Origin of the sequence: Moraxella nasovis (genome assembly GCF_022701215.1) — a bacterium.
GTDB lineage: Bacteria > Pseudomonadota > Gammaproteobacteria > Pseudomonadales > Moraxellaceae > Moraxella > Moraxella nasovis.
The window spans coordinates 56666-114336 of record NZ_CP089976.1 but is presented as its reverse complement, the minus strand read 5'-3'; the positions used below and the strand labels follow the sequence as shown (position 1 = coordinate 114336).

Sequence of the window (57671 nt, the reverse complement as noted above, 5' to 3'; positions counted from 1 at the left end):
AGTTCACGACCATGTAGATAAAAATCACTCTCATTATTATTGGTAAATTGACCATGAATGCCGGTACGTTTGTCGCCATTATGTAGCGTACCTGATAGCTCACCTGTCAGGTTTAGGTGCGGGCTGACTGCTTGATTAAAGCGAAAGCCAAGCGTTGAACTAAGTTCGCTATAATCTTGCTCTTTGACGGTCAGATTATAAGCACCTGCCCCAGTTTCGGTGTAGCCATCTGCTAAGATGTGGTCATATCTTAATCCTGTAAATGGCGTGATGTTACGCTCATCGGTGCCGATTTGATGACGAATCTCAAAACTTGCCTGCGTGCTATCTGCCTTATAATCTGATTTTGCTTGGGCTTGGTTACCTGCGGTTAATGTGTTGATGTGGCGTGTGCCTTTGATGTCTGATCGACCTACACCAAGCGTACCGTGAATAGATGTTTTGTCATTCACGTCATAATCGCCATAAATCAAGACTTGGCTAGATTTGGCAAAGACTTCATGGCGGGCATCGCCACGGCTGTCCACATCGCTGTCAATGTAGGATAGGGCGATACCAATATTGCCTTGACCGATGGCGGTATCTGCCCCGACAATCGCTCCGACATCACGTCCGTCATAGCCCATTAGACCATTATCCAAGGCTTTTAAGGTGCTGTCTGTGCCGATGGCTTTTGCCCAGACTGAGCGAGAGCGGTCAATGCTTCTAGTGTCTATCGCTGATTTGGCGTAGCTTTGGGCATTGGCAAGCACACGATTGACCGAGCCGTGTAGTAGCGGAGCAACTTCTGATACACCTTGGGTAAGTTCGCTGTTATCTAATCCGCTTGCACCTAACGTTAATGCCAAGCCCAGTGGGTCGGTTTGTGTATTTTTGTTCTTATCTAGCACTTGTGCTAAATTCACCAAATTATTTTTATTTTCGCTCTTGACAGCCGTTTCAAAATCGCTAGACTGCGTTGGCGTTGGCGTTGGCGTTGGCGTTGGCGTTGGCGTTGGCGTTGGCGTTGGCGTTGGCGTTGGCGTTGGCGTTGGCGTTGGCGTTGGCGTTGGCGTTGGCGTTGGCGTTGGCGTTGGCGTTGGCGTTGGCGTTGGCGTTGGCGTTGGCGTTGGCGTTGGCGTTGGCGTTGGCGTTGGCGTTGGCGTTGGCGTTGGCGTTGGCGTTGGCGTTGGCGTTGGCGTTGGCGTTGGCGTTGGCGTTGGCGTTGGCGTTGGCGTTGGCGTTGGCGTTGGCGTTGGCGTTGGCGTTGGCGTTGGCGTTGGCGTTGGCGTTGGCGTTGGCGTTGGCGTTGGCGTTGGCGTTGGCGTTACAGGTTTTTTCGCGTGTAGATGAACCGCTGTGTTGTCATCATAGTTGGCTTCAATACCGACATTGGCGATATTTATACCCCTTTGGTCAATAAACTGCACCTCTTTGAATTTGCCTGTACGAGTTTTTGCTTTGACAATATTTTTCCATTCGCTGGTTGGTGTATCGCTTGTCACCAATATTTTGACAATGTCGGAGGCTTTTACTTTAAGCACCCCATTGTCAATTACCGCTTGACCTGTAACGGCTAATTGACCATAGTCGGTCTGATTATTCAGACCGATTGCCAAAACTTCCCCGTCTTTCATGGTGTAGTCGCCATTGATTTTTAACACACCTTCATTGATATGCGTCTCGCCACGCCATGCTTTACTATCGCTATTTAAAGTTAATGTGCCAGTACCTAGCTTGTTGAAATTACCTGCACCTGTGATTTTTGCGGTATCTGCAATACCAACTTGATATTTTTGCGTATCAAAATTTGCTCCGCCATTTTTTATCTCAATAGTGTCTGTCTTTTGAAAACCGCTAAACAGCTTATTTTGATTTTGGTTGAGTTTAACTGTTGCATTATCAAGTGTGATTTTGGTAGTTGGTTGTACGCCAAATGATAAGATGTCAACAATCTTGCCATTTTGATCTTCACCTGTAATTTTTCTAGCAATTTGATTGGTGTTGACAGTTGCATTAGTTACGTTTAAATTGCTTTCTTTGCCAAACATCTCAATGAAATTGCTTTGTAAATTGGCATTATTCGTCAAATTAACTGTACCAATTGAACCTGATAAATTGTTATTACGCCAATTTAAGATACTAGAGATGGTTAAGGTGTCAGCATTTTTTACTGTTGCATTATTGCTAACATTAAGTGTGCCTAAATGCCTCAATCCTGACGCTACACTCATATCGCCTTTATTGTTTAATACCGTGCCTGCACCATCAACCGTTAAAGTCGATGAATTGCCAGTTTGACTGACACCACTACCTGCAATGATAATCAAGTTATTATTGGTCAATTGACTGCCAGAATCAATGGTTAAGTTAGCAGTTCCGTCTCTGCCAACACTTAGATTTTTGGTATTTACAATACTCTTATCGCTAATCTTGGCGATTGCTTGACCTGTTTTTTCATAGCCAAGTAATAACTGATTGGCATTGATAGTTGCACCTAAGGCAATCAATTCGCCCCGACCTTCAATGCCAACATTGATATCATCAATAACAGTCAATTTGCCAAGAATCTCAGCTTTACCATAAATTGTATTAGGATTGGCTAAGGGAATTTGTCTATTTGCTACACCACCAACATACAAAAAATCGCTCTTAGTGTCGGTATTTTTTGCCAAATTTAATGAACCTTGTCCTTCATTGGCAACCGTGATTGTGCCTGCTTTAATTGTGCTTTGGTTACCAACGATCAGCTTGCCTTCACCTGTGGATTTGCCACCAATCTCAATGACCGATTGACCTTCTGTTAAATTTGTGTTGTTAAGAGTTAATGAGCCTTTGCCTGCCGTACCAACATTTAGTGATTTTACATTAAGTTCTGAATTGTTGATGCTAGCAGTGCCAACACCGCCTTTGCTTTGTCCGATAGTTAATTGGCGTACAACAGTTGGGGTATTATCAAATGTCAATGAACCTGTGCCAACATCGCCAACGATGATACTGTCTTGCACATCAAGTGTTGAATTTGTTGCAGTAAATGTGCCATCACCGATTGACTGTTCTTTATGACTACCAAGATAAATATTGTTAAATTTACCTTTGGATTGATTATTAAGATGTAATGCACCTTTGCCTGTACTGCCGATTGAAACTTCATTACCAACGTCAATTGTAGAATTGTCCAAATTGACTACACCTGTTGCATTTTCTTCCAAGCCAATCACTATAGAGTCTTTGGCTAGAATGCTTGAATGATTTTTGGCATCAATGCTAGAATTTCCCTTGGTAAGACCTGCGGCGATGAAGCGATAATTTTTACCATCAAAAGGTTCGGTTTGTTCAAGTGTGCCATTGTCTAGGGTAATTTTTGCATTGGTGGATGTATTAAACGCACCCAAAATGATATTTTGACTGCTCGTTAGTTTGGCACCATCTTTAATCGTCAAATTTGCATCGCCATCATGACTGACGAATGTGCTGTTTGTTGACACAATGGTATTTGCACCGCTAATTGTATCATTTGCCCCTACAACATAATCTTCTAGATTGACGGAACTATTAAAATTATCTGCATGAGCGGCACTTGCTAAAATACCACAAGTAGCAACCGCTAATTTGATACTTTTAGTTTTACCATTACTTTTAGCGATTTCTGATACCGACTGCCATACACCAGTCGCATGATTGAAAATAACACGATATACTTGATTCATACAACAACCCTTAATAAAATCTATGAAAAATGATGGATTTGGCAATATTTGTGTAAAATTATTGCAAATGTAATTTATTTTAGCATAAGTTTTACCCCCCCCCAAGATATTTTTTTTAGGTGTTAATAAAAACAAATGGGTGACATGGTCTTATAAATGCTTTTATGGATGATTTTATTTTGCTATCTAAATTTTAAGGGTGAAGACTTATTTAAAGGTATAAATTTATAAGTACAGAGTAAAGCTGTAAGTGTCAAGATGTTAGGTTGATGAAATAAGGTGAATGGAATAAATGGTCATTGGGTGGGCTTTTGCCAAGCGATTTACTGGTCAAAGTTGGCTGATTTTTGATATGGTACATGGCTAAGGGGTGTTTATAAACCCCCCAATCTTTGTAATTTAAGTTAAGCTTTGTGGAGTGATAAATAGCAAAATAAACAGCTCGCCAAAAAAAAGCTACTATCCGTACACCAAACCACACGATTGCACGCTAAGTGATGCAGGTTATATAAACCCGCTTATAACCAGCCTGCTTTTCTGAATTTATAATGCAGATAAAAGCACACAATCAGTACAAACCCCACCACCATAAAATACCCATATTGCCAATGCAGCTCTGGCATCACATCAAAGTTCATGCCATAAATGCCTGCCACCGCAGTCGGCACAGCAGCGATACCTGCCCATGCAGCCAGCTTTCGAACCACGTCGTTTTGTCCCATGGTTACCATTGCCATATAAGTATCCATCGCCAGTGATAGCATCTCATTTAGACCATTTAGAGCATCGATTGAGCGGAGCAAATGGTCGTTTACGTCACGAAAATAAGGCTTAGCGGTAGCAGGAAAGCCAAGCGTAAGCTCGTTTTTGTTGTTATGATTGATAAAAAAATTACACACATCTTGGACGGGTAAAATCACAGCACGCATATGAACCAATTGCGATTTTAACTCATAAAGACTTTTTAGGGTGGATTTACTAAATTCATACGAGAAGATGTTACGTTCTTGTTCACGCAAGTAGTTGCCAAGTCGGTCTGTAATCGGCAAGTAATTATCCACAATAAAGTCTAATAGGGCGTGCAATACGAACACTGGGCCCAGTCGTAAGCGTTCTGGTCGGCGATGGTAGTGTTCACGCACAGGCGTATAGGAGTTGGATGCACCACGTCGCACGGTGATGATGAAGTTTTTACCCATGAAAATAGCTGTCGTGCCATAGCGGATCTGATTGTCTTCAAGCTTAGCGGTACGTACGACGACAAAAATGGTATCGTTGCCGTAGTTTTCAACCTTTGGACGCTGATGGTCGGCAAACGCATCTTCTAAAGCAAGCTCATGCAGGTCAAATGCGTCTTGAACTTCTTGAACGGTCTCAAAACTTGGATCATATAACCCAAGCCAAATAAATTGGTTGTTATTAGTTAAAGCACGGCTCACTTCATCAATAGCCAACTGCTCTAATGGTTCGCCTGTCTTACGAGAGTAGGCGTAGCAGACGACTGTTTCGTTATCACCAGAATTTTCTTCAAAGTCTTCAAAACGATCGGCATCAGGGTCGTAAACCGTCATCGTCTCAATGGTGTCTTCATCGGTGGCGTCAGCGTCGCCGTAGATGTAGCTGTCTTGGTTGTCTGGTAGGCTAAGCTCTTCTTCACGCTCGTCGTGATCGCCATCTTCGTGTTCGTCGTTGTCTACACGCAAGTTTTGTTCTTCGTCAAGTTCTGCCAGATGGGATTTTGGTGGTGTGTCATGTAGGTCGATATCTGACGTAAGATGGCGGTAAGTGTCTGGGTCTTGCTGTGTTTTCATACCATCTCCACGCTAAGGGTTAAAATTGGGTATTATAACAATGTTTCATGCTTTTTTCACGCCCAATTGCATTAAAACATTATTTAGTACTGCTAAATGGCTATAAATTTTAAAATTTTTTATAATTGAGCCTAGTCTGATGATGGAATTAATGATACACTACACCCGAAAAAACAACGCGAATTTACTTTTTCTGTTTTTTCATGAATAGATTGATTTTAAACCGTGATTAACAGAGGTTCGTTTTGTCTAGCACATTAGATTCTAGCACGGCACGCAATTGGCTTTTGCCTGATGGCGTAGCTGACATCCTTTTTAAAGACGCCCAAAAACAAGAAAGTTTGCGAGACGCACTGTTATTTGTGCTGACAGCTCACGGCTATCGTTTGGTATCACCCCCATTAATTGAGTATACAGAGACCTTACTTGGTGCTGCTGATGAAGAATTAAAACGCCAAACCTTCAAAATCATCGATCAGATGACAGGACGCTTGATGGGCGTGCGTGCCGATATTACCCCACAAATTACCCGTATTGATGCTCAGCATGGCGTTGGTATTAGTCGCTACTGCTATGTGGGGCAGGTGGTAAAAACTTTACCAACTGGACTATTTGGGCTAAGAACACCACTTCAGCTTGGGGCGGAGATTTTTGGTGTCAAAGACATTGCTGCTGAAAAATCATTGATTGATCTGCTTGGCACGCTAATGGATCATATCGGTATGGCAAGAAGTGATTTGCATGTGGATATCGGGCATGTCGCTATTTTCCAAAGATTATGTCAGCTACATAAACTTAGTGAGAAATCAATTTCACAGCTGATGGCATGCTACACCAAAAAAGACTTACCACAGCTTCAAGTGTTATGTAGCGATTTGACTGGTGGCAATGATTTTATCGTCTTAGCAAAGCATACATTATCAATGGACGACACGCCAAATGCACAAAACCTACTACAAAAACTATCACCTGTGGCAGCCGCAGATATAGATATCGTCAAGGCAGCAGGCGAGGTGGCAAATCTTGTCGCTCATATTGATCAAGCGGGCATGAGTGTTAGCGTGGACTGCACAGAGTTGTCAGGCTATCACTATCACACAGGCATTGTCTTTAATGCCTATTTAACTTGCTCGGATGCCACTCAGACCCAAGCCTTGGTGCGTGGCGGTCGCTTTTGTGCGAATGCACATCGCCAAGCGACAGGCTTTAGTATGGATATTAACCGTCTGCTTGAGTTTATCGAGCTTCAAGAAGATACCGTAATTTGGGTAGATTATGATGAGCTTATAGCAGCAGATGAGTTAAGACAAATAGACTTAGAGGTGCAAATTAAAACCCTGCAAGACGAAGGTTGTATCGTCATTAAGCCACTGTCTGCTGATGATAAGCCAGAGCACATTGATGGTGTATTGCACTTTGATGAGTCGCTTGGTGAGTGGGCAGTCCGCTTATCGGGCGATGATTAACTTTATAGATGTGATTATTTAACCCTTTTATTTCAAACGAGGAAATTGATATGGGCAAGAATGTTGTCGTACTTGGCAGCCAATGGGGTGATGAAGGAAAAGGCAAAATCGTTGATTTGCTAACTGAGAAGGCAGCAGCGGTAGCACGCTTCCAAGGCGGTCATAACGCAGGTCATACACTTGTGGTTAATGGCAAAAAAACAGTGTTGCACTTAATACCATCAGGTATCTTGCGTGAGGGCGTTACTTGCTTTATTGGTAATGGCGTGGTGCTTGCACCTGACGCATTACTAAAAGAAATGAAAGGCTTGATGGATAGTGGTGTGCCTGTGCGTGAACGTCTGCGTATCTCGCCTGCTTGTCCGCTTATTATGCCTTACCACACCGCCTTAGACCAAGCCCGTGAGATTAAGCGTGGTAATGATAAAATCGGCACAACAGGACGTGGTATCGGCCCTGCTTATGAAGATAAAGTAGCACGCCGTGCCTTAAAAGTCGCTGATCTATTTCGTAACGATTTATCAGAAAAGTTAGCAAGCCTGCTTGAGTATCATAACTTTGCATTAACGCAGTATTATAAAGTAGATGCTGTGGATTTTGATGAGACATTGGCATTATGTCAAGCGTGGGCAGCTGAACTAAAAGATTTGGTTGTGGATGTGACAAATGAGCTAGAAAGCCGTCGTCAAGCGGGTGAGAACCTAATGTTTGAAGGGGCTCAAGGCACATTACTAGATATCGATCATGGTACATATCCATTTGTCACCAGTTCAAATACCACTGCAGGTGGTGTGGCGACAGGTACAGGCTTAGGACCGTTATATTTTGACTATGTGTTAGGCATCACAAAGGCGTACACCACCCGTGTGGGTAGCGGACCATTCCCTACCGAATTATTTGATGATGTGGGTGCTCATTTAGCGAAAGTTGGGCATGAGTTTGGAGCAACCACAGGACGTGCTAGACGTTGTGGCTGGTTTGATGCAGTGGCGTTACGTCGTGCTGTTGTGCTAAACTCTATGAGTGGCATTTGCCTAACCAAACTTGATGTTCTTGACGGTCTTGATGAAATTAAGATCTGCACCAACTATCAGACGCCAGCGGGTGAGTGTGCAGGAGCATACGATGCTGAATACTATGAAAAAGTAACGCCTGTGTTTGAAACCATGGCAGGGTGGAGTGAATCTACCGTTGGTATTACTCGATTTGACGACTTGCCAGAAGCTGCTAAAGCGTACATTAAACGCATTGAAGAACTTACTGGTTGCCCTGTGGATATCATCTCAACAGGTCCTGATCGTGATGAGACAATCGTTTTGCGTGATCCATACAAGGCTTAAATTAAGCTAATAATAAAAAGCACCGTTATTTTTCGGTGCTTTTTATTTGGTGGTTAAGGGCGTTTTTTAATGTAATAATTCATAGCAATAATCACTATGATGTACAAAGCTTGAGCGATAATACCCTGAATACTTGGATAAAAACCAATAGCAGAGATAGCGGGTAGTCTTAGTATGGTTTGAGTGATGTGATTGGTCAGCTGTAATGCTAAGATGCTTACGCCAAGCATTTTAAAGCCAAGGGCGTAAATGACCCATGTTAAGATTCTAAAGAGCGTGGGAATAGGCAATCGGATAGATGTTTTTAGCATAATGATGCCAGCGACTACCAGCAGTAATACCGCCAAACCAATGCCTGTAAGGAAGTTGGCTGTGCTAATGTTTGGCAATATGCCTGCATAAAATAAAATCGTCTCTGCACCTTCACGAAATACCGACAAAAACGCCAATCCAAACAAGGATAAAAGACCGCCTGTGCTTAAGGCTTTTTTGGTGTGTTTGGTGATAAAAGCATTCCAAGATTGTACACTCGATTTACTATGTAGCCAAGCACCGATACCAATCATAAAGACCACAGCAATGATTCCAATGACACCTTCCATGGCTTCGCGACTAGCACCACTACCCACACTCGGTAGATAGGCAGTTAATAGATATGCCCCAAGCACGCTTGATGACATCCCTAAAATAACACCCAAAAAGACAGCGATTTTACCTTTGGTGATATTTTGGCGATTGGTATGGGTAGCACTTGCCGTTAACGCTAAAATCAGTGCCATAATAATAAGTAGGGCTTCTAATCCTTCTCTAAGTAAGACAAGCATAGCATCAACCCAAGAGTAGGCTTGAGTGGAATCGATGGTTTTTAGCTGGCTAATAAGGGATGCTAACTTGTTTTGGTTTATGGTGGTATCGCCATGTGCGGTAATGATGGGAATTTGGCTTTCAATGTCGTTATACAGCTTGGGGTTTCTTGTGCTGACATCGCCTTCTATGCTCGGCCATATTGTCAAAAATTCGTTCAGTTTGGCTTGAGCTGTTTTAATGTCATTAGATTCAAAGGCGGTTAAGCCATCTTGTAGTAGAGCAATTCCTTCGTCTAAAGTCGCTGTGCTTAATTGAGCTTTTTTACTTTCGCCTGCATTAAACCCATCTAAGTTTTGTTTTAAGATGGCAAGCTGATCGATGATTTGTTGATGGTTGGGCGGCGTACTTTCGATCGACACTCGTATGAGTGACATCGCAGTCTCAATCTTACCATAATGCCCTTGACTTGTGTTTCGCACCACACGTTCATTGGCTGCCCATGTGCGATTAAAGTTATCATAACTTTGACGCAGATTAGTGGTATCTGTACCATTAAATTGAGTTGACGCCTGCCAAAGCTGCTCAAAAGCAGGCATAACTTTGCGCTTAAAAGTAGTACGCTCTGCTGTATAATCCACAGGGTTGGTTTGTTTTTCTAATGCGTAAAGGGCGACAGATAGTTGGTTTAAGGTGTCGGTATTTGGATTGATTTTTGCCTTAGTGATGGCATCTAAAACAAAGATTAAATCAGTACTTGGCAGATGTTTGGTGAGCTGATGAAAGGATGTCTCAAGCTTGGATAATTGAGCTAAGGCAGTTTTTGTATCATTATTTTGGGTAGCGGTCATTGCATCAGAGAGTAAGACAAAGACAGGGCTAAAATTTATTTTTGTCTTGGTGGCTGTATCCGCTGTTATGCTTGACGGCTCGGTATAAGTAATCTTAGCGGGTGTGGCAATTGCTATATTTGATGCACTAAGGCTTAATACTAATGGTAGAATAAAACGACGCAACATAATTTTTCTCTTATAATAGGGTGTTTTTGATTTTAATAAAAGCTTAGTTTTCAAATAGTGCTTGCCCTAGATATTCGCCTTTTTTAATGCCGCCAAAACAGGCAAAAAGACCACTCCCAATGTGTGTGATGTACTCATTCATTTTATCCACTCGGCCTAAAGCAGTCTGAATGCCGACAAATTGCATGGGAGTTTTTTGAAAAGAGATGAATAATAAGCCTGCATCAAATTGCCCTGTATTGGGTACGATTCCTGAGCTGTACGAATATGAACGGCGTAAAATCTGCAAGCCACTCCTATTGGCAAGTGCTGTATGCGAGATGGCAGGCATGACAACATTGCCATTTTCATCCTTTTTGGTAACATCAACAGGATCAAACTCATGCAACTGACCCATCGCTGCACCGCTGTTACGAATCCGCCCAAAGGTTTCATTTTGTCCGTTTAAGCTGGTTCTATCCCATGTTTCTAGATGCATTTGTATGACTCTAGCGACCAGATAAGTGCCGTTTTTAAGCCAGCCGCTATCTACCCATAGGTGCTTATTAGGCTCTTTTAATGTTGCAGTGTTCGCTGTGCCGTCTTTAAAACCAAATAAATTGCGTGGTGTTTCATCTGCTGTATCATAGCTGGTAAAGCCTGACTGAGACCATTTCATAGTGATGGCATTTCGTGCTTGACGCACCAACTGACGCACCGCATGAAACGCCACTTGTGCATCATCGCTACATGCCTGTATGCAGATATCACCACCTGATAAATTTGGCTTAATTTGATCTCTTGGAAAACTTGGCAGCTCAGAAAAATCGGCAGGGATTTTATTGTGTAACCCCAATTTTTCCAAAAATGAGCGAGACACACCAAAGGTAAGCGTCAAGCCATAGGCTGATAGACTGTCTGCTTCACCTGTATCTATGGGTGGTACATGAGCATTATCGCCGTATGCTTGAATGTTTTGCCCTTGGGTAAGTTTTTCACTGTATGCTGTCCAATTTTTAAAGACCGTTTTTATCGTCTCTAGGTCAGTGGTGTGCAAATCAGCCACCAAAAAATAAATATGACGTTGGCTTGGGGTAGTGATGCCTGCTTGGTGCTCACCATAAAATTCAAAAGTATGATCTGCTAGGCAGTTTTTGGTGGATTTGCTTGAATTGTCGGTGTTATTTTGACTTGATTGGCTTTGGTGGCACGCTCCCAAAAATGGAGCGGTTAATGAGACGGCACCCATTTTACCTAAAAATGCACGGCGAGAGTGAATGGTCATAACACATCCTTAAATAAAAAACACCGCTGACCAAAAAAGCCATACGGTGCTAATCTAAAATATCACATATTATTGGAGTACGATGCCCATTTGAGCAAGGGGTTCACCAAGCTTATTAACGGCTTCAGCAAGCTCTTTGGTGTCTTCGGCTGTTAATTGGGTATAGGGCTTATAATCTTCTGTGCCAACTTTGTGCTTATCAAGCAGGGCATTCACATTGGCAAATTGTTCTTTCAGCGTCTGAACCAAGGCAGGGTCTTTGGCGTTAAGTTTTGGAGTTAGAATTTCAAAAATCTTATAAGCTCCGTCAATGTTTGCCTGAAAGTCATATAAATCAGTTTTTGAGAAAATTTCTTCTTCACCAGTGATTTTACTGGTTGAAACTTCATTTAATAAATCAACTGCACCTTGAACCATCATCTCGCCTGTTACTTCAGCAGTTGGGATTTTTGCTTTTAACTCTTTTGCATCAAAGATAAGCTGCTTGCCAAGCTCTTTAGTACCGTCCGTTGTATTTTGCACCCATAGAATCTTTTCGATGGCATGATAACCTGTCCAGTTCTCGCCTGCTTGTAAGTCGGCTTCACGATTGTCAATGCGTGGATCAAGGTCACCAAAGCTTTCAGCAATGGGTTCACTACGTTCAAAATGCAGGCGTGCCTTAGGATATAAAGCCTTAGCTTCTTCGAGCTTTCCTTCATTCAGCAGGGCGACGAATGCTTCTGTTTGTGCCACAAAGTCGTCAATTTCAGATTGCACCCAAGCCTTGTATTCTGCAGTTTCAGCAGATAAGTCTGTAGTGGTTGCAGCAATTGGGGTTTCTTGGGCTTGAGTGGTTGTATCAGTTGCATCAGTGGCTTGTTCGGCAGGCTTTTGGCAGGCAGTTAAGGCAAGTGTTGTGGCAAATAACGCACTAAATGTAAAAGCACTCTTCATAAAGATCCTTGTTTAATCGGTAAATTCTGAAATAAAAATCGTTCTTATTGTAAACCCAGTAAATCTGCCTTGTCAATGCCAGTTTATGACTCTTGGATAATTAGCTATGCTACTTTACCGATGAGTCATGCCTAATTGGTATAAAAATTATCCCGTAGCTGTGATTTGGTTAAGTAAGATAGCCGCTGCGTTAAGTTAGTTGTAAATTAAAAAATAAGATAGTCTTTGGGCTAGGCATCCAAAGCCCTGTGCAAAATGCGGTGATGTTTGTAAGTTTAGTGTGTCTAGTGTCTTAGTGCTTGGCATGGCATAGGTGCTTTTTTAAGAACTCAGTGCTTGCATAGTTAGATGATCTAAAGCACTTAGTGTATCATCAGGCTAAACCATTAGTGTTATTGGTTTAGCTTATGCTATCATTTAGCAGCTTTTGACCGATGTAATGCCGTGCAAACTGCTCTGCGACTCGCCCAGATCTGCCGCCACGCTCACTTGCCCATCTTAAGGCGCTGGCTTTTGCTTCATCTGTCAGTATAATATGGTGTTTATTCAAATTATTTTTAACGATATCTAGGTAGGTTTGTTGATCTATTGAGTAAAATGATAACCATAAGCCAAAGCGATCCGAGAGTGATACGGTCTCATCAATTTGCTCAAACGGATTAATCTCATCAGTTTGACCATTATAAATATTTTGGTTATCTTTCATAAGCTGTGGCAAAAGATGACGACGATTGCTTGTTGCATAGATAAGCAGACGGTCTTGATCACTACCAAGCGAGCCATCTAGCACGCTTTTTAGGCTGCGGTAACTTTCATCTTGGCTGCTAAACGCTAAATCATCACAGTAGATGATGTAGCGATGATAAGGGTTGTGCTGCAAAATAGTGTGGCGTATCTTTTCTAGGTGAAGTAGATCTTCTCTTGCCACTTCAATAATTCTTAAGCCTTGTTTGTGGTATCGGTGTAATAAAGCACGCACAATAGAAGATTTTCCAGTGCCACGAGCCCCTGTCATGAGTACATGATTGGCAGGAAATCCTGCCAAAAACTGTTCAGTATTGGCGATAATTTTATGTTTTTGGGTATCAATGCCGAGCAGATCATCTAATGAATGAGTAAAGTGCACTTCCATAGCCTGAAGATGGCCAAGTTTGCCACCAACCCAGCGATAGGCAAGCACATCAGGGTCAATTGTGCTTGGTTTTGTGGTGCGGTTTTGTAAAAACTCTATGAGTAGGCGTTTTAGCTTCTCATCAAAAAAGTCAGTATTCATGTCAGTATCTTTAATCGTGTTGAAATATGCAAGGTTTAGATAAATTCGATGACTTGATCGGCATCTAATCGTGCTTTTGGTAGATGCTGATTTGGCTCATCTTTACTAGGATAGCCCAAGGCAACGATAACTGAACTTGTCAAATGGCGATCTGCCAAGTGTAAGATGTCATTTAAAATCTGGACATTAAATCCACCAATTGGCGTGGCTGCTACGCCTGCTATTTGGGCAGCAAATAAAAAATGACCTAAAGCGATAAAGGTTTGTTGCTCGCTCCATATAAAAAGCTTTTTTGGGTCTTGCTGTAGGGGTTGTAAGTACGTCATACAATGCTGTTTACGAGCTGTCATCGCTTCATTTGAGCTAAAACGTCCTGCTTTATGTTCAGCATGTAATACATTATCAAGATGCCTTGTGTCTAAAGATGTCTTGGTGCACAGCACCAAAACGTGAGAAGCATTCATAACTTTAGCGACATTATGCTCACCATTGCCTATCATGCTTTGGCAGATTTTGACTTTAGCAGTAGCGTTATCTGCTACTAAAAAACGCCACGGCTGAATGTTAATTGATGATGGTGAGAGTCTTAAAGTCTCAAGTAGTTGCTTGATTGTATCATCATTAAGCGGTTTATTAGGGTCGTATGCCTTGCAAGTATAGCGACTGCTGGCAATGTCTTTGGCGTTTTGAGCAGAAAAAACAGTCATGATTATCCTTAAGTGACTTTATCAATGGGTTTAGCACAAATTTTACCATCTGCAAATTCAATAGTAAGACGGTCGCTTTGTAAAGATGTATTTACATTATCTATAATTAATCCTTGCTTGGTACGTACTATCGCATAGCCTTTTTCTAGAGTGCGTCTAGGATGCTGAATGAGAATTAGGCTTTGTAAATGGCGACATTCTTGGGCGATTGCAAAAAGTTTAGATTGAAGCTTTTGATGAGTTTGGCGATAATGATGAATGTGCTTTTTGGCGGTCTCAAGCTGAGTAAAAGCCCCTAAACGACAAGTTTGGTATTTGGTGTGAATATCATCAAAGCTTGTTTTTAGGGCGTGACGAGAGAGTAGTTCGGTATGTTTAATGGCGTACTCACTGTCTTTTTTGGCAAGATTTAGCGATTTATTGGCGGCAAATTGCACACGTTTTAGATTTGCTTGATTGGTCTGGCTGGCGTGATTTAGCTGCTTTTGGGTAATTTGCTGCGTCTTATTCATAAAGGATTTGGCAGCTGTCATGACGGCGACAAGGTGATTTTGAATACCAAAAATCACCTTAGATGGTGTATCAAAGCGAGTATGTGCCACTTCATCTAAAATTACCGTGTCACGCTCATGCCCTATGCCAACCCATACAGGAACAGGCTGTTCAGCAAGTAGGGCGGCAAGCTCATAATCGTTGAGATAAGCCAAATCGCCAACTGCACCACCACCACGAATAATAACGATTAAGTCTGGCTTATGCCCATGAATGTTAATGAAGTTACGCACAGCACCGCTAAGAGCAAGGCGGATTTCTTGGGGTGCGTGATTTCCTTGAAAAGTGGCATGATGATAATAAAACTGACAGGCATTAGCCGCCTGAAGTCGGTCAGCTTCAGCACGAAAATCCCCCAATCCTGCGGCATTTTCTGGAGCGACCACGATGACATTTTTGATGTCAAGCGGCATAGGCAGGCTTTTATTAAGCGTGGTTAATCCTTCTTCTGTCAGGCGTTTAAGCATGGCGTTATAAGCGATGGCAAGCTCCCCTAGTGTATAAGTGGGGTCGATGTCGCTGATACTTATGCTAAAGCCGTATTGAGTATGAAACTTAGCGGACGCTTTTATTAAGATGCTTGCACCTGCTTCTAGCTCTCTACCTGTTTGATTGATAAATTTATGAATAACAAGGCTTGCACGATTTTTCCATAAAGTCGCCTTGGTGCTAGCGATGATTTTACCTGAATCGTCTTTTTGGGCTAATTCAAAATAGTAATGCCCACCTTTACTGTTGATTGATCGGACTTCAGCTTGCACCCAAACGTCGTGATTAAACATATCATCAATCACCATTTTAACCGATTCTAAATAATCGCTTAAAGACAGCTGTACATCAGCTAAGTTTGATGCTGTATGACTGTCATCTGCCAGCTCTTTAGCGATTTTGGCGTGCAAGGCGTCAATCTCATCTTGTGCAGCGTCTTTAAAGGCAGTGTTTTGATCAAGTTTGGCTGCCATATCGGCAAGCAAAGTAGCGGTATGTTTCATGGAGATAGGGCGTAAAAATTGCTAATATAACACATAGGGCCATGCCATCTCAATAATAATCCCATGCTTTCCTGATTTTACTTAACTTATCGTCCCACACTCAAAACCTGAGATGATTTGAGCCTTATGCTCTTGTAAGAGTGGGATTACCACATCAACCACCCAAGCATGGCGATAGCCTTGTAAGCCCTTGGATAGCTGTTCTTTTGGCAGGTCAAAAGCGACTAAGTTTAATAGCTCGTTAATCCAGCGTCCTTTAAGTATCAGATTAGGCGGTACATTGATGGCTTGGCTGTATGCTTCAATGGCTTGGTCTAACGGTTTTTTGAAGGTTTTTTCTTTACTGCGGTAAGTTGGCGGTGGCATGATGGGTAGGCTATCAACAGGCAAGGTGCTTGCTGTCTTAATGATGCGAATGATTTCGTCGCCATATTTACGCAAGGATGCTCGATTAATGGTGGTGCGTGCCAGTGCCTTGATGGTTTTTGGCATGGTGTCAATAATCTCACGCAAAGGCTGTCTGCCAATGATAAAGGTTCTTGGCTCATTGATTGAACGTGCTAACGACTCTCGCCAAGCCACAAGTAGCTGTAAAGCTCCAATCTGGTGCGGCGTGTATGTCGGCACGCTAAATTCTAGGTATAAATCGCTATCTTTTATGTTAGCAGTTTGATGTAACTCATGGGCGTATAGATTGCTATCTTCTATGACATAATCTAGCACTTGGGTTAGTTTTAGGTGTTTTTTTACTTCACCATACAGTGCTAATAAATAACGTACATCGTTGGCAGCATATTGCTCTTGCTCTTTAGTAAGCGGACGCACGAGCCAATCAGACTGGCTTTGTGCCTTATCCAAATCGATACCCAGCACTTCATTAATCGCTTGAGCATAGCCAACTTGCAGTTTACCTGTCAGATAAGAGATGCCAATTTGTACATCAAAGACATTCGTTAGTGGCGGGCAGTCTGCTAATAGATAAAAGATGCCTAAATCTTCCCCACAGGCATACCATACCATGGTCGGCACTTCTATTAAAGCTTCCCAAAACTCACGCAAATCAAGCTTGGGTGCGTCAATAAGATAAATGGCACTACCTGTATTAACTTGGATTAGGGCTAAAATGGGATAATAAGTAGTGCGTTTGATAAATTCAGTATCTAAGGCGATAACATCAACACCATCGATTTCATCGATCAGTTGGTATAGCTCATCGGCAGTTTTAACCCATTTTACAGGCAACTCTTTTAAGGCGTGATGATCAGCTAAGGTTGCCTTTGGGAAATCAAAGCGACTTTGTTGGGGGGTTGCAAAATTTTGGTGGTGCATGGCTAGTGTCTTAGATATTAGATGAAGGCACGGTTTTGTAGGGCTTGGTGTAGCGTTAGACTATCCACATACTCAAGCTCACCCCCCATAGGTATGCCTTGGGCTAAGCGAGTGATTTTTTGGACGTGAGTGCGTGCAATATCGCTGATAAAAAAGGCAGTTGTTTGACCTTCAACAGTTGCCCCTGTCGCTAAAATTAACTCACTGATGGCAGTATTTTTTAGCCGAGTTATCAGCTCATCAATGTGCAAATCTTCTGCATTAATACCATCTAAAGGCGATAGATGACCGCCCAAGACAAAATAACGACCACGATAAGCACCACTTTGTTCGATTGCCATGACGTCAGCGGCACTTTCTACAACACAAAGCTGCTCATCATTACGCCGAGTATCACTGCAAATTGGGCAGATATCATCATCACTAAACGAATGGCAAGTTTGACATTCTTTGATTTCGCTCATAGCAACTTGTAAGGCATGGGCGAGTATTACACCTTGCTCACGTTTTTTGGTGAGTAAAGATAGTGCCATGCGTTGGGCTGATTTTTGCCCAACGCTTGGTAGGATTTGCAGCTGTTTAACCAGCTGATCAAATTTTGGGGTTAGCATGAATGATTAGCCAAATAAGCCTTGCATACCCTTTGGCAAACCCATGCTGCCTGTGGCATTTGCCATAACAGATTCATAAAGCTCATCAGCTTGGCGAACAGCGTCATTGATGGCAGCTGCAACCAAATCTTCAATCATATCAGGCTCATCTTCCATAAGGCTTGGGTCAATGCTGATTCTTTTAACCACATGGCGACCTGTCATGGTAACCTTGACAAGCCCATTACCTGATTCGCTGTGAACTTCTTTGGTGGCTAAGCTTGCTTTGGCAGATTCGACGTTTTTTTCAACTTGTTTTTGCATAGCTTGGGCTTGTTGCATCAGTGCTTGAATGTTCATGTTGTTTTCCTAATATGAAATAAAAAAGTTATTATAACAATAAATGTTTTACTCAACAATGCTAAATGCTTACAACTTGCAAGCACCACCTGCACAACCATCATCTAAATCTTCATGAGAATCGTCTGCTCCATCACGAGTGTTATGGTAGTATAGGGTTTTTATACCCAATTTATAAGCGGTGAGTAAGTCGCTTATCATTACTTTCATTGGCACTCGACCGCCTTCAAACTTAGATGGGTCATAGTTTGTATTAGCAGAGATGCTTTGATCAATGAATTTTTGCATAATACCAACTAATCTAAGATAACCGCTGTTGTCAGGCATTTGCCAAAGTAACTCATAAGAGCTTGCCAGTTTTTCAATATCAGGAACAACTTGCTTTAAAATGCCATCTTTAGATTGCTTAACAGACACTAGGCCCCGCGGCGGTTCAATACCATTGGTTGCATTGGCAATCTGACTTGATGTCTCAGACGGCATTAATGCAGATAGTGTTGAGTTGCGCAGTCCATGCGTGATAATCTCAGAACGCAAATGCTCCCAATCAAGATGTAAAGGCTCATGGCAGATGGTATCTAAGTCAGATTTATAGGTATCAATAGGCAAGATACCTTGACTGTATGTGGTCTCATGAAACAGTGGGCATTTGCCACGTTCTTTGGCAAGCTTTACAGATGCACAAAGTAGGTGGTACTGTAAAGCCTCAAAAGTGCGATGCGTTAAACCTAAGGCGGCAGTATCTGAATAACGCGTGCCATTTTTGGCAAGATAATAGGCAAAATTAATCACACCCACGCCAAGTGTACGGCGGTTAAGACTACTGTTTTTGGCGGCAAGTACAGGGTAGTCTTGATAATCAAGCAGGGCATCTAAGGCACGCACAATCAGCTCTGCTGGCTCTTTTATATCATCTAGACTTTGAATCTTGCCTAAGTTTATCGCAGACAACGTGCATAGGGCGATTTCACCATTTACATCATTGATATTGTCAAGCGGCTTAGTTGGTAGGGCAATTTCCATACATAAGTTTGACTGACGAACAGGGGCGACACTTGGGTCAAATGGGCTGTGTGTATTGCAGTGATCCACGTTCTGAATATAGATACGCCCTGTGCTGGCACGCTCTTGTAGCATTGAGCTAAACAGCTCTCTGGCATTTACTTGACGCTTACGGACGTTTTTGTCATTTTCATAAAGCGTGTACAAGCGTTCAAATTCATCTTGGTTGGCAAAAAACGCATCATATAAGCCTGGCACGTCCGATGGCGAAAATAGGGTGATATTTTCGTTTTTAATTAAGCGTTGGTACATGGTCTTATTAATCTGTACGCCATAATCCATATGACGAACACGGTTATCTTCCACACCACGGTTATTTTTAAGCACGAGTAGGTTTTCAACTTCTAAATGCCACATTGGATAAAATAAGGTTGCAGCACCGCCACGCACACCGCCTTGCGAGCAGGATTTGACGGCAGCTTGAAACATCTTAAAAAACGGAATGCAGCCTGTGTGCTGTGCTTCGCCGCCACGAATAGGGCTGCCTAATGCACGGATTGCACCAGCATTGACCCCAATACCTGCTCTTTGAGACACATAACGCACGATGGCGGAGGTGGTCGCATTAATGCTATCTAGGCTATCTCCACACTCAATCAGCACGCATGAGCTAAACTGACGAGTCGGAGTGCGTACGCCTGACATGATGGGAGTGGGTAATGAGATGTAAAAGTTAGATGTCGCATCATAAAAACGCTTTACATAATCTAAGCGAGTGTTTTTATCATAGTTTGCAAATAAGCACATGCCAACAAGCATGTATAAAAACTGTGGGCTTTCAAAGACAGTTTTGGTAACACGGTCTTGGACGAGATATTTCCCCATCATTTGCTCAACAGCTGCATAAGCAAGATTTAAATCACGGCTGTGGTCAATGTATGCACCAAGCTCATCAAACTCATCTTGGGTGTAATCAGTAAGAATATGCTCATCGTACTTGCCCGCCTTTGTCAGCTTTTTGACATGGTCTAGTAGGTGGGGCGGCTCGTACTGACCATAAGCAATCTTACGCAAATGAAAAATAGCTAGACGTGCAGCTAAATACTGATAATCAGGCGTGTCTACTGAAATTAGATCAGCTGCCGCTTTAATGATGGTTTCATGAATATCTTTGGTTGCGATACCTTCATAAAACTGAATGTGCGATCTAAGCTCAACTTGAGATACAGATACATTATCCAGACCTTGGGCAGCCCATGTGATCACCTTATGGATTTTATCAAGGTTAATCTCTTCTGCTCTACCATCACGCTTGGTTACTTTAATTTTATCTGTATTGGTCATCACATTCACCCATCAGTTCTCAGCCAAATCTTAAATCGCACCAAAACTTATTACATTTCAAGCAGTTACCATCATAGGCTAAACTGTATTATCATCACAAGATATAGTGCTTTTGCTAAATTTTGGCACAATATAGCCTAAAATTTCTACAAAATCTACTTGTATTTTTAATGGGGGTGTGATTCATTTTTTAAGAAAATTCCCTAGGCTAGATATGATAAGGCTTGACGCAAGTTCCACCTTTTAAAACTTTTTTGTAACATGATTTTGGGGGTATTTGGGTACAGAATTTGGTGATTTTGTCAAGTAAAAAAAGCAGAGAAATTATTTAAGCGTCAAAAAAAAATCCGCCCCAAGCATAAAAGCAACGATGATACAAGCAAGAATTACCATATCGGTAATTTGACCGTAAAACAGCGTAAAGATAAAGATAATGAATTTGAAGTCATTGACGAACAACAGCGACTGACGACATTGTTTTTGCTATTATCGGTGTTAAAGCATGAATTTAACCTAAAACTTGAATTTGAGCATCGAGCGGATTTAAGCCATGAATTACAGCAGATTTTTGGCGGTCAAGATGTGAATGGTGATAGCCAAATTGCACAGGTTTATCGTTATCTAAAAAGTTATAAATTTGATAAAGGTTTTGCCAAAAAGCTGTTAGAGCGTGTGCAGGGCGTTTAAGACTTCTTTTGGTAAAAAATGCTCGCCATATAACGCAAGCATCTGCTCGACTTTGACCACTGAGCCTTTGGGCTTGCCCAATTCTGCGATTAAATAATTGGCTTGTTCTTGTAATAAAGAGTGTTTTTGGATTTGTCGCGCTTCTTTGGATAAAAATAGACTAGACACGCCACTTTTTGCCCAATTTTTACCGATGTTTAGGGAAGTTTTGGCGATGGATAATTGTCTTTGTAGTGGCGTGGTTTTAGGTTGGTTAGGCTTTTGCTTATAATCATTTGGCTGTTTTTTTGGCTGGGGCGTGTTGAACTTTTATATTTGCAATGAAAAATAGGGCAAATCGTATGTTTTTCAAGGAAAAAGTGAAATTTGATAATCATTCTATCAAACGAGCTTTTGACGCAAAAAACCCACTTTATTGCTTAAACATTTCTAATTTGTAAAAATTGTTATCAGGTTTTGTACCCCCCCCATTATAGCAAAATTTGGGGTGGATTTAAAATATTAAAAAGGCTTGGGTAAGTTGTATTTTGGGTTTGTTGAACCGTTTTTTTTTGATATAATCACGATGACGTGGGCTTTGGTCTTTTTGTGTGAGAATTGATTAGGAGAAAAATTATGCACGAAAATTTAAATCTAGGTAATAGCCTTTTTAAAGGTTTAAATGACAAACACGGACTTGTAATTTGTGGTTATGAATATGGCGAGTCGAAAGCGGATGCAAAGTACGAACAGCAGGCAGCTACAGACGAAGTACAAGCCAATCCAAAAGATTTGCAATTTACTTTTGCCAATAAAACACCATTTTTGGGCGAGAAAGCTCTAAAAGTCCCTTATGACAATCGTATTATCAAATGGTTTGAGCTTTGGGGTCATCGCATGGACCGAGATGGTTTGGGTGATGATTTTACAAAAAGCATTATGCAAACCAATCTTTCAAACACCCAAGCCAATCGAGTGGAAGATTATGAAGAAATTGCGGCGGGTATCGATGGATTTGTGGAATTTTTACAGGCGTTAGAGCCAAGCGTGATATTGTTTATGGGCAGTAAAAATTCCGATTTTATCAATCGTGCGGAAAATTTGCCAAAAATTGAAGCGGTGCTGGGTAAACAGCTTGGCGAGCGAGTGGTGGAAACCGCTGAAACTTCTGGTGCGAAATTTCGAGTGATTTTCCAAGATTTTGAACATTGTAGAACGGTAACACTACCACATCCGAGCGGTTCAGTGGGATTGTCCGATGAATATATTGCTAAATTTGCCCCTAGAATTGGTGAGATTTTGCGTGAATATAAAACCAAACGTGGATTTTAAATTAAAGCGATAAATCAATAGAGTATGATCATTTGCCCATCAAAAATTGTTCGTTTTTGATGGGTTGTTATTTGGAGTAACGATGAGTTACCAAATTCAAGGCTTTACTTGGCGTGGTGGCAGGGCGTATCAACAAGATGCTTTGTTGATTTATCCCAAAGTGTATCAACATCAAGGCGTAATCAGTCGCCAAATCATCACGAGCCAATGCTGTGTGGCGATAGCGGACGGCGTATCCACAAGTCCGCATTCGGCACGCACCGCTCGCACTTTACTTACTTTGCTTAAAACTGCCTATAAGGCACACGGTATGGTAGATTTTGCCAAGTTGCAAAATGAATTAAATGACAAGCTGGCGGGCGTATGCGATGACGGTGGTAGCACATTGGTATGTGCTTATGGCGATGGCGATGGTTTGACCATCAAGCATCTGGGTGATAGTCGAGCTTATCATTATGATGGGCAGGCGTGGCGATGTCTCACCAAAGACCATACCGTTTTTAATGAACTTGCCAAAACATATGCTGTTGATTCTAATCAAGAATATGCCAGTTTTTATGGTGGATTAATGGGATATTTTTGTGTGGATAATTTGACAGGTGATGATGAGACACATTTGGCAAGCTCAATGTCATTAAAATTAAAAGAGAATGAAGTATTACTATTGTGTAGTGATGGTCTTTGTGGTGAGTTTGATGATTTTCCGCCATTACCAACCAATATGTCATTAAAAGATTGGCTAATTCAGATTTTTACCGCATTAAAAAAGCGGACTATTGCCGAGCTAGATAATGTGAGTGTGGCTGTGGTGAGATGTATACATTTGACTTAGGAGATAAGTGATGTTCAATGAGATTATGGCGATTGTCTTTATTGTACAATAAAACGCTCTTATCAAAAAAAGGTTATAAATCCATCATGACCACCCAAACAAAAAACACCCAAAATTTGGGTGTTTGTTATCATTTTTAATCATATTTTTTTAATCATACTTTGGTAAAACGTGCGTTTTTAAAATTAGACGTGCGTTTTTGTCCCATACGGTTTTTGAGTTTTTCTTCACGTTCGTGCCGTTCGTGTTTTTGACGGCGAACTTCACGGGATTTGAGCGGTTTTTTGTGGATACGAGCTTGTTTTTCTTTGGTGGTGGTGTTAAGTCCTGTACCTTGACGTGGCCTTAGTCCGACTGTCTCAATGAGTTTGCCAATCTCTTTGGCATCAAGTTCAAGAAAGCGTCCTGTGCGTAGCTCTTTTGGCAGAATGACTGTGCCGTAGCGAGTACGAATTAGGCGTGAGACTTTGAGTTCTTGGGATTCAAACATACGGCGAACTTCACGCTTGCGACCTTCTTTAATGCTAACGTGATACCATTTGTTCACGCCTGTGCCACCGCCTTCTTTGATGTCGTCAAATTTTGCCATGCCATCTTCAAGCTCTACGCCTTGGGTGAGATTTTTGGCGATTTGGGGGCTAACTTCACCAAGCACACGCACGGCATATTCACGAGTAATCTCGCTAGATGGGTGCATAAGACGATGAGCAAGCTCGCCATCGTTGGTAAACAACAGCAGTCCTGATGAGTTGATGTCAAGGCGACCAACCATCACCCATCTGTCGCCTGTGAGCTTGGGCAGGCGGTCAAAGACGGTTGGGCGACCTTCTGGGTCGGACGCTGATGAGATTTCGCCTTCTGGCTTATAGTAGGCGATGACACGGCGGCGTTTCTCACGCTCCGCTTTTAGGCGAACCAATCGCCCATCCACACGCACTTCATCTTGGGGAGTGGCACGATCACCAAGGCTAGCAATGGTACCATTAATAGAAATGCGTCCTGCTTTGATGATTTCTTCAAGCTGACGGCGAGAGCCTAAACCCGCTTGGGCGAGTAGTTTTTGGAGTTTATCACCAATAGGGCGACTGTTGATCTCTTCTGTTAGAGTATCGTTAATAGGGGTGTTATTCATAAGATATCCTGTATGATGGAAAATAACATTTCACAATGTGGTGAGAATAGTTAATTGCTATTATTAATATAGCATATTTTGGTGTGTTAGGCTACTTGTTTAGCCATCTACTTTAAGACTTGCCAAGTCAGGTAGTTTGGGTAACTCTTCAAGACTTGCCAAGCCAAACGCATCTAAAAAAGCAGCGGTCGTATGTAAAAGAGCAGGGCGGCCAATGGTGTCTTTATGCCCTTTTTCTATAATCCACCCTTTATCAAACAGCTGTCTTAAGATGTTACTAGATACGCTCACGCCACGCACTTGCTCAATATCTGCCCGTGTAACAGGCTGCTTATAGGCGATGACGCTTAGGGTTTCTAGTAGGGCTTGGCTAAGATTGTCTAAGCGTTCTGGGAAAATTTGTTGAATAAGTCGTGAGTAGCTGTCTTTGATTTGTAGGCGGTAACCGCTTGCTGTCTTACTAAGTGCCAGCACGCTATTTGCCATACGCTCTTCTAAGATGATGAGTGCCATTTGCAGTTCATCATGACTCATAGACAGATGTTTTTTTAGGTCTGTGTCGGTGAGCGGTGTTTCGCTTGCGTGCAGTAGCACCTCGATGTAGCGACTCAGTGCCTCGCAGGTAGCATGGGAGTTGAGTAGCTCTTGACGGTCTGTTTCGCTAACAGGGGTGTTTTTGGTAGGGATGAAAGTTTGCATAGTTATTTAAGTCTAATGTAACCAATAAAGTGTCTGTTTAGTTAGCTCTTTACCTATATTATGAGTAGTTGACAATGAGTTCTTATGGGGTTTATTTTCTATAACTTGTAAGGCATACTCATCTGCACTTTCATCATCAAAGCTATCGGTGAGCGTCTCATCAAAGCCGATAAGCCCACGCTTAATCAGTTCTAATACAGCAACAAAGCTCACCACAACGCCAATCTTGCCTTGGTTTTTATCTAATAACTCATCAAATGTCGCAAAGCCTTTTTCGCTTAATATTCGGCTAATCTTAGCAATGCGTTCTGGCAGTGGAACTTGATCGATTTGTACGACGTGTGTTTGACTGATAGGCTTGATTTGCATGGTTACAAGGCTATCTACGAGAATTTCTGGCGAGTAATTTGGCAATTGAGCTTGCATAGCCTCAGTGCTTGGCAGACTTGTAAATGCTAAAAAGACATCACGCTCAAGGCGAATAAGCTTATCTAAGCGATGTGCTGCTTCTTTAATTTGGGCATAATCTTCAAGCCGTCTTATTAGTCTTGCTTTTGGGTTTAACTCATCATCGGTGATGTGAGCAGATGGTAAAAGTAGCTCACTTTTAATGGCGATTAAAGTACTTGCCATGAGTAGATAATCGCCTGCAAGCTCAAAATAAGCCTCATCTAAGTCGCTAATGTAGCTTAGATACTGCTCTGTGATAGGTAAGATAGCTGTTTCGGTTAAGTCAAAATTGTTCTTTTTGACAAGGTATAACAAAAAATCCAGCGGACCTGCAAACTGCTCAAGCCAAATTGCAAAAGCTTGTGGCGGTATGTAGAGATCTTCTGGCAGATTTTCTACGGAAGTATCGTACAGACGAACGGTTAAATTTGACAAAATAAGGCAAAACCCATATTAACTGGTATTAATGCGTGCACCCAAGCAATCTATCATTAGGCAGACAATGCCCAAAGTGGACGGTTAGGTTGCGGCTTTATGATTATTTTAATTTTGCCAAAGGCTTAATACCGATGGCTTTTCTTACTTTTTCTAGGCGTTTACTGCTTTCTCGGCGTGCTTTTTGTGCACCCATTTGAAGAATTTCTTCAAGCTCTTTTGGGTTTGTCATCAAGTGATTATAACGCTCTCTAAATGGTGCGATTTCGCCATCAATTTTATTAAATAAAATCTCTTTAGCTTCACCCCAGCCAATGCCTTGGCGGTATCTGTCTGCCAATGCTGCAATTTCATCTTTGGTAGCAAAAGCTCGATAAATCTCAAAAATTGTGCAACTGTCGGGGTCTTTTGGCTCGTCGGGTGCTTGGCTATTAGTAACAATTTGCATGACGGCCTTACGAAGAGCTTTTTTGGGGTCAATTTGTGGATTGCCATCGCCAAATAGTGGAATGGTATTGCCATAGCTTTTGCTCATTTTGCGACCATCAAGCCCTGTCAAAAGCGGTGTATCTTCATCAACGACAGCACAAGGCTCGGTAAAAATTGGCTTGTATTTAAAGTTAAATGTCCCTGCGATGTCTCGTGCCATCTCAATGTGTTGAATTTGGTCTTTGCCAACAGGGACATGTGTGGCATTAAACATTAAAATATCGGCAGCCATCAGTACAGGGTAGCTAAATAAACCCATGCTAATACCAAAATCAGGGTCGGTGTCTGGTTTGGTTGTGTTCATATCAACCGCCGACTTGTAGGCGTGGGCACGGTTCATCAAACCCTTGGCACATGAACAATTTAAAATCCAAGCCAGCTCTGGGATTTCTGGTATGTCTGATTGGCGATAAAACGTAACTGCTTGTGGGTCAAGACCACAAGCTAGCCAAGTGGCAGCGATTGCTCGAGTGGAGCGATGAATTTCGTCAGGGTCAAAGCATTTGATTAGAGCATGAAAATCCGCCAAGAAAAAAAACGCATCGCCATCACCACGAGCGATTGCTTCGTTCGCGGCTTTAATGGCAGGGCGAATTGAGCCGACATAGTTGCCTAGGTGGGGAATGCCTGTCGTGGTAATGCCTGTTAAAATGCGTTTTTTATTGGCGGTGTCTGGTGTGCTCATGATGTTCTCAAGTTGTTCAAAATTGGGTGATTATAGCAGATTTTAGGTGAAATAACGAATTTGCAAGACAGCAATTAGTCTATTTTAGCAAATCTAAGTCTTCTTGGCACAGCGACTTAAAGTCACCTTTAATAAACTTAGGATCAAGACGACAAAGCACTGCTTGTAGCTCATCAATGCGTTTATCTTGGGCTTGGATGTGAGCTAAAAGTGTGGCGACTGTCGTGGCAACAGGATCTTTACTATCTGGGCTTACACCATAAGCATTAAAACTTTCGTCATTTGGCGATTCTAGGCGGATGGTAGAGTCTGGTTTGCTTAAGCTTATCTTTTCGCTGGTTTCTGTGTTTTTGGCATTTTTATCAATCATGCGAGCAGCACTACCGACCATTGTGGCATGGTTTGGCACAGGCTTGACCACCACAGCATTAGAGCCAATTTTGGCATAATCACCTACCGTAAAGCCACCTAAGACCTTCGCTCCTGCACCAATCACCACGTGATTGCCGATGGTAGGGTGGCGTTTTGCACCCCTTTCCCAAGAAACGCCACCGAGTGTAACACCGTGATATAAGGTAACATCATCACCAATTTCTGCGGTTTCACCGATGACAACGCCCATGCCATGATCAATAAATAGGCGTTTGCCGATTTTGGCGGCAGGGTGAATTTCTATACCCGTCGCCATACGAGTGGCGTGCGATAGTGTGCGCGCTAGGAACTTATGGTCAGATTGCCACAGAGCATGACTGGCACGGTGTAAAATGCGAGCATGTACCCCTGCGTATGCAGTAACCACTTCTATCTTGGTGCGAGCAGCAGGATCTCGATCCAACACGGCATTAACATCATCATTAATATCAGAAAGTAGAGTTTTTAGTTTGGTAAATACAGACATGGCTAAAAAGATTGATGAAAATTTAAACCATTGTACCACTAAAATGGTCTTTGGGGGTATGGGCTTGTTATTTTTTATAAAAGTGGTGCTAAATGCTACTGACAGCAGAAATCTTTAATCGTCTGTACTAAATAAGGCTGGTAATAAGCTGGTAGATCATGCCCCATACCATCAATGGTGATAAACCGACTGTGCTTGATATTTTTGGCTAAATTTTTGCCGTGGCTTGGGTGTAACAGTCTGTCTTTTGTGCCGTGCATGATGAGTGTGGGAGTTGTGATTTGTTTGGTGAAAGAGACGATGGAGCCTGTCGTTAAAATTGCATTCATTTGATTGGCAACACCGTGCGGATAATAACAGCGGCGGTAACGACGCTCAGCGATGGCTCGAGTGCCTTTAATGTCTAAGTGTCCTGGCGTACCGACGGTCGTCATAAACCATACTGCATGACGCACTAAGTCTTTTTCTTCTGCACCTTTTGGCTTAACAAAGAATGTTGAAAACTGTTTGGGATTGGGCGGTCTTAAAAAGACTCGATTACTGCTGCTAAATAGCAAGATGAGTCTACTTAGTAAGTTGCCATGTTTTGCAGCGACCAGCTGTGCTATCATACCGCCCATGCTAGCACCCACTAAGTTTACCTGATGAATGCCAAAAGTACGTTGTAAAGCATGGATAAGCCCAACGACATCATCTGCCATATCGTGCAAGGTATAAGCGACCTGCTCTGATTTGTTGGATAATCCAAGCACTGTTTTAGCAATCATCTTAGGGACGTTGGTGCGTGGGAGTGCGGCAACTGGAATTTTGCTAGATAGCCCTGTATCTCGATTATCAAAACGAATAACAAAAAAGCCAGCATCCACAAATTGTTTTAAAAACGTATCCGACCAAAACATCATCTGCGACCCAAACCCTGTAATGAACAGCAGTGGCGGGTGAGTAGGGTCGCCTGCAATCTCAACACACAGATGAATGCCATGACCGACATCAACTATGCTTTGGCGAAAATAGGGAGATAAATCCGATGGCTGCCAATGAATGTCTTGAATGCTTTGGTCTTGTGGGTGCATGGCTGACATGCTTAGATTTCTACCATCTCAAAATCAAGCTTGCCTACACCGCACTCAGGGCATGTCCAGTCTTCAGGAATGTCTTCCCAGCGAGTACCAGCTGGCAAGCCTTCTTCAGGGCAGCCTACGGCTTCATCATAAATCCAACCACAAACGATACATTGATATTTTTTCATAATTAAAGTGCCTTTTTGCCTTTGTTTATATATATGGGTAATCAAAACCCATTTAGTTTACATATGTATTTATTTTTTGCAAGTAAAATTTAAAAATTTTTTAAACTTTTACTTTTATTTAGTGGCTTTTACCCCATATTACAATAAATTCTTTGCCAGTCATTCATAATCATGCAACTTCCAAAAACCACGCGCACTGAACGCCAATTAAACCAACTTGCTAAACAAATCCAAGATGAAGCCGAACTTACAGGCGTGAATGCATCAGGCACACAAATCTCATCAAAAGCCTTTGATATGGTGAGCGACTTTGAGCCTGCAGGCGATCAACCAAAGGCGATTGCAACGCTTGTAGATGGTATTAACAAAGGCATGAAAGATCAGTTATTGCTGGGGGTTACAGGCTCAGGTAAGACTTATACGATGGCAAAGGTGATTGCTAAATGCGGTCGCCCAACCATTATTATGGCACATAATAAGACACTTGCTGCCCAATTATATGGCGAGTTTAAGGCGTTTTTTCCAAATAATGCCGTGGAGTATTTTGTCAGTTATTATGACTACTATCAGCCAGAAGCTTATGTGCCAGCAAGCGATACGTTTATTGAAAAAGACAGTGCGATTAACGATCACATTGACCAAATGCGATTATCTGCCACTCGTGCCTTGCTAGAACGGCGTGACGCAATAATCATTGCATCAGTGTCAGCCATTTATGGTCTTGGCGATCCTGAAAGCTATCTAAAAATGCTCTTGCATATCGTGGTTGGCGATAAATTTGACCGAACTGCTTTAATTAAAAAACTCGTAGAGATGCAATATGAACGAAACGAGATGGATTTTGGGCGTGGCACATACCGACTGCGTGGAGAGACTTTAGACATTTATCCTGCTGAGAGTGAATCTTTGGCGGTGCGTATTGCTTTATTTGATGATGAGATTGAGAAAATTACTTGGTTTGACCCTTTGACAGGTAAAACGGTCAAATCTGTACCACGTATTACCATTTACCCAAAATCGCACTACGTTACCCCACGAGAAAAATTAGAAAAAGCAAGCGAGGGTATCAAACAAGAGCTTGAAGAACGCTTAGCGTATTTTCGTGATAATGACAAACTTATCGAAGCGCAGCGTATCAAAGAGCGAACCCAATACGACCTTGAGATGATTCAGCAGCTTGGTTATTGTAATGGCATTGAGAACTACTCACGTCATTTATCAGGGCGACCCAGTGGTGAAGCACCGCCGACATTATTTGACTACATTCCGCCTGATGCTTTGTTTTTTATTGATGAAAGTCATGTAACCGTGCCACAGATTGGGGCGATGTATAAGGGCGATAGAAGCCGTAAAGAAACGCTTGTGGGTTATGGTTTTCGCTTGCCGTCTGCACTGGATAACCGCCCTATGAAGTTTGAAGAGTGGGAGAGAATTCGCCCAAGCACCATTTATGTATCTGCCACACCTGCCGCTTATGAGCTTGAGCATAGTGAGCAGATTGCAGAGCAGGTAGTGCGTCCGACTGGGCTTATTGACCCTGTACTTGAGATTCGTCCTGTACTTACGCAAGTAGACGATGTGCTTGGTGAGATTAACCTTAGACGTGCAATAGATGAGCGTGTGTTGATTACCACTTTGACCAAACGCATGGCAGAGGATTTGACAAGCTATCTTAAAGAGTATGGCATTAACGTCGCTTATCTGCACAGCGACATTGACACAGTTGAACGCATGAAAATCATTCATGAACTAAGAACAGGCGTGCATGATGTGCTTGTGGGTATTAACCTGCTTCGTGAAGGGCTTGATATGCCTGAAGTGTCGCTTGTGGCGATTTTTGATGCAGATAAAGAAGGGTTTTTACGCTCGGAGCGTTCGCTGATACAGACGATTGGGCGTGCGGCACGCCACGTCAATGGCAAGGCAATTTTATATGCCGATAGCATCACACCAAGTATGCAAAAAGCAATCGATGAGACCGAGCGTCGCCGTGCCAAGCAGATTGCTTTTAATGAAGAGCATGGTATTACACCAAAATCAGCAAAACGGGCAATTACCGATAAAATCGATGTGGGCGAGGATAATGTAACAACTGAGGTGATTTGTGTGCCAAACGCAATCGATGGCGTAGATGAAGAGATTTTACGTCGTCCAGATCTTTTGGTTAAGGAGATTAACCGTTTGGAAAAACAAATGAAACTGCTGTCTAAAGAACTTAAATTTGAAGAAGCAATGAAAGTAAGAGATACAATGCTGACCCTTAAAGACAGGCTTATCTAGTGCCTTTTGGTATTGATGACTGGTTGTGCAATCATAAGCTAAGCCCAACTTAAAAAGGGGTTTGGTGTTTTTGGTAAAACGCATTTATCAAGTGAGTATTGTTGTTTTGGTGACCGATTATGATGGTTTGATGGGCGGCTTACCGACCATGTCAATAATCCAAACTTCAGCTTGAGAGCCTAAGCGAAATGGCACACCCCAAAAGCCGAAACCAGAAGAGACGACAACGTGAGTGCCGTTTATTTTTTCGTAACCATAGCCTAATCGATTTAGGGCATTGACGATGAAGTTGGCGGGGAAAACTTGTCCTTTGTGAGTATGACCAGAAACCTGAAGATCGATAGGAAGCTGAGTATTTTGTTCAATCTGACTGGGTCTATGATCAAGCAAAATAGTTGGTAAGTGCGTATCTATATCAGCAATAAGTTTTGCAGTTGGTTGACGTGTGTGATAATGATCATCAAGTCTGCCAACGATGTTTAACTTGGTGGTTTTACCATTTTTACTAATCAAAAGCGTTCGATGTTCGTCGTTGAGCAGTATAGCACCACTACTTAAGATGGCGTGAGTGATTGCACGGTAAGCATCTTGTTGGTACAGATCGTGATTACCAAGACTAACTACTGTGCCAAAACGTGGCGTATGAACGACTTTGGTTAAGCTGCCTGCCATGCCTTGGCTATCAAAATACATCGTATCATCATCCATGATATCGCCCGGCATAAGCAGTAAATCGACTTGATTATCTGATAAAATTTTGGTTAGTTTATCAAGTTGATTTTTACCAACTAACACACCCAAATGTATGTCGCTTACCAACGCAAGGCGGACAGGTGTGGACATGGACTTATCCAGCGTTACGGTGATATGTCGTATGACAGGCGTATAGGCGTTATAAATAGATAAAGATATAACCCCAACAAGGCTTAAGATAGCAAATAGGCGATAAAAAATTGTCCCATGAAAGCCAAACTTGTCACCAAGCATAACCACTACTGTGATGATTAACATAGAGATAATGCTAAGCCATAGTACTGCCAAATAACCAATCGTTAGGCGAAATGCACCAAAATAAAGCCCTGCCAAAAAAGCATTGCTAATCACAAGCATGATTATTGCCATCACCCAAAACCGCACCGAGATAAAAGGGTGAAAAAACCAGACAAGGCTACGTGCCAAAATAAGGCTTAGTAGCTGCATTATGATAAAAAATAAAGGCAATAGTAGGCTACGCATGGTGTACCTGAAAGATAAATCGCTTTATTATACTTAAAATTTTCTTTAGAAAAATTTGTTTTTTGTTGGAATTTGTTGCTATAAATCTCTTTACTGCACGCCTTTTTATTGGTTTTTTGAGAATCGCATAGTTTTTCATCGTAATGGGTGACATAGATGGTATAAAAGGGTGATGTGCTTTTAATAGATATGATATTTATCTAAAGTGCCATTAATAAAAAACCGCCCCAAGCGAGCGGTTTATTGTTGCATTTTTACTGTGGATCATCATGATATGTGTAGTATCCTTCATCCATCTCATACATGGCTATCCGCTGATTTTCTTCTTTTTTATTTTGTTCTAAGATGTCAGGAAACTTCTTGCCAATCTCATTATTATATGCCACAAGGCTTTCATAGTCTGCTTGAAAAGTGTCTGCATTTGCCATAATCCACATTCGGTTATAGATGTCCGCACGAGCAGTAGCGTTTAACAACGCCCCTTCAAAAGTGAAGTAATAATATTGAGACAGTAGTTTAATGCGACCATCATCTATACGACGAGCGATATGATAAGGCTTAAGATCGTTCGGGTGTGCTACGCCAACTGCCCCTAGAATGCCTGAGAGAGCCTTAAGTGTGTTTTTGTGGAAGTTATACACACGTTCAGCCTTGTCTGGAACATGTAAAGCTTTTTGACGATAGGGATCTTGAGTTGCCACGCCTGTTGGGCATTTGTTGGTGTGGCAGCTTCTTGACTGAATGCAGCCGACAGCGAACATAAAACCACGTGCCGAGTTACAAAAGTCTGCACCAACCGCCAGCATTTTTGCGATGTCAAAAGCAGTGATAAGCTTACCACTGACACCGACTTTGATTTTATCACGAATGTTTGCACCTACAAGCGTATTATGCACAAGCAAAAAACCATCTAAAAGTGGCATTCCCACATTATCCATAAACTCCACAGGAGCTGCACCTGTGCCGCCTTCAGCACCATCAACGACGATAAAGTCTGGATAGTCGTCTTCATCAATCATCGCTTTAACGATTCCCATAAACTGCCAAGGCTGACCGATGCATAGCTTAAAGCCGACAGGCTTACCGCCAGATAATTCTCGTAATTGTTGCCAAAATTTCACCAATTCTCGTGGCGTGCTAAAGGCAGAATGCGAAGCAGGCGAGATACAGTCGATATCCATAGGAATATCACGAGTTTCGGCGATTTCTGGTGTGATTTTTTCTTTAGGAAGTACGCCGCCCTTACCAGGTTTTGCTCCTTGAGATAGTTTAATCTCGATCATTTTCACTTGGGGGTTCTTTGAGCGTTCGGCAAACTTTTGGGCATTAAACGTCCCATCGTGATTGCGACAGCCAAAATAACCTGTGCCAAGCTCCCAAATCAGATCGCCACCGTGTTTTTTATGGTAAGGGCTGATTGCACCTTCGCCTGTATCGTGGGCAAAACCACCAAGTTTTGCCCCTTTGTTTAGTGCTTCGATGGCTGCTGCTGATAGACTGCCAAAACTCATGGCAGAGATGTTAAATACTGATAAATCATAAGGCTGTTTGCACTTATCATTACCAACTTGAATTTTAAAGTTAGTCTGCTTAAGTGGGTAGCTTGAGGCTGATTGCAAGAACCATTCTTTGCCGTTTTGGTATAGATCTTCAAGCGTACCAAAGGCGCTGGTATCACTGACATTTTTGGCACGCTGATAAACAAGAGCACGCTTTTGGCGTGAAAAAGGTACAGCAATTTGGTCATCTTCTAAGAAGTATTGGCGAATCTCAGGACGAAAATTTTCTAGGATATAGCGTGCGTGTCCTGAGATTGGATAGTTTTTCAGCACAGCATGGCGGTCTTGGGTGATGTCATATATGCCTAAGGCAGTGCCAAATGCACCAAGCAATATCAGCCACCAAATCATCAGATATAGCCCAGCTAGAAACGCTAAGATAGCAATACCAAATACGCTATAACGAAGTAAAATGCCAGTAAAATAAGAATCTTTGCTTGTGTGTTCAAGGTTTTTGGTCAACTTAGCACTCATAAATTAGTACTCTAATGCAGTTGTGGTGAAAAAAATTGGCATATTTTATCATATTTTATGATAAATATAACTAGTAAAACAGGTATTTTTTAATAAATTAAGCCAGCCCATACTGTGTAAGGCGATATCAAGTTATGATGACATGGCTAGCGGTGTTGTTATGTTTTGAAAAATGGCGGTAAAATTGCTATAATACGCTAACCTTTTAGTTAGACTCTTGCTATGAAATTAACTACCAAATATGGTACTATTGGGCTGATTTGTCTTGGGCTGTTAGCTTGTAATGATAATCCTAAGCCTGACACGCCAAAAATATCTAGCCAAAGCACCACTTCTGACTTTGTTGGCTGTTATACGATCAGCCATGATGAGCCTGCCGTCATTAAGATTAGTCAAGATGAGCATGGTTTTAGTATGCAAATGAAAGAGCCTGCTAATAAGGCAGATGTCTGGGATCGATCAGAAAAATTACAATTACTAAGCATTGATGAGGGTTGGCATTACTTTGAGGTCAATGCTTTAGGGCTTCAAAAATCAGATGTTGACCAGATAATAGCACGTCCTGACGGTATGTTCGTTTTAGCTCAAGTAAAAGATACCGCCAAGCAGCTAAATGCGTCATTAGACAGTAATTATGTCTCCTATGTATTTAAAGGGTCAAATACCATCTATCATGTAGCTTGCGACGATAAGCCTGTGGATATTTTACACGCTGACAGTTCAGATAGTACTAAATAAGGGCGTGTTATGGGATTTTTAGGTTATTTATTAATGGGCGGTATAGTCTATACAGTTGGATTTATGATCAACCTAAAGCGACTAATACCTAAGCGTCAAGCGGGCGTGGCATATTCACTAACACACCCAACGATTATAAAGTACGTCTTGGCGTGTTTTATGATTATGTTGGCAGTCAGTGCTGTGCTTGGACGATTTATTCTAGGACATGAAAACTTTGACTGGGCGTTTATCTTTATGAATAGCTTAGTTGCGACATTTGTGTTTTATTTTGGATTAAATCCTGATACGTCTAAGATGAATTTACCTAATTAATAGGCTTAAGTTAATAAACTTAAGACGGTGCTTGATTGATGTTTACAATATTCATAATTTAGCGTATCATTTACCAAAATAGCTAAGCTTTAGCTTTGCTTTTCTTATACGATTAGGAGTGTGCTGTGTCAAATAAACTTTTAGATTTAATCGAATCAACAGGTGCCAAATGGGTGGATTTTCGCTTTACTGATACCAAGGGTAAAGAGCTGCATTTGACTTTCCCTGCATCTAGCATTGATGAAGAAACTTTTGAAGATGGCAAAATGTTTGACGGGTCATCTGTAGATGGCTGGAAAGGCATCGAAGCATCAGATATGATTATGCTACCAGATCCTGATAGTGCTTATCTTGATCCATTTGCTGAAGCACCGATGATCGTGGTTACTTGTGATATCATCGAGCCTGCAACACTCCAAGGCTACGAAAAAGACCCACGTTCAATCGCTCGCCGTGCCGAAACCTACCTAAAGTCAACAGGGATTGGTGATACGGCATTTTTTGGCCCTGAACCTGAATTTTTCGTGTTTGATGAAGTAAAATGGGACATCGACCAATCAGGTGCTCGTAACACCATTATCGCTGAAGCTGCTGCATGGTCAACCAATAAGGACTATCCTTGGGGTAATAACGGACAGCGTCCAAACGTGAAAGGGGCATACGCTGCCGTCGCACCGATTGATCACCATCATGATATGCGTGCGATTATGTGCGACCACATTGATAGCATTATGGGTGAAGGGCGTGTAGAGGTACACCACCATGAGGTAGCGTCAGGTCAGCTTGAGATTGGCGTATCTTTTAACACATTAGTTAAGAAAGCTGATGAAGTACAGCAATTTAAATACGTCGTGCAGCAAGTGGCAAACCAATTTGGCAAGACTGCTACCTTTATGCCAAAACCTATCGTAGGCGATAATGGCTCTGGTATGCATGTGCACATCTCAATCAGTAAAGACGGTGAAAATACGTTCAGTGGAGATGAATATGCAGGATTGTCTAAGACGGCATTGTATTTTATTGGTGGTATCATTAAGCACGCTCGTGCCTTAAACGCCATCACAAACCCAACGGTAAATAGCTATAAGCGTCTTGTGCCACACTTTGAAGCACCCATCAAGCTTGCTTATTCAGCGTCAAACCGTTCTGCATCAATTCGTATTCCGCATGTATCTAGCCCTAAAGCTCGCCGCATTGAGGCACGTTTCCCTGATCCTGCAGCCAACCCCTATCTATGCTTTGCCGCTCTTTTAATGGCAGGACTTGATGGCATTGAAAATAAGATTGAAGCAGGTGAAGCGGCTGATAAGAATTTATACGATCTACCGCCAGAAGAAGAAGCGATGATCCCAACGGTAGCAGAGAATTTAGAAGTTGCCCTAAAAGCTCTAAAAGAAGATCATGAATTTTTGCTAAAAGGCGGTGTATTCTCAAAAGAGATGATCGATGCTTATATCGAACTAAAAATGCAAGAAGTGCAACGATTAAATGAAGCGGTACACCCGCTAGAGTTTGATTTATATTACCGCTGCTAAACAGCCACATAAAAATAACGCAAGTTGTTAGCTTGCGTTATTTTTTATTTAAAGGTATCAAATTAGCCTAGACTACTAAAAAACACCATTAAGATGGGCGAGATGATATTTATTAAAAAACCATAACTTACCACAAGCGGCACGATACGAGTACCGCCAGATTGGCTAAGAATGGGCAATGTAAAATCCAAACTGGTTACACCGCCAAGTCCAATCGCAGCCGATGAAGAATATCGCATGACCCAAGGAATAAAAATCAGTGCTGCAATTTCTCTACCTAAGTCATTTAAAAGAGCGACAGAACCCCACATCGCTCCATAAGCTTCGGTCATTAAAGGAGCTGATAGAGAGTACCAACCACTTCCTGCGGCTAATGCCAAACCCTGAAACAGCGATACATCATCAAAAATCAGCGAAAAGACCGCACCTGCTAATAAAATACTGGCGGTAAAAATCACACAAATATAAAGCCCTCGCTGGTTTAGCATAGCAGCACGAAGCCCAATACCTACACCTTTAAGCCCAATACCTACAAATAATAATAACAGCATGAGTAGAGCTGTTGTCGTACCACGAGGCGGTAACACTGTGCTTGGTAGCACTAATGCCAAAATAAAGCCGACTAATAAACAAAAAAGCTGTAATAAACTACCGTGTATGTTAATTTTGGTACTGCCTTTAGCGTGGCTTGTTTGGTATTGGCAAGGTGAAATACGATCAAACAATGCTAAGCCAACCAAGCCAAATCCAATGGTTAGGGAAAAAAGTGTTATTAAATAAGTTGCAATATCGTAAACTTTAGAGACGATGTCTTTTTCTAGCCCAATCTCAATACCAATGACAATGAGTAATAAGAATACTAAATAGTTAATTATTTTTTCTGCATAAATGGCGTGCTTATCCGCAACAGGTAGTGCAAAGCCGATAAACATGGGTGTGATGATTAAAATAAGGGTAAAAATACCATTCATGGATATGCGTATCCCAAGTTATAAGGAGTGACAAAATAAACCCTAGATTATAGCATAATTATCCCCATGCATTGTGCTGTTGGCAAAAGAATTGTCATTTAAACTGTATTTTTTTGCCCCTTTATTTGTTAAAATATTAAGCTGATACGTTTATCCTGTGATCGACATGACGACTGACGATTTTATACGCTTTTTCCAGAGCATTGTCCGTGATTTACACCAAAGCTTTTATGTGCTTTTGGGTGGTTCATTGGATGATCAAACGCTCAACTGGGCAGATCGTGGCGTAGCATTTATGACGATGGTGTTAAAAATCATCATCTTGTTGTCTGTCATCGGCATCGTGTACTGGATTTTGGTGTATGTGGTAAAGCATACTCGTACCTTTTTGCATTTATCTGAGCGTTATGTTCGCATTGTCCGAGCGACCTTACGTTATGTGTGGTTTGTGGCAAGCTTGCTTGCACTCATGACGCAGATTGGCATTAAGACAGACACCATTACAGCAACTGCAAAAGCTTTAGCTTGGGCTGGTTTTTATTATGTGATGTGGTCGATGTCAGGCCAGATGATTAGCCGTGTGCTAAGGCATTACGACCTAAATGCTTCCATCGAGCAGCTGCTAAAAAATCTCATCTTGGTTGTGATACTCGTTTTGGCATTGGCGAGTATTTTGGCACAATTTGGCTTTGATATTATATCTTTGGTAGCAGGTCTGGGTATTGTGGGCTTGGCGGTGGGCTTTGCTGCCCAAAGTACGCTTGCTAATTTTATTGCAGGGATTACCATCTTAATCGAGCAGTCATTTCAAGTTGGCGACTGGATTCGCTTGGGTGAAAAAGAAGGCAGAGTGGTGAAGATTTCTTTACGAGCCACGCAGATTTTAGACCGTGATAACATCATTATCATCATCCCAAACTCCACCGTATCTTCATCACAAGTAACCAATCTTACTTCCAAGAAGATGATTCGTTTTGATGTAACTGCTCGTATCGCACTAGATGCAGATATTGAGCTGGCACGAAGCGTTATTCTTAAGACGCTGTCAAAAGATGAAGTCATCTTAAAGCACCCAGCCCCTATGGCAACGGTGGATCATATCGGCGAGTATGGCGTGCATTTTATTGTGCGGTTTTGGGTTGTGCCATTGTCAGTTGCTCGCATTCCTGTTATTAAAGAGCAGATTAATGAGAAGATTAAGCAAGCGTTTGACGAAGTGGGTATCGCTGTGCCTTATCCGCATTTAAGGCTACTGACATCTGATGGGCATGAGATTTTAGCATCACAATTAGAACAGCGTTCTTGTCAAGACACCAATACAACAAACGGTGTGACCAAAGAAACACCAGAACAAGCAGAGCGTAAAAACTAGGGCGATGTTTGGTTTTATGTTATAATAGGCGTTTGTATGAACGTCTATTTTATACGCCAATTATTTTTGAGAAAATCATGACCATAACACTTAACAAGCCTTTTGCCAATTTCAATCCCCAAGATTTTAGTATCATCATCACCTGTGCTGATGGTCTTGAGAATGCCTTGTTAATTGAGCTAGACAGCTTTGGTGTTATGGGCGAGCTGATACGAGTAGGGCGAATTGCAGCGAAAGTGGACTTGGCAAGATTTTATCATATCTGCCTATATAGCCGAGTGGCGAGCCGAGTGTTATTGCCGATTGGTGAATACCATTTTAAACAAAAACATGAAACGGTGAACCAAATTAGCACCGATCGTCAAGGTAGAAAAATAACACGCACTGTCGAGAATATCACGCTTGATGAAGACATAACCGAAGCTTTATATCATTTCACCAGTCGTTATGATTGGTCTGATATTTTTAACGTTGATCAGACTTTCGTCATTCGCTTATCCACTGATAAAAAACTCACCATTAACCAGCAGTTCGCCACTTTGCGTATCAAAGATGCGATTGCTGATAGCTTTAATAAAAAACTTGGACGTCGCCCTGATGTGGATTCTAAAGCTGCCCAAGTTCAGATTTTCGCTACCGCCAACAGTAAATTTGCCGAGTTATTCATTGATTTATCAGGCACAAGCTTACATCGCCGTGGTTATCGAGTGGCAAATACAGCAGCACCGCTAAAAGAAAACTTAGCTGCAGCATTATTATACGAAAGTGGCTGGCATACAGGCAAACATAACGCCATCATAGATCCGATGTGCGGCTCTGGCACATTCATTACAGAAAGCCTACTCATGCGAGCTGATTATCCCACAGGACTTGATAAAGCGACCGATAAATTTGGCTTTTATCACTGGGAACACCACGACCAAGCGTTGTGGGAAGAGATGGTTCATGCAGCAACGGTTAGATTTCATGACAATCTAGACAAGATGAGACAAGGTCTGTTATGCGTTATCGCCCTAGACGCAGACGCAGGGGCGATTCATGCTTGCCATCAAAACTTACAAGCGTCTGGATTATCGTCATTACTTCCTGGCATTACCTTACAACAAAGACCACTGACCCAGCTAAAAGACGTCCTAAAGACTGTACCTGCCGCAGCTTATCCTTTAATCATTACTAATCCGCCTTATGGTGAGCGATTAGGTGAAAGCGATTTTATTAAGCCCTTATATCACGGCTTAGGACGGCTAACAGTAGATGGGCTAAAAATGGCAGGCGTTACTCAAGCAGATATGTCGGTATTGGCAAGCCATGTGGAGCAAGCTGATACTTTACCAATCAATGACCCAAAAACGTTACGCTGTCATAACGGTGCATTGACTGTGTACTTACGACATGGCAAACTAAACTTAGCTAAAAATACTGTATTAATTGAGCAGTTTGAGAAAAAGCCGATTCACTTAGAAGATGCCCAAGAATTCATCAATCGGCTACAAAAAAACCTAGCTCATCTTAAAAAACAAGCCAAGCTACATGGTGTAAGCAATTTGCGGATTTATGATGCAGACTTGCCAAATTATAACGTCGCCATCGATCTATATGGCGATAAAGTACACGTCCAAGAGTACGCACCACCTAAGCAAATCCCCCCTGAAGTCGCTAAATCTCGCTTTAACTTAGTCTTAGCATGCGTTCGAGAAGTGTTAGGCGTGAGCAAAGAAGACGTTTTTATTAAGACTCGTGCCAGACAGTCAGGTAATGACCAATACACCAAAAATCCCAACAGTAGGGATAATAAACGCCGCAAAATGTGGGTTGTTGAAGAAAGTGGAGTTTATTTTTATGTGAACTTCACCGACTACTTAGATACAGGCTTATTTATTGATCATCGTAACATGCGTCAGCTGGTAGCTAAAGCCAGTCGTGGCAAGCACGTTTTAAATTTATTTGCCTACACTTGTACGGCAAGTACGCACGCAGCCGTCCATGGGGCAAAATCAGTAACCAGTGTGGATTTATCGGCGAATTACTTAGACTGGGGTAAGCAAAATTTCGCCCTAAATGGCATACCACTAGAAGTTACAGATGCGTATGGCGAGCCTAAATATCAATTTATCGCTTCTGATGTTTTTGACTGGATTAAAGACAATACCGAGCAGTATGACGTGATTTTTATTGATCCGCCAACCTTCTCAAACTCTAAGAAATTTCAAGGCACTTTTGATGTGCAGCGAGATCATGTCGCTTTGATTAACCGTGCAATGAACCGTCTGAGTACAACAGGCGTACTGTATTTTAGTAATAACTTTACACGTTTTGAGCTAGATGATAGTATTTTAGAGCGTTATGATGTGGTTCATATTACCGATCAGACGATTGGCTTTGATTTTAATCCCAAAAAACCAATCCACCAAAGCTTTAAGATTTGCCATAAGCATTCGGTAAAATCAGCCCCATCAGATGATGTACAGATACCACTTGCTAAAAAGTCGCCAAAATACGACAAAGAATCTGCTTTACGCTTTGAAACTAAACGCCCTACAAAAGTAAGAGTACCCCAAGATAAATCAAAAGATAAGCCAAAATTTAACAAAAAGGCGACATTTGATAAGTTTGATAGACATACCAATCAAAAGCCAATTGATGTGGCAAGTGAGCCAAAACGAGCGGTTAAGTACAAATATGAAAAAATTGACGGTAAACTTGTTAAAACTGCCGTCTTAAATGAAGAAAGTAGTATCAATACGCCTAAAAAATACCAAATCCGTCAAAGGCTGGATAAATCAGCTTTAACCTTACCAAATTCGCCAAAACTAAAAAAAAGTAAGTGAGTAAATGATGACCCAAGCAGATGCTGATATGACAAATAATCAAGATATTATTAATGCTTTTTTGCATAACTTTAATGAATACGACGCCGATGACGCAAATGATATGCAAAGCGAAGAATATGACTTTGATGATGGCATAAAGTCCACTCGCTTTAAGAAATTACAAAAAAAGCTGCGTAAAGAAGTATCATGGGCGATTCGTGATTTTAACATGATTGAAGATGGCGATATCGTTATGGTGTGTATCTCAGGCGGTAAAGACAGCTTTACTTTGCTGGATATTTTACTGTTTTTAAAACGCATCGCTCCGATTCATTTTGATGTGGTGGCGGTCAATCTTGATCAAAAACAGCCGGGATTTCCTGAAGATGTTTTACCAAAATACTTGACACAGCAGGGTATCGCCCATTATATCTTAGAAAAAGACACTTATAGCATTGTCAAATCGGTCGTCCCTGAAGGTAAGACTTACTGTTCTGCCTGCTCACGTCTTCGCCGTGGCTCACTCTATGGCTTTGCCAAGCAAATCGGAGCGACCAAAATCGCCTTAGGTCATCACCGTGATGATATGCTTGCCACATTCTTTTTAAACTTATTTCATGGCGGTTCACTCAAATCCATGCCGCCAAAACTGCTGTCTGATGATAAGCAAAACGTACTGATTCGTCCGCTTGCCTATGTCGCTGAAAAAGACATTATTAAATACGCCAATTATAAGAAATTCCCCATTATCCCTTGTAATTTATGTGGCTCTCAAGAAAATTTACAACGAGCGATGATTAATGATATGCTAAGGGAGTGGGATAACGCCCACCCAAAACGTCTAGCCAGTATGTTTAAGGCATTACAAAATGTCGCCCCTAGTCAGCTTGCCGATCGCACGTTGTTTGATTTTGAGAATCTAAAGACTGAGCGAGACGATAATGAAAGATTATTTGAAGGCGATAATATCCAAGTGGGTCAAACAGATCTGCTAGATGAGATGGGCTTACCCACCGCCCCAAAGGTGCAAACTTTCAACCCAAAATTTAACAAAATTCCTGTCATTAACCCTGTGCTAGACTAGGCAAAACAACCAAAAAAAGGGCGTTATCATACGCCCTTGATGAAACCTAAGTTAGGCTAGTGCCGTACACGTTTTTTAAAAACCACGACAACGCCATATCGTAGCCGATGTCACCCAATCCACAAATCACGCCAACAGCCTTATCCGACAGATAAGAATGTGTGCGAAACGGCTCACGAGCATGGACATTTGATAAATGCACTTCAATAAATGGCTTGCCACTTGCTGTTAGAGCATCACGAATGGCGACAGAAGTATGTGTAAATGCTGCAGGATTAATGATAATACCATCAAATCCACCGTCACTTGCCAATAAGCCATGCCTGCCAATAAAATCAACAATATCGCCTTCGTGGTTTGACTGAAAGCAAGTAAGCTCAATACCGTTTTGTCGGGCTTTTGTCATTAGGCGATTTTCTATATCCTTTAGTGTGGTGTAGCCATAGATTTTAGGCTCACGCTTGCCAAGTAGATTTAGGTTTGGACCATTTAGCAGGCAGAGTTTTTTTGTGTATGTTTGCATAAGTCACCAAGTCGGTATGTGTATCACAGGAAAGTATTTTGCAATATTTTTGTTAAAATTACAACAAATTACAACAAACTTCATACAAAACACTTGTAATCTAATTTTAGCATGGTATGATGAATTACAGGGTCTGACAAAAGATTGTCAGGCGTGGTTACAACATTATCCGTCAGTTACGGATTTTAGATCGGAGTATTAGTATTTATGTCAGCTCGTGAACAAGGTGTGGTTAAATGGTTTAATGATGCCAAGGGATTTGGCTTTATTCAACGCAGCACAGGCGAAGATGTTTTTGTGCATTTTCGTGCGATTCAAGGCGATGGCTATCGTTCGTTAAAAGAAGGTCAGTCTGTTGAATTTATCGTAACCGAAGGCGATAAAGGATTGCAAGCTGAAGAAGTCGTTCAGTTGTAAATTTTAAGACCATAATACATAGGACAAACCCACTTCGGTGGGTCTGTTCTTGCAAAAATATAACATAAATGATAAAGCTTAAAATGATAAAGATTGGTTTTTTGGGCTTAAGCCTAAACTTAGAGCCATCACTATACAAATTAAACGATTGTCATTTAGTCAAGGAACGCATGTGATTTTTAAAAATGCAGTATCAGCCCTATCAAAGGCAAGCTTACGCTTGGCGTTAGCATCTTTAGTAGCTATGTTAGCCACTACAACAAATGCAAAGGATGCCTTGCCAAGCCCAAAACAATCGCAGCCAGACCAAAAAGCTATGGAGCAGATTACCCATTTTTGTACAGTGTATGCTACTGGAGCTGCTGGAATCGGAGCACATAAGTTAAATGGTGTAAGCCAATCAGACATGTTAGCAGAAATTGATAAAAGCATTGCAACGCTTAAACAAGACCAGGGCGATCAGCCAGCTGCAACGCTACTACAAGACGCTTGGCATCAGATTGTACCCCTAATTTATGACGTGCCAGCGATTGATACACCAAAAGAACAAAGCGAATTTATTCAAGAAGTGGGCGATTTTGCCATGGCGACTTGCGTGCAGGGTTTGGTGGAAGACTTGCGTCGTAAGTGAGAAGATTGGCAGCCTTAAACTTTATATCGTGTATCGTTCTTATGTTAAGTTTATGTTAAGATACGCCCGTTAATTTTATCACGCATTGAGCCTTATGACAGATTCCAATTTTACCAAGTTCACCGACTTACCTTTATCTGATGCAACCTTAAAGGCTATCAAGTCTTTAAAATTTGATCGCCTAACACCGATTCAATCTCAGATATTACCGCATACACTCGCCCACCAAGATGCCATCGGACAGGCTCAGACAGGCACAGGTAAGACAGCGGCTTTTTTAATCACAGTGATTGAGTCTTTATTAAAAAGACCATTTACCCAAGATGAGCAGCAGTTTTTGGGTGAGCCACGAGCGTTAATTTTAGCTCCGACCAGAGAGTTAGCTCAGCAGATTTTCGCTGACTGTCGTGAATTGACTCGTTTTGCTAATCTGTATAGCCTATGTATCACAGGTGGAGCAGACTTTGATAAGCAGTCTAAGCAGTTTGAACGTCGTCCGCTCGATATCTTAATCGGCACGCCAGGGCGAATTATTGACTGGGTGAATAAGGGCGTGTTGTTTCTTGATAGGGTTGAAGTGTTTGTGCTTGATGAAGCAGATCGTATGCTGGATATGGGCTTTATCCCCGACATTAAACGCATTGTAAATAAAATGCCTAGCAACACACATCGCCAAAGCCTGCTATTTTCAGCAACCTTTAACACCGATGTGATGAATTTGGCATACCGATGGCTACATCAGCCAACTTTTGTGGAAATTACTCCAGAGAGTAAGACCAATAAAGATATTACGCAGCTGTTTTATCTTTTAACCGAAAAAGAAAAAATGACAGCACTGCGTCAGATTTTAAGTGATAATGCGGTCAAAAAATGCATTATTTTTGCCAATCGTAAAGACCAAGTAAAGCGTCTGTACGATAACCTTCGTCGCCATCACGAGGTAACCATGCTCTCAGGCGATGTCGCCCAACAAAAGCGAGAGCGTTATTTGCAGCGTTTTAAAGATGGTGAAGTGAGCATTCTAGTAGCGACAGATGTCGCAGGTCGTGGTATTCATGTAGATGATGTGACGCATGTGATTAACTTTACCTTGCCTGATATGCCTGATGATTATGTACACCGCATTGGCAGAACAGGGCGAGCAGGTCAGACAGGCATTTCTATTAGCTTTGTTAGTGAGAATGACGCCTTTAATGTGCCAGCACTTGAGCGTCATCTTGAGCTAAAATTCAAGCTTGAGCCTTTTGAATTCATGCAAGAGTAAACAAGTAGCACCGTTCCACTTCTATTTAGCCGTTTACCCAGCGTTTAGGTGGGCGGCGTGTTTGTGATATTTATCTTATATGCTTGATTCTGCTGTCATTCCGCTTGCTTTATACATTCACATTCCGTGGTGCGTAAAAAAGTGCCCTTATTGCGATTTTAATTCGCACGCTTTAACAGATCGCACGCCTTTTAGTGAGTATGTTGATGCGTTATTACTGGATGCTCGTTCGCAGATTCATCTTGCCCAAGACCGTCCTATCAGTAGTGTGTTCATTGGCGGGGGGACGCCATCACTACTACCGATACACGAATTTATGCGGCTGTTTCATGGCTTGCGTGAGATGTTTAGCTTTCAGGCAGATTGTGAGATTACTTTAGAGGCTAATCCTGCAACGCTAGAGCACGCCCCTTTTGCCGATTACCTAGAAGTTGGGATTAATCGCCTATCTATCGGTGTACAAAGCTTTAATGATAAGGCTTTGAACGCACTTGGACGTATTCATAATTCACATGATGCGATAAACGCCATTAAAAGTGCTAGGGCTGCTGGATTTATTCGTGTCAATGCCGACTTAATGCACGGCTTGCCACATCAGACGCCTAAGCTTGCATATCGTGATTTATCGCTTGCCATAGACAGTGGGGCGACCCATATCTCATGGTATCAGCTGACGATAGAGCCAAATACCGCTTTTTTTCGCTCGCCACCTGATCTGCCTGATGAAGATACGCTTGAGGCGATTGAGATGACAGGTAAAAAGCTGCTGCTTGATCATGGTTTTTATAATTATGAAGTATCAGCTTGGGGTGGTAAAGATGGTATGTGTCGGCATAATATCAATTACTGGCAGTTTGGTGATTATTTGGCGATTGGAGCAGGGGCTCACGGAAAGGTAACTTTATCCGATGATGGCATTTATCGCTTTTATAAATCTCGCTTACCTAAGGATTATCTGTCGTTTGACACACACCCAAAGATGGTGAAATTTACCCAAATCCTTGATGATGAGCTGATAGGAGAATTTATGATGAATGCCCTAAGATTGCGTCAAGGTGTGAGTATTGATACATTTAGACAGCGGACAGGGCTTGGTCTTGATTGTGTGGCAACAACCATCGCAAGCCTGCAAAATCAAGGACTGCTTATAAACAGTCCCGACATCATCGCTCCCACTGAACTAGGATTTCGCTATGTGAATCATCTGGTGGGTGAGTTTTTCAATTAAACTTATCTGATACAACAATCATAAAAAGAAGTACCAAAAGACGGTGTTTTTAGCCATATGATAACTTATAGTTTTTTTTAATTTTTGTAGTAGTTGTTCATACAGCATTACCCAAAAATGCGACCAATCACCTTAATGGTGAACTAAGCAAGAATCGTGCAGGCATTGTACCGAGGAGAATCAGGTGTTGCTTTAGGATTTTCTAGCATCTGTGATAATGGTAAGTGGATATTTAAAGGCATTGCTAACGCTGATTCTCGTAGCGACTTTAGTGTCGGTACTGGCTTAGGTTTTATCTTTGAATAATTAGTTCATTAAGACTAATTTTAAAACTAATTTTTTATTAAAACATCGTCTAAGCTAGGCGGTGTTTTTATTTGGGTGTATAAATAGTAAAAGTTTGCTAAAATAGAGGGTTTAATCATAGAGTTCATCAAGGGTGCTTATGCCTGACATTCATATCGTACTTGTATCGCCAAAAATCCCTAACAATACTGGCAATGTGATTCGTCTGTGTGCCAATACAGGGGCAAAGCTACATTTAGTGCAGCCACTTGCTTTTGAGCTTGATGATACTAAGCTTAAGCGAGCAGGGCTTGATTATCATGAATACGCTAATCTGCAAGTGCATAAAGACTGGAGAGCGTGCCGAGCATTTTTGCATGATAACAATGTCGGTCAAATCGTGGCATTGACGACTAAGTTTAGTAAGCCATTTTATGAAAGGCAGTTTAACCACTCGCGCCAAGATGGTGAGCATATCGCTCTAATTTTTGGGTCAGAAACAGATGGCCTGCCTGTGGAGGTGCGTGATGACATCGGATCGGATAATTGGTTACGTTTACCTATGCTACCTGAATCTCGCAGCCTAAATCTTGCTAATACTGTATCGATATGCTTATATGAAGTGTGGCGACAGTTTGGCTTTGGTGGTGATGTCGGCGAAAGTGTCGGTTATCACAGACTATCTAGTCGCCCTGATTAATGCTATGTCAGAGGTATTCGTTATAAGCAATTAGGCGGCTTAGGTAAGCCTGCCAAGCGATTGACATGGCGAGCCACAAGTCCTGTATTAAACAGTTGTTGTAACTTAGCGTTATTAATCTCATCGTCAGGCAAGACTTTTGAGAGATATTTAATCAGTGGACGAGTGCTGGGACTGTGGTGGTATGTATCAAAAAACGTCCGCACCGCTAATAAGATACGAAAATGCACATCTGTTAGTTGTACATCTAAGGTATCAGCAAGCGTCTGAGCGATGTCTTTTGTCCATAAGTTATGGTCGGTGAGATGACCGTCTTGGTCAAGCTGAGAAGAAAGTGTCATTAAAATTCCAATACGCTGTCAAATTCGTCAAGTTTATCGCTAATTTTACCATCAAAGTATCGGATATTATCCAAAATCTTATCATCAAAAGCCACAGTCATTTCCCTAAAACCTGCCCAAGCATAAGGCAAGTCATATAACTCTAGCGACTGGATCATGCCATAAGCACGGGTTGTGCTGTCGGCTAAAATATAAAAGCTGTCACCATAAAAATATAACTGCACAACATGGTCGAAAGTTGCAAGCGTAAAGGCTAATGCAATCGCTTCATAACTGATAAGCTCGCTATCGGTGCTGATTTTAATTAAAATATTCATTGTCTCAAAACTGTAATAATTCGGTGTCATCATCAAGGCTTAATGCAAGCTCTGATAAGCCCACCAGAGTAAATGCAGGGTGCAGGTTATCGCCTGTTAAATGATGGCGTTTGGCGTTATCACTGTCGCATACGCCACGAGCAAGAGCGGTGCTTACACAAACAGATAATTTTAGATTAGCTTGGCTGGCTAAGCTTGCCCATTCAGTAGTGATATTAATAACATCGCTACTTTGCCACGCCAAACGGTTTGCAACCATTGCACCATCACCATAAAAAAATATGCTGACGGCTTGGTTGTCTTGTAAGGCGGATTTAGCGAAGCTTAAACCGTCTTTATGCGTGCGTGCATAAGGGGCAGAAGTGATAAGGAGTAATTTTTTCATGGTAGATTTGATGTTAAATTTGCTTATTATAACCTAAAAATTGGTGTAAAATTAGGGCATGCTTTATATTCACGATATATTTTATGGATAAACCAAAAAAAGCTGTCGTGGTGATTTTATATGATAAACATCACGCTTAGCTTAAATAACTTAAATAACAGATACAAGGATACACCCTAATGTATCATCATGAACTTTTCTAGGAAAGACCTATGTTCACTCCAGCTGCACACAAATTAGATAAGCTTGCTGTCGCCAGTCCTTTTGCACTGTCTATTTTTAATAAAAAACGCACCCAAGCCCAAGCATTTTTGGCAAAAAATCCTTTTAATAAGCCCATAACAGATGATGAATTTGACATCATGGTACGTGAGTTTGTGGGTGTGTCTGCCGATGATAATCTGATAAATATTGATGAAAGCCAAGTCATGCAAGGCTTGCGAAACTTGCGAAACTTACTTATGCTAAAGTGGATATGGCAAGATGCCTTACAAGCGATCGCACTTGAGCAGCTGACCTATGAGTTATCCGCCTTTGCCAATGCGTGCATTAATTTTACCAAAGCGTATGCTTATGCCAATCTTGTCAATCGCTTTGGTGTGCCGATGACCAAGGTAGATGGTAAAAAACGCCAAGATGAATTTGCCATTATTGCGATGGGTAAGCTTGGAGCGATGGAGCTAAATCTATCAAGCGATATTGATCTGGTTTTTGTGCATTTAGGCGATGGTGAAACAGACATCAGTCAAAGTGGCAAAAAAGTCATTGAAAATCATAAATTTATGCTGCACTTAGGTCGTGCTGTGATTAGGTTACTTGATGAAATCACTGCCGATGGTTTTGTGTTCCGAGTAGATATGCGACTGCGTCCATGGGGCGATGGCTCACCCTTAGTGATGAATTTAGGAGGCTTGCGTAATTATTTTAACCAACATGGGCGAACGTGGGAGAGATTCGCTTGGCTAAAGGGTAGAACAGTAAACGCCATATCTGATGAGTTTAACGAGCGATTAATGACCATCGCCAAAAACTTCGTTTATCGCTACTATATTGATTATACAGCATTTTCTGCTTTGCGTGAGATGAAGACGATGATAGTAAGTCAGCAAATGCAGCGTCAAGATTTAGATAATATCAAGCTTGGTAGTGGCGGTATTCGTGACATTGAGTTTATCGTGCAGGCGTTTTGCTTGATTTATGGTGGTCATCATGTGCAGTTAAGCGGTAACTTAACATGTTTGACTGCCATCGAGCGACTGACCGAGCTAGGCTACTTAACCGCCAAAGATGGCGAGAATCTAAGCGGTGCGTATCGATTCTTACGCAGGCTTGAGCACGCCATTCAAGCACGCCACGATAAGCAAACACAGCGATTACCAAGCGATGAGACCGAGCTTGTTGCCATCGCTAAGACTTTAGACTTTAATGATGTAGCGTCATTTTATGATACGCTAAATATGCACCGTGCGACAGTGATTGAGCCATTTAGTCGCATGGTAACTGATCGCCAAAGCCCAAAACAAGAACTTGCTCAAGCACACGACATTAAGCAGCAGCTCGATACTTATCTCACCGATGAGAGTAAACGCAGCTTAGATGAGTTTTGGCAATCTAAACTTGTGACAAGCTTAGATCACGAACCAAAATCTAGACTTGAAACTGCCTATCCTGTGCTACTGTATGCTTTACTGCTGCACGCAAAGAATGATGGGGTAGATCGTGCCAATCTATCTGTACCGCGTTTGATTGCTATCTTAGAGGCGATCTGTCGGCGTTCTATTTATCTTGTGATGATTGCTGAAAATCCAAATGCTACCATCAGCTTAATCCCAATGCTATCAGCAAGCCCTTGGGTTGCTAAAGAGTTGGCACTACACCCTGTTTTATTAGATAACTTTTTACAAAAACGCTATTTACACTTGCCAAATAAAGCAGAACTAACCGATATTTTGCGACAGCATTTACTTAGGGTTGAACCTTTTGATGATGAGAACTATCTAAACGCCATCCGTACCTTTAAAAAAACGCAAGTTTTAGCAGTTGCAACGGCGGATATTTTAGGGCTTCGGCATATTATGAAAGTGTCAGACAGCTTAACTTTTATCGCTGAGGTAGTGCTTGAGTCTGCGTTGTACCGTGCTTTTGATGAACTGGTTAGTAAGCATGGCTCTCCAAGACTGACCGATGGCACGCTTGCGACAGCTGAATCTTGTGGCTTTGCGATTATCGGCTATGGCAAGCTTGGAGGGCTTGAGATGAGCTATGCGTCCGATTTGGATGTGGTGTTTTTGCATGCCATTGATGAGCGAGCTGATACAGATGGTGCTAGGGTAATTAGCGGCATGAAGTTTGCTTCTAGACTTGTTCAAAAAGTTATTACCTATCTGACCACTCAGACGCTTGATGGAAGAGCTTACGAGCTTGATATGCGACTTCGGCCATCGGGCAATGCAGGGGTGATGATCGTATCCACGCATGCTTTTGATATTTACCAAAACGAAAAAGCATGGGCGTGGGAGCATCAGGCATTGGTGCGGGCAAGGGGGATTTGTGGTGATAAAGCGGTGTTGGCTCAGTTTGATAGCAGTCGCATTAGGGTGCTGACTACCAAGCGAGATATCGCCCAAGTTAAGCAAGATGTCAATGACATGCGTCAAAAAATGCAGTCGCATTTAGGAAGTCAAAAATCTCATGAATTTCATCTAAAACAAGACTTTGGCGGACTTGTAGATATTGAGTTTTTGGCACAATTTATGGTGCTAGGCTACGCTCATAAATACCCTAATCTTGCCATCTATCCTGATAATGTACGAATTTTTAAAGAGATTAGTAAGACGGGTATCTGGACGCCTGAGCAATGCGATCGCTTGACGCAAGCCTATCTGAAACTACGCCAAAAAACCCACGAGCTTGCCTTACTTGAACAAAAAATGATCGTCCACGATGATACATGGCAATGCTTACGAACTTATGTATGTACAGTGTGGGAAAGTGTGCTGGGCTGATTAAAAGCTGTGTACTGACAATCTAACTTTAACAAGTCTGAAACTAATTTTACCGAGTATGAAGGTCTGTGATAAAATAGAGCTATGTAATAAACTTTTGAGCTTAAGGATATATTATGAATCGTTTTGCAAATTTTTGTGCAGGTCCTGCAAGTATGCCGACCGCTGTGCTTGAACGTGCCCAAGCTGAACTGTTAGACTGGCAGGGGCTTGGAGCAAGTGTGATGGAGATTAGCCATCGAAGTGCTGATTATATTGAGATAGCACAAAAAGCTGAAGCCAATTTGCGTAAGCTTATGGGTATCAGTGATGATTATGCTGTATTGTTCTTACAAGGCGGTGCTTCTTTACAATTTTCTGCCATTCCGTTAAATCTAGGCGGTGGCGTGGTAGATTATTTGGATACTGGTACATGGTCAAATAAAGCCATCAAAGAAGCTTTGCGTTACGAAGCTCTTGGCTTGGGTCAGGTGAATGTCGTTGCCAAGGGTGATGGCAAGGACGTACCAAGCATAGATACATGGCAACTTAGTGATAAGGCAGACTACTTTCATTACTGTCCAAACGAAACGATTCATGGCGTGCAAATATTTGATACACCAAAAGTAGACGCTCCGATTGTAGCGGACTTTTCATCTTGTATCTTATCTGAACCAATCAACGTGAATGACTTTGGCATGATTTATGCAGGTGCTCAAAAAAACATTGGTCCTGCAGGCATAACCATTGTCATCGTACGCAAGGACTTATTAGGCAAGGCAAGTCCATGGTGTCCTGCGGTGATGAATTATCAAAATCAGCTTGATAGTGATTCTATGCTAAACACGCCTGCCACATATGCGTGGTATCTGTCAGGGCTGGTTTTTGAGTGGCTGCTTGAACAAGGCGGCGTAGAAGCCATCAACAAACTCAACCGCCAAAAAGCCCAAGCACTTTATCAAGCGATTGATGATAGCGACTTTTATCGTAATGATGTCAATCCACAGCACCGCTCTATCATGAATGTGCCATTTTTCTTAGCAGATAGTAAGTTAGATAAGCTGTTTTTAGAAGAAAGTAAGAAAGCTGGATTGCTAAGCCTAAAAGGTCATCGTGCGGTGGGGGGTATGCGTGCTAGTATCTATAATGCCGTCACATTAGATCAAGTTTTGGCATTAGTAGATTTTATGAATGATTTTGAAAAACAACACGGCTAATTTAAGGACTGTCATGCGTATTGATGCTATTAAAGCACTTGATGATAATTACATTTGGGCGATTGTTAAAGGCAATCAAGCAATCATCGTCGATCCAGGCGAGGCTGCTCCAGTACTAAAATATCTAAAAGATCATCGTCTTAATCTTATTGCCATACTCATCACCCATCATCATGATGATCATACAGGCGGTGTTAAAGAGTTGCAGCAGGTTTATCCAAGTGTGCAGACTTTTTCTCATGCCGAGCATGGCGTGAATGCCGACTATGTAAATGAGGGCGATACTGTCGTTATAGACGACCTTAGCTTTAATGTTTGGCATACGCCAGGTCATACCGATACGCACTTATCTTATCTACTTTGCGTAGGTGATAAGACCCATGTATTTTGTGCTGATACCTTATTTAGCGGGGGTTGTGGCAGGGTGTTTACAGGCACGATGCAGCAGCTACACGACAGCTTAGCACGCTTTAAAAGTTTACCAAAAGATACGTTATTTTACCCAGCACACGAATACACTGCAGATAACTTACGCTTTGGGCTTATGGTATGTAGCGATAAAGCTAAGCCTGCTATTGAACAAGCACTGGCCGATACTCTATCAAAGCTTAAACAGGGACAAATCTCACTACCAACACTGCTGTCGCATGAATACCAAATCAATGTATTCTTACAGACTGACGATGAGGAGCTTATTACCCGCCTACAAGACAAAATAGAGCTTAAAAAGACAGATAGTATCAGCGTGTTTACTGCTTTGCGTAAATTAAAGAATGAATGCTAGCAGCGTTAGTAGCCGATAATGAACTTTATTCCTTTAGTCATCTTAGCGTTCGGTATGTCGATGGATGCGTTCGCTGTCGCCATCGCCAAAGGCACAGTGGTTAGCAACCGAAGATTTACTAAGGCTTTAAAGATGGGGCTTGTGTTTGGCGTGGTAGAAGGTATCACTCCAGTTATCGGCTGGTTAATTGCCAAACTTGCAAGCTCTAGCGAGTGGATAGCACGCCTTGATCATTGGATTGCTTTTGTCTTGCTGACATTTTTGGGGCTAAGGTTTGTCTATGAAGGCATGAAAAGCGATGGCACAGATAACATTGATGGCAACTTAAACAATAAAACCAGTAGTCCAGTTCTGCTTATTTTAACAGCGGTAGCTACCAGCATTGATTCGATGATTGTTGGTGTGTCGCTTGCTTTTATAGTAGTCAATATTTGGCTTGCAGCATTGCTTATTGGTATTGCCACAACCATTATGGCGACCATTGGGCTGTACTTAGGCAATCGCTTGGCGATGTTTGGACGTAGTGCAATGATTGTAGGCGGTGCTATGCTAATATTGATCGCAAGTTTAATTTTATATTCGCATACGTTAGGCGGGCATATCTGATAAAATAGCCAAACTTAGCTTAGCTGGCAAATCATTCAAGTTACATTCACTTTATTTGAGAAAAATAACAATGTCTATCATTCCAAAGACACCCCAAGACGCAAAACACGCCCCAAGAAAACGCTTTGGGCAAAATTTTTTACATGATACAAGTGTGATACGCCAAATCGTTGATAGCATTCATCTCCAAAAAGACGATAATTTACTAGAGATTGGTCCTGGTCTGGGGGCATTAACCGAGCCACTACTGGCTGAAGTTTATGGTATGACAGTGGTAGAGCTTGACCGTGATTTAGCAGGTCAGTTAAAGATTAATATCGGTGCAAACAGCCATAATGATTTTACCATCATCAATGATAATGCCATGCATATTGATTACCGACAGCTTGCTGAGCAAATAGGCAAAGGGTCGTTTCGCGTGGTGGGGAATTTGCCTTATAATATTTCTACGCCCATTTTATTTCGTTTACTTGACTTTAGCGATGTCATTACTGATATGCATTTTATGCTCCAAAAAGAAGTTGTTGATCGCATTACTGCTTCGCCTAATACGAAGACGTACGGCAGATTGTCAGTTATTATGCAGTATTATTGTAATACAGAGTATTTATTAACTGTGCCAAAAGGAGCGTTTAATCCGCCACCTAAGGTAACGAGTGCGGTTTTTAGACTGACGCCTTTTCACGAAAAACCCATCAAAGCTAAAGATGAGTCCTTATTTGCTCTTATTGTTCGTGAGACTTTTAACCACAGACGTAAGACATTAAGAGCAATTTTTAAGAGTAATAGTCTACTACCTGTGCTAGATGATACTGATTTTGAGCAGGCAGGTATTAACCCCCAAGCTCGTCCAGAGACATTAAGCGTAGCAGATTTTGTGCATTTAGCAGACATTAGTTTGGCTAAGCGTAATGAACAGGGGGTGGCTGATGAATGATAATATAAGCTATCGCCATGAGTATATTATCGGTGATTTACAAGGCTGTTATGCGGCGTTTTGTAATCTTTTGGATAAGATTGAGTTTGATGAAACGCAAGATAAGCTTTGGCTAACAGGTGATATTGTGGCACGAGGTGAGGATTCGCTTGCCACACTGCGTAAGGTAAAAGCACTAGCTGATGTAGGTGCATTATCCACTGTGCTTGGCAATCATGACATTACGCTTATCGCTACATGGCGACATATTTTACCCATCAATCCTAAAGATCGTACTTCTAAGATTTTTTTGGCACAAGATTGTGATGAATTGCTAGAATGGTTACGCAAACAGCCGTTTTTGCTATATCCAGATGATAAAAGCGTCATAACTCATGCTGGTATCCCGCCAAACTGGAGTATAGATCAAGCCGAAAAATACGCCAAAAAACTCCAAAAAAAACTCAGCGGTAACTTAAACAAAGTCGATCGTGTGCTTAAAAAGCTCTATAATAAAAAAATTGACGTATGGAGCGATGATATTCGAGGTAAAAAAAGACTAAGAGCCATCGCCAATTATCTAACCCGAATGCGACTTTGTACAGCAGATGGAATGCTTGAGTTTTCTTTTAAGCAGTCGCTTGATGATGAGATGCCAAGTGACTTTCGCCCATGGTTTGAATGGGAAGTGCCAAGAAAAAGACGGATTTATTTTGGGCATTGGGCGGCATTGCAAGCTAAAATAGCCACGCCACGAGTACGAGCACTTGATGGCGGCTTTGTTTGGGGTGGCAGCTTAGTGGCGTATCGCTTGGCAGATGGGGTGATATTTAGCGTAAACAACGATAATGATACGTCTAGCTAAGCTAAAGCTATTATCTAAACCATAAAAAAACCTTAACATTAAATTAAGGTTTTTTTTATTAAAGGCAGAAAATTAAGCGTCTTTTAGAGCTCTAACTGCTTTATTTAGGCGGCTCTTATGACGAGCAGCTTTATTCTTATGGATAATGCCTTTGTCTGCCATACGATCAATAACAGGAACTGCTTTTTGATAAGCTTCGGTAGCTAATTCATATGATTTTGCTTCGATGGCTGCGGTAACACGCTTGATATAAGTACGAACCATTGAGCGTTGAGAAGCATTTTGCGTGCGACGTTTTACGTTTTGACGAGCACGTTTACGAGCTTGGGCTGAGTTTGCCATAAGTGTATCCTTAAAAATGAAATAAAATAAGCGGTATTGAGCGGATAATTCTAGCAGCCAGCGAATTATCAATTTGGCAAATGCCAATAGACACGTTGCTCAACACTAAAACGTCTATTGTACCAAAAAATTAAGGTGTTCTCAATA

At 41.8% G+C, this 57671-nt stretch carries 52 protein-coding genes (1 of these 52 cut by a window edge); 24 read left to right on the top strand and 28 right to left on the bottom strand.

Annotation, left to right across the window (positions count from 1 at the left end; translation table 11 throughout):
* A protein-coding gene (locus tag LU293_RS00620; RefSeq protein WP_242747951.1) for an autotransporter domain-containing protein crosses the window boundary here: on the bottom strand, positions 1–3689 show its 5' portion. It extends 142 nt beyond the left edge of the window; 3689 of the gene's 3831 nt are visible here — the first part of the coding sequence; the start codon lies at positions 3687–3689; its stop codon lies beyond the left edge, outside the window.
* A 518-nt stretch (positions 3690–4207) separates the two neighbouring features.
* The gene (gene corA, locus LU293_RS00615; protein ID WP_242747948.1) at positions 4208–5500 is read right to left on the bottom strand and encodes a magnesium/cobalt transporter CorA; all 1293 of its coding nucleotides are present in this window, start codon (positions 5498–5500) and stop codon (positions 4208–4210) included.
* Positions 5501–5745: 245 nt separating this feature from the next.
* Here corA and LU293_RS00610 point away from each other — a divergent pair, with 245 nt between their 5' ends.
* Both LU293_RS00610 and LU293_RS00605 read left to right on the top strand, forming a co-directional pair.
* Positions 5746–6966 carry an ATP phosphoribosyltransferase regulatory subunit gene (locus LU293_RS00610; RefSeq protein ID WP_242747946.1) on the top strand — a complete coding sequence of 407 codons (1221 nt, stop codon included), beginning with the start codon at positions 5746–5748 and terminating at the stop codon, positions 6964–6966.
* 50 nt (positions 6967–7016) lie between these two features.
* On the top strand, positions 7017–8306 hold the full coding sequence (locus LU293_RS00605) for an adenylosuccinate synthase (RefSeq protein ID WP_242747944.1): 1290 nt from the start codon (positions 7017–7019) through the stop codon (positions 8304–8306).
* A 53-nt stretch (positions 8307–8359) separates the two neighbouring features.
* Here LU293_RS00605 and LU293_RS00600 read toward each other — a convergent pair whose 3' ends face one another.
* The 10 genes from LU293_RS00600 to nrdA all read right to left on the bottom strand — a co-directional run bounded on the left by LU293_RS00600 (position 8360) and on the right by nrdA (position 20478).
* A complete protein-coding gene (locus tag LU293_RS00600) occupies positions 8360–10129 on the bottom strand; it encodes an FTR1 family iron permease (RefSeq protein ID WP_242747942.1) in 1770 nt (589 codons plus the stop codon).
* A gap of 43 nt (positions 10130–10172) precedes the next feature.
* Positions 10173–11393 (bottom strand): iron uptake transporter deferrochelatase/peroxidase subunit, encoded by a 1221-nt coding sequence (efeB, locus tag LU293_RS00595; RefSeq protein WP_242747940.1) that lies wholly within the window; start codon positions 11391–11393, stop codon positions 10173–10175.
* Between the two features lie 69 nt (positions 11394–11462).
* Positions 11463–12329 (bottom strand): iron uptake system protein EfeO, encoded by an 867-nt coding sequence (gene efeO, locus LU293_RS00590; protein WP_242747938.1) that lies wholly within the window; start codon positions 12327–12329, stop codon positions 11463–11465.
* A gap of 400 nt (positions 12330–12729) precedes the next feature.
* Positions 12730–13602 carry an ATP-binding protein gene (locus tag LU293_RS00585; protein ID WP_242747936.1) on the bottom strand — a complete coding sequence of 291 codons (873 nt, stop codon included), beginning with the start codon at positions 13600–13602 and terminating at the stop codon, positions 12730–12732.
* 35 nt (positions 13603–13637) lie between these two features.
* A complete protein-coding gene (gene nfsB / locus LU293_RS00580; RefSeq protein ID WP_242747934.1) occupies positions 13638–14309 on the bottom strand; it encodes an oxygen-insensitive NAD(P)H nitroreductase in 672 nt (223 codons plus the stop codon).
* Positions 14310–14317: 8 nt separating this feature from the next.
* Positions 14318–15853, bottom strand: a complete 1536-nt coding sequence (xseA, locus tag LU293_RS00575) for an exodeoxyribonuclease VII large subunit (RefSeq protein ID WP_242747932.1) — start codon at positions 15851–15853, stop codon at positions 14318–14320.
* An 81-nt stretch (positions 15854–15934) separates the two neighbouring features.
* A complete protein-coding gene (locus LU293_RS00570) occupies positions 15935–17182 on the bottom strand; it encodes a ribonuclease D (RefSeq protein WP_242747930.1) in 1248 nt (415 codons plus the stop codon).
* Positions 17183–17199: 17 nt separating this feature from the next.
* Positions 17200–17793 (bottom strand): recombination mediator RecR, encoded by a 594-nt coding sequence (gene recR / locus LU293_RS00565; RefSeq protein WP_242747928.1) that lies wholly within the window; start codon positions 17791–17793, stop codon positions 17200–17202.
* Positions 17794–17799: 6 nt separating this feature from the next.
* Complete coding sequence (locus LU293_RS00560) at positions 17800–18132, bottom strand: YbaB/EbfC family nucleoid-associated protein (RefSeq protein ID WP_242747926.1); 333 nt, start codon at positions 18130–18132, stop codon at positions 17800–17802.
* 69 nt (positions 18133–18201) lie between these two features.
* Positions 18202–20478, bottom strand: coding sequence for a class 1a ribonucleoside-diphosphate reductase subunit alpha (gene nrdA, locus LU293_RS00555; RefSeq protein ID WP_242747925.1), 2277 nt, complete (start codon positions 20476–20478; stop codon positions 18202–18204).
* Between the two features lie 345 nt (positions 20479–20823).
* Here nrdA and LU293_RS00550 point away from each other — a divergent pair, with 345 nt between their 5' ends.
* Positions 20824–21165, top strand: coding sequence for a DUF262 domain-containing protein (locus tag LU293_RS00550; RefSeq protein ID WP_256462132.1), 342 nt, complete (start codon positions 20824–20826; stop codon positions 21163–21165).
* Here the strand turns inward: LU293_RS00550 and LU293_RS00545 are convergent.
* Complete coding sequence (locus LU293_RS00545) at positions 21142–21333, bottom strand: hypothetical protein (protein WP_242747922.1); 192 nt, start codon at positions 21331–21333, stop codon at positions 21142–21144. The genes LU293_RS00550 and LU293_RS00545 overlap by 24 nt on opposite strands.
* 447 nt (positions 21334–21780) lie before the next feature.
* Between LU293_RS00545 and LU293_RS00540 the strand changes: the two genes are divergently transcribed.
* Both LU293_RS00540 and LU293_RS00535 read left to right on the top strand, forming a co-directional pair.
* Positions 21781–22476: a hypothetical protein gene (locus tag LU293_RS00540; protein WP_242747920.1), complete on the top strand. Its 696-nt coding sequence runs from the start codon at positions 21781–21783 to the stop codon at positions 22474–22476.
* An 82-nt stretch (positions 22477–22558) separates the two neighbouring features.
* Positions 22559–23308 carry a PP2C family protein-serine/threonine phosphatase gene (locus LU293_RS00535; protein ID WP_242747918.1) on the top strand — a complete coding sequence of 250 codons (750 nt, stop codon included), beginning with the start codon at positions 22559–22561 and terminating at the stop codon, positions 23306–23308.
* A 154-nt stretch (positions 23309–23462) separates the two neighbouring features.
* On the opposite strand, the gene rluB is transcribed toward LU293_RS00535, so the two are convergent.
* The 7 genes from rluB to LU293_RS00500 form a co-directional block, all read right to left on the bottom strand.
* Positions 23463–24386 (bottom strand): 23S rRNA pseudouridine(2605) synthase RluB, encoded by a 924-nt coding sequence (rluB, locus tag LU293_RS00530; RefSeq protein ID WP_375540372.1) that lies wholly within the window; start codon positions 24384–24386, stop codon positions 23463–23465.
* Positions 24387–24539: 153 nt separating this feature from the next.
* The gene (gene scpB / locus LU293_RS00525; RefSeq protein WP_242747914.1) at positions 24540–25139 is read right to left on the bottom strand and encodes an SMC-Scp complex subunit ScpB; all 600 of its coding nucleotides are present in this window, start codon (positions 25137–25139) and stop codon (positions 24540–24542) included.
* 12 nt (positions 25140–25151) lie between these two features.
* Positions 25152–26024 carry a segregation and condensation protein A gene (locus LU293_RS00520; RefSeq protein WP_242747912.1) on the bottom strand — a complete coding sequence of 291 codons (873 nt, stop codon included), beginning with the start codon at positions 26022–26024 and terminating at the stop codon, positions 25152–25154.
* Between the two features lie 103 nt (positions 26025–26127).
* Positions 26128–27198, bottom strand: coding sequence for a tryptophan--tRNA ligase (gene trpS / locus LU293_RS00515; RefSeq protein WP_242747910.1), 1071 nt, complete (start codon positions 27196–27198; stop codon positions 26128–26130).
* A gap of 79 nt (positions 27199–27277) precedes the next feature.
* A complete protein-coding gene (cysE, locus tag LU293_RS00510; RefSeq protein WP_242747908.1) occupies positions 27278–28096 on the bottom strand; it encodes a serine O-acetyltransferase in 819 nt (272 codons plus the stop codon).
* 95 nt (positions 28097–28191) lie between these two features.
* Positions 28192–29169: an alpha/beta fold hydrolase gene (locus tag LU293_RS00505; protein ID WP_242747906.1), complete on the bottom strand. Its 978-nt coding sequence runs from the start codon at positions 29167–29169 to the stop codon at positions 28192–28194.
* An 11-nt stretch (positions 29170–29180) separates the two neighbouring features.
* Positions 29181–29345 carry a rubredoxin gene (locus tag LU293_RS00500; RefSeq protein ID WP_242747903.1) on the bottom strand — a complete coding sequence of 55 codons (165 nt, stop codon included), beginning with the start codon at positions 29343–29345 and terminating at the stop codon, positions 29181–29183.
* 171 nt (positions 29346–29516) lie between these two features.
* Here LU293_RS00500 and uvrB point away from each other — a divergent pair, with 171 nt between their 5' ends.
* On the top strand, positions 29517–31625 hold the full coding sequence (uvrB, locus tag LU293_RS00495) for an excinuclease ABC subunit UvrB (protein WP_242747901.1): 2109 nt from the start codon (positions 29517–29519) through the stop codon (positions 31623–31625).
* A gap of 117 nt (positions 31626–31742) precedes the next feature.
* Here the strand turns inward: uvrB and LU293_RS00490 are convergent, their stop codons facing one another.
* Positions 31743–32861, bottom strand: coding sequence for a metallophosphoesterase (locus tag LU293_RS00490; RefSeq protein WP_242747899.1), 1119 nt, complete (start codon positions 32859–32861; stop codon positions 31743–31745).
* A gap of 254 nt (positions 32862–33115) precedes the next feature.
* Complete coding sequence (locus LU293_RS00485; protein WP_242747897.1) at positions 33116–34894, bottom strand: FMN-binding glutamate synthase family protein; 1779 nt, start codon at positions 34892–34894, stop codon at positions 33116–33118.
* A gap of 222 nt (positions 34895–35116) precedes the next feature.
* On the opposite strand from LU293_RS00485, the gene LU293_RS00480 reads away from it, so the two are divergent.
* From LU293_RS00480 to glnA, 3 genes are all read left to right on the top strand, one after another.
* Positions 35117–35632, top strand: coding sequence for a hypothetical protein (locus tag LU293_RS00480; RefSeq protein WP_242747895.1), 516 nt, complete (start codon positions 35117–35119; stop codon positions 35630–35632).
* A gap of 9 nt (positions 35633–35641) precedes the next feature.
* Complete coding sequence (locus LU293_RS00475; protein ID WP_242747894.1) at positions 35642–35947, top strand: hypothetical protein; 306 nt, start codon at positions 35642–35644, stop codon at positions 35945–35947.
* Between the two features lie 125 nt (positions 35948–36072).
* A complete protein-coding gene (glnA, locus tag LU293_RS00470; RefSeq protein ID WP_242747892.1) occupies positions 36073–37482 on the top strand; it encodes a type I glutamate--ammonia ligase in 1410 nt (469 codons plus the stop codon).
* Between the two features lie 62 nt (positions 37483–37544).
* Here the strand turns inward: glnA and LU293_RS00465 are convergent, their stop codons facing one another.
* Positions 37545–38453 (bottom strand): LysO family transporter, encoded by a 909-nt coding sequence (locus tag LU293_RS00465; RefSeq protein WP_242747890.1) that lies wholly within the window; start codon positions 38451–38453, stop codon positions 37545–37547.
* A 166-nt stretch (positions 38454–38619) separates the two neighbouring features.
* Between LU293_RS00465 and LU293_RS00460 the strand changes: the two genes are divergently transcribed.
* The 3 genes from LU293_RS00460 (at position 38620) to ttcA (ending at position 43719) form a co-directional block, all read left to right on the top strand.
* On the top strand, positions 38620–39825 hold the full coding sequence (locus LU293_RS00460; protein ID WP_242747888.1) for a mechanosensitive ion channel family protein: 1206 nt from the start codon (positions 38620–38622) through the stop codon (positions 39823–39825).
* A 77-nt stretch (positions 39826–39902) separates the two neighbouring features.
* On the top strand, positions 39903–42653 hold the full coding sequence (gene rlmKL, locus LU293_RS00455) for a bifunctional 23S rRNA (guanine(2069)-N(7))-methyltransferase RlmK/23S rRNA (guanine(2445)-N(2))-methyltransferase RlmL (RefSeq protein WP_242747886.1): 2751 nt from the start codon (positions 39903–39905) through the stop codon (positions 42651–42653).
* A gap of 103 nt (positions 42654–42756) precedes the next feature.
* Entirely contained in the window at positions 42757–43719 is a 963-nt protein-coding gene (gene ttcA / locus LU293_RS00450; protein WP_375540371.1) for a tRNA 2-thiocytidine(32) synthetase TtcA, read from the top strand.
* Positions 43720–43765: 46 nt separating this feature from the next.
* On the opposite strand, the gene aroQ is transcribed toward ttcA, so the two are convergent.
* Entirely contained in the window at positions 43766–44242 is a 477-nt protein-coding gene (gene aroQ / locus LU293_RS00445) for a type II 3-dehydroquinate dehydratase (RefSeq protein WP_242747883.1), read from the bottom strand.
* A 207-nt stretch (positions 44243–44449) separates the two neighbouring features.
* On the opposite strand from aroQ, the gene LU293_RS00440 reads away from it, so the two are divergent.
* The 6 genes from LU293_RS00440 (at position 44450) to LU293_RS00415 (ending at position 48767) form a co-directional block, all read left to right on the top strand.
* Positions 44450–44659, top strand: a complete 210-nt coding sequence (locus tag LU293_RS00440; RefSeq protein WP_242747881.1) for a cold-shock protein — start codon at positions 44450–44452, stop codon at positions 44657–44659.
* A 172-nt stretch (positions 44660–44831) separates the two neighbouring features.
* Positions 44832–45290: a hypothetical protein gene (locus tag LU293_RS00435; RefSeq protein WP_242747879.1), complete on the top strand. Its 459-nt coding sequence runs from the start codon at positions 44832–44834 to the stop codon at positions 45288–45290.
* A gap of 94 nt (positions 45291–45384) precedes the next feature.
* Complete coding sequence (locus tag LU293_RS00430; RefSeq protein ID WP_242747877.1) at positions 45385–46554, top strand: DEAD/DEAH box helicase; 1170 nt, start codon at positions 45385–45387, stop codon at positions 46552–46554.
* 79 nt (positions 46555–46633) lie between these two features.
* Complete coding sequence (gene hemW, locus LU293_RS00425; RefSeq protein ID WP_242747875.1) at positions 46634–47782, top strand: radical SAM family heme chaperone HemW; 1149 nt, start codon at positions 46634–46636, stop codon at positions 47780–47782.
* 156 nt (positions 47783–47938) lie between these two features.
* Complete coding sequence (locus LU293_RS00420; protein WP_311195309.1) at positions 47939–48088, top strand: YadA-like family protein; 150 nt, start codon at positions 47939–47941, stop codon at positions 48086–48088.
* A gap of 139 nt (positions 48089–48227) precedes the next feature.
* The gene (locus tag LU293_RS00415; protein ID WP_242747873.1) at positions 48228–48767 is read left to right on the top strand and encodes a tRNA (cytidine(34)-2'-O)-methyltransferase; all 540 of its coding nucleotides are present in this window, start codon (positions 48228–48230) and stop codon (positions 48765–48767) included.
* Positions 48768–48787: 20 nt separating this feature from the next.
* On the opposite strand, the gene LU293_RS00410 is transcribed toward LU293_RS00415, so the two are convergent.
* The 3 genes from LU293_RS00410 to tusD are packed head-to-tail and all read right to left on the bottom strand — an operon-like array spanning position 48788 to position 49810.
* Positions 48788–49108, bottom strand: a complete 321-nt coding sequence (locus LU293_RS00410; RefSeq protein WP_242747872.1) for a TusE/DsrC/DsvC family sulfur relay protein — start codon at positions 49106–49108, stop codon at positions 48788–48790.
* Complete coding sequence (locus LU293_RS00405) at positions 49108–49425, bottom strand: hypothetical protein (RefSeq protein WP_242747870.1); 318 nt, start codon at positions 49423–49425, stop codon at positions 49108–49110. The genes LU293_RS00410 and LU293_RS00405 overlap by 1 nt, the downstream gene beginning before the upstream one ends.
* 4 nt (positions 49426–49429) lie before the next feature.
* On the bottom strand, positions 49430–49810 hold the full coding sequence (tusD, locus tag LU293_RS00400; RefSeq protein ID WP_242747868.1) for a sulfurtransferase complex subunit TusD: 381 nt from the start codon (positions 49808–49810) through the stop codon (positions 49430–49432).
* Between the two features lie 212 nt (positions 49811–50022).
* Here tusD and glnE point away from each other — a divergent pair, with 212 nt between their 5' ends.
* The 6 genes from glnE to LU293_RS00370 all read left to right on the top strand — a co-directional run bounded on the left by glnE (position 50023) and on the right by LU293_RS00370 (position 57182).
* A complete protein-coding gene (gene glnE, locus LU293_RS00395) occupies positions 50023–52815 on the top strand; it encodes a bifunctional [glutamate--ammonia ligase]-adenylyl-L-tyrosine phosphorylase/[glutamate--ammonia-ligase] adenylyltransferase (RefSeq protein ID WP_242747866.1) in 2793 nt (930 codons plus the stop codon).
* 116 nt (positions 52816–52931) lie between these two features.
* Positions 52932–54011, top strand: a complete 1080-nt coding sequence (serC, locus tag LU293_RS00390; protein ID WP_242747864.1) for a 3-phosphoserine/phosphohydroxythreonine transaminase — start codon at positions 52932–52934, stop codon at positions 54009–54011.
* Between the two features lie 13 nt (positions 54012–54024).
* Positions 54025–54795, top strand: a complete 771-nt coding sequence (gene gloB, locus LU293_RS00385) for a hydroxyacylglutathione hydrolase (protein ID WP_242747862.1) — start codon at positions 54025–54027, stop codon at positions 54793–54795.
* 18 nt (positions 54796–54813) lie between these two features.
* Positions 54814–55401 carry a manganese efflux pump MntP gene (locus LU293_RS00380; protein WP_242747860.1) on the top strand — a complete coding sequence of 196 codons (588 nt, stop codon included), beginning with the start codon at positions 54814–54816 and terminating at the stop codon, positions 55399–55401.
* Positions 55402–55471: 70 nt separating this feature from the next.
* Complete coding sequence (gene rsmA / locus LU293_RS00375; protein WP_242747857.1) at positions 55472–56338, top strand: 16S rRNA (adenine(1518)-N(6)/adenine(1519)-N(6))-dimethyltransferase RsmA; 867 nt, start codon at positions 55472–55474, stop codon at positions 56336–56338.
* Complete coding sequence (locus LU293_RS00370) at positions 56331–57182, top strand: symmetrical bis(5'-nucleosyl)-tetraphosphatase (protein ID WP_242747855.1); 852 nt, start codon at positions 56331–56333, stop codon at positions 57180–57182. Before rsmA ends, LU293_RS00370 begins: the two co-directional genes overlap by 8 nt.
* 72 nt (positions 57183–57254) lie before the next feature.
* Here the strand turns inward: LU293_RS00370 and rpsT are convergent, their stop codons facing one another.
* Positions 57255–57524 (bottom strand): 30S ribosomal protein S20, encoded by a 270-nt coding sequence (gene rpsT, locus LU293_RS00365; RefSeq protein ID WP_242747853.1) that lies wholly within the window; start codon positions 57522–57524, stop codon positions 57255–57257.
* Positions 57525–57671: the final 147 nt, after the last annotated feature.

Coding starts and splice junctions, on each gene's coding strand:
- corA (WP_242747948.1), bottom strand. CDS start 5,500: ATGAAAACACAGCAAGACCCAGACACTTACCGCCATCTTACGTCAGAT.
- LU293_RS00605 (WP_242747944.1), top strand. CDS start 7,017: ATGGGCAAGAATGTTGTCGTACTTGGCAGCCAATGGGGTGATGAAGGA.
- LU293_RS00600 (WP_242747942.1), bottom strand. CDS start 10,129: ATGTTGCGTCGTTTTATTCTACCATTAGTATTAAGCCTTAGTGCATCA.
- efeB (WP_242747940.1), bottom strand. CDS start 11,393: ATGACCATTCACTCTCGCCGTGCATTTTTAGGTAAAATGGGTGCCGTC.
- efeO (WP_242747938.1), bottom strand. CDS start 12,329: ATGAAGAGTGCTTTTACATTTAGTGCGTTATTTGCCACAACACTTGCC.
- LU293_RS00585 (WP_242747936.1), bottom strand. CDS start 13,602: ATGAATACTGACTTTTTTGATGAGAAGCTAAAACGCCTACTCATAGAG.
- nfsB (WP_242747934.1), bottom strand. CDS start 14,309: ATGACTGTTTTTTCTGCTCAAAACGCCAAAGACATTGCCAGCAGTCGC.
- xseA (WP_242747932.1), bottom strand. CDS start 15,853: ATGAAACATACCGCTACTTTGCTTGCCGATATGGCAGCCAAACTTGAT.
- LU293_RS00570 (WP_242747930.1), bottom strand. CDS start 17,182: ATGCACCACCAAAATTTTGCAACCCCCCAACAAAGTCGCTTTGATTTC.
- recR (WP_242747928.1), bottom strand. CDS start 17,793: ATGCTAACCCCAAAATTTGATCAGCTGGTTAAACAGCTGCAAATCCTA.
- LU293_RS00560 (WP_242747926.1), bottom strand. CDS start 18,132: ATGAACATTCAAGCACTGATGCAACAAGCCCAAGCTATGCAAAAACAA.
- nrdA (WP_242747925.1), bottom strand. CDS start 20,478: ATGACCAATACAGATAAAATTAAAGTAACCAAGCGTGATGGTAGAGCA.
- LU293_RS00540 (WP_242747920.1), top strand. CDS start 21,781: ATGCACGAAAATTTAAATCTAGGTAATAGCCTTTTTAAAGGTTTAAAT.
- LU293_RS00535 (WP_242747918.1), top strand. CDS start 22,559: ATGAGTTACCAAATTCAAGGCTTTACTTGGCGTGGTGGCAGGGCGTAT.
- scpB (WP_242747914.1), bottom strand. CDS start 25,139: ATGCAAACTTTCATCCCTACCAAAAACACCCCTGTTAGCGAAACAGAC.
- trpS (WP_242747910.1), bottom strand. CDS start 27,198: ATGAGCACACCAGACACCGCCAATAAAAAACGCATTTTAACAGGCATT.
- cysE (WP_242747908.1), bottom strand. CDS start 28,096: ATGTCTGTATTTACCAAACTAAAAACTCTACTTTCTGATATTAATGAT.
- LU293_RS00505 (WP_242747906.1), bottom strand. CDS start 29,169: ATGCACCCACAAGACCAAAGCATTCAAGACATTCATTGGCAGCCATCG.
- LU293_RS00500 (WP_242747903.1), bottom strand. CDS start 29,345: ATGAAAAAATATCAATGTATCGTTTGTGGTTGGATTTATGATGAAGCC.
- uvrB (WP_242747901.1), top strand. CDS start 29,517: ATGCAACTTCCAAAAACCACGCGCACTGAACGCCAATTAAACCAACTT.
- LU293_RS00490 (WP_242747899.1), bottom strand. CDS start 32,861: ATGCGTAGCCTACTATTGCCTTTATTTTTTATCATAATGCAGCTACTA.
- LU293_RS00485 (WP_242747897.1), bottom strand. CDS start 34,894: ATGAGTGCTAAGTTGACCAAAAACCTTGAACACACAAGCAAAGATTCT.
- LU293_RS00480 (WP_242747895.1), top strand. CDS start 35,117: ATGAAATTAACTACCAAATATGGTACTATTGGGCTGATTTGTCTTGGG.
- LU293_RS00475 (WP_242747894.1), top strand. CDS start 35,642: ATGGGATTTTTAGGTTATTTATTAATGGGCGGTATAGTCTATACAGTT.
- LU293_RS00465 (WP_242747890.1), bottom strand. CDS start 38,453: ATGAATGGTATTTTTACCCTTATTTTAATCATCACACCCATGTTTATC.
- LU293_RS00460 (WP_242747888.1), top strand. CDS start 38,620: ATGACGACTGACGATTTTATACGCTTTTTCCAGAGCATTGTCCGTGAT.
- rlmKL (WP_242747886.1), top strand. CDS start 39,903: ATGACCATAACACTTAACAAGCCTTTTGCCAATTTCAATCCCCAAGAT.
- ttcA (WP_375540371.1), top strand. CDS start 42,757: ATGCAAAGCGAAGAATATGACTTTGATGATGGCATAAAGTCCACTCGC.
- aroQ (WP_242747883.1), bottom strand. CDS start 44,242: ATGCAAACATACACAAAAAAACTCTGCCTGCTAAATGGTCCAAACCTA.
- LU293_RS00440 (WP_242747881.1), top strand. CDS start 44,450: ATGTCAGCTCGTGAACAAGGTGTGGTTAAATGGTTTAATGATGCCAAG.
- LU293_RS00430 (WP_242747877.1), top strand. CDS start 45,385: ATGACAGATTCCAATTTTACCAAGTTCACCGACTTACCTTTATCTGAT.
- hemW (WP_242747875.1), top strand. CDS start 46,634: ATGCTTGATTCTGCTGTCATTCCGCTTGCTTTATACATTCACATTCCG.
- LU293_RS00415 (WP_242747873.1), top strand. CDS start 48,228: ATGCCTGACATTCATATCGTACTTGTATCGCCAAAAATCCCTAACAAT.
- LU293_RS00410 (WP_242747872.1), bottom strand. CDS start 49,108: ATGACACTTTCTTCTCAGCTTGACCAAGACGGTCATCTCACCGACCAT.
- LU293_RS00405 (WP_242747870.1), bottom strand. CDS start 49,425: ATGAATATTTTAATTAAAATCAGCACCGATAGCGAGCTTATCAGTTAT.
- tusD (WP_242747868.1), bottom strand. CDS start 49,810: ATGAAAAAATTACTCCTTATCACTTCTGCCCCTTATGCACGCACGCAT.
- glnE (WP_242747866.1), top strand. CDS start 50,023: ATGTTCACTCCAGCTGCACACAAATTAGATAAGCTTGCTGTCGCCAGT.
- serC (WP_242747864.1), top strand. CDS start 52,932: ATGAATCGTTTTGCAAATTTTTGTGCAGGTCCTGCAAGTATGCCGACC.
- gloB (WP_242747862.1), top strand. CDS start 54,025: ATGCGTATTGATGCTATTAAAGCACTTGATGATAATTACATTTGGGCG.
- LU293_RS00380 (WP_242747860.1), top strand. CDS start 54,814: ATGAACTTTATTCCTTTAGTCATCTTAGCGTTCGGTATGTCGATGGAT.
- rsmA (WP_242747857.1), top strand. CDS start 55,472: ATGTCTATCATTCCAAAGACACCCCAAGACGCAAAACACGCCCCAAGA.
- LU293_RS00370 (WP_242747855.1), top strand. CDS start 56,331: ATGAATGATAATATAAGCTATCGCCATGAGTATATTATCGGTGATTTA.
- rpsT (WP_242747853.1), bottom strand. CDS start 57,524: ATGGCAAACTCAGCCCAAGCTCGTAAACGTGCTCGTCAAAACGTAAAA.